Source organism: Geobacillus sp. C56-T2, from assembly GCF_007829715.1.
In the GTDB taxonomy this organism is placed as follows: Bacteria; Bacillota; Bacilli; order Bacillales; family Anoxybacillaceae; genus Geobacillus; species Geobacillus icigianus.
The window spans coordinates 762,112-819,782 of record NZ_VJWB01000001.1 but is presented as its reverse complement, the minus strand read 5'-3'; the positions used below and the strand labels follow the sequence as shown (position 1 = coordinate 819,782).

The 57,671-nt window shown below is 50.1% G+C and carries 57 protein-coding genes, 4 pseudogenes and 1 other annotated feature (2 of these 62 only partly in view); of the genes and pseudogenes, 12 read left to right on the top strand and 49 right to left on the bottom strand.

Features of this window, described 5'->3' with window-relative positions; translation table 11 throughout:
- Window positions 1-560 carry the 5' portion of a GTP diphosphokinase gene (gene yjbM, locus GC56T2_RS04210; protein WP_144973283.1) on the bottom strand. It extends 79 nt beyond the left edge of the window, so only the first 560 of its 639 coding nucleotides appear in the window; the start codon lies at window positions 558-560; its stop codon lies off the left edge, out of view.
- A gap of 365 nt (window positions 561-925) precedes the next feature.
- The gene (locus GC56T2_RS04205) at window positions 926-1,315 is read right to left on the bottom strand and encodes a UPF0738 family protein (RefSeq protein ID WP_144973281.1); all 390 of its coding nucleotides are present in this window, start codon (window positions 1,313-1,315) and stop codon (window positions 926-928) included.
- A gap of 136 nt (window positions 1,316-1,451) precedes the next feature.
- Here GC56T2_RS04205 and GC56T2_RS04200 point away from each other — a divergent pair, with 136 nt between their 5' ends.
- The 5 genes from GC56T2_RS04200 to GC56T2_RS04180 all read left to right on the top strand — a co-directional run bounded on the left by GC56T2_RS04200 (window position 1,452) and on the right by GC56T2_RS04180 (window position 4,683).
- Window positions 1,452-2,042 carry a CYTH domain-containing protein gene (locus GC56T2_RS04200; RefSeq protein ID WP_144973279.1) on the top strand — a complete coding sequence of 197 codons (591 nt, stop codon included), beginning with the start codon at window positions 1,452-1,454 and terminating at the stop codon, window positions 2,040-2,042.
- Window positions 2,039-2,635, top strand: coding sequence for a lytic transglycosylase domain-containing protein (locus GC56T2_RS04195; RefSeq protein ID WP_144973277.1), 597 nt, complete (start codon window positions 2,039-2,041; stop codon window positions 2,633-2,635). Before GC56T2_RS04200 ends, GC56T2_RS04195 begins: the two co-directional genes overlap by 4 nt.
- A gap of 98 nt (window positions 2,636-2,733) precedes the next feature.
- A complete protein-coding gene (locus GC56T2_RS04190) occupies window positions 2,734-3,147 on the top strand; it encodes a globin domain-containing protein (RefSeq protein ID WP_144973275.1) in 414 nt (137 codons plus the stop codon).
- Window positions 3,140-4,030, top strand: coding sequence for a ClpXP adapter protein SpxH (gene spxH, locus GC56T2_RS04185; RefSeq protein WP_144973273.1), 891 nt, complete (start codon window positions 3,140-3,142; stop codon window positions 4,028-4,030). Before GC56T2_RS04190 ends, spxH begins: the two co-directional genes overlap by 8 nt.
- A 455-nt stretch (window positions 4,031-4,485) precedes the next feature.
- Complete coding sequence (locus GC56T2_RS04180) at window positions 4,486-4,683, top strand: hypothetical protein (RefSeq protein ID WP_144973271.1); 198 nt, start codon at window positions 4,486-4,488, stop codon at window positions 4,681-4,683.
- 11 nt (window positions 4,684-4,694) lie between these two features.
- Here the strand turns inward: GC56T2_RS04180 and pepF are convergent, their stop codons facing one another.
- The 4 genes from pepF to mecA form a co-directional block, all read right to left on the bottom strand.
- On the bottom strand, window positions 4,695-6,563 hold the full coding sequence (pepF, locus tag GC56T2_RS04175) for an oligoendopeptidase F (RefSeq protein WP_144973269.1): 1,869 nt from the start codon (window positions 6,561-6,563) through the stop codon (window positions 4,695-4,697).
- On the bottom strand, window positions 6,553-7,848 hold the full coding sequence (locus GC56T2_RS04170) for a competence protein CoiA (protein ID WP_255516013.1): 1,296 nt from the start codon (window positions 7,846-7,848) through the stop codon (window positions 6,553-6,555). Before GC56T2_RS04170 ends, pepF begins: the two co-directional genes overlap by 11 nt.
- Before the next feature lie 426 nt (window positions 7,849-8,274).
- Window positions 8,275-9,783, bottom strand: a complete 1,509-nt coding sequence (cls, locus tag GC56T2_RS04165) for a cardiolipin synthase (protein ID WP_144973265.1) — start codon at window positions 9,781-9,783, stop codon at window positions 8,275-8,277.
- A gap of 126 nt (window positions 9,784-9,909) precedes the next feature.
- Complete coding sequence (gene mecA, locus GC56T2_RS04160; protein WP_033018849.1) at window positions 9,910-10,590, bottom strand: adaptor protein MecA; 681 nt, start codon at window positions 10,588-10,590, stop codon at window positions 9,910-9,912.
- 208 nt (window positions 10,591-10,798) lie between these two features.
- On the opposite strand from mecA, the gene GC56T2_RS04155 reads away from it, so the two are divergent.
- Window positions 10,799-11,458 (top strand): TerC family protein, encoded by a 660-nt coding sequence (locus GC56T2_RS04155; protein WP_144973263.1) that lies wholly within the window; start codon window positions 10,799-10,801, stop codon window positions 11,456-11,458.
- A gap of 416 nt (window positions 11,459-11,874) precedes the next feature.
- Here the strand turns inward: GC56T2_RS04155 and spxA are convergent, their stop codons facing one another.
- Window positions 11,875-12,273 (bottom strand): transcriptional regulator SpxA, encoded by a 399-nt coding sequence (spxA, locus tag GC56T2_RS04150; RefSeq protein WP_033018851.1) that lies wholly within the window; start codon window positions 12,271-12,273, stop codon window positions 11,875-11,877.
- Window positions 12,274-12,571: 298 nt separating this feature from the next.
- On the opposite strand from spxA, the gene GC56T2_RS04145 reads away from it, so the two are divergent.
- A complete protein-coding gene (locus tag GC56T2_RS04145) occupies window positions 12,572-12,754 on the top strand; it encodes a hypothetical protein (protein WP_144973261.1) in 183 nt (60 codons plus the stop codon).
- Between the two features lie 99 nt (window positions 12,755-12,853).
- On the opposite strand, the gene GC56T2_RS04140 is transcribed toward GC56T2_RS04145, so the two are convergent.
- The 5 genes from GC56T2_RS04140 to GC56T2_RS04120 all read right to left on the bottom strand — a co-directional run bounded on the left by GC56T2_RS04140 (window position 12,854) and on the right by GC56T2_RS04120 (window position 18,787).
- Window positions 12,854-13,789 carry an ABC transporter ATP-binding protein gene (locus GC56T2_RS04140; protein WP_033843306.1) on the bottom strand — a complete coding sequence of 312 codons (936 nt, stop codon included), beginning with the start codon at window positions 13,787-13,789 and terminating at the stop codon, window positions 12,854-12,856.
- Window positions 13,782-14,843: an ABC transporter ATP-binding protein gene (locus tag GC56T2_RS04135; RefSeq protein WP_144973259.1), complete on the bottom strand. Its 1,062-nt coding sequence runs from the start codon at window positions 14,841-14,843 to the stop codon at window positions 13,782-13,784. The genes GC56T2_RS04140 and GC56T2_RS04135 overlap by 8 nt, the downstream gene beginning before the upstream one ends.
- A 21-nt stretch (window positions 14,844-14,864) precedes the next feature.
- Window positions 14,865-15,884 carry an oligopeptide ABC transporter permease gene (opp3C, locus tag GC56T2_RS04130; protein ID WP_144973256.1) on the bottom strand — a complete coding sequence of 340 codons (1,020 nt, stop codon included), beginning with the start codon at window positions 15,882-15,884 and terminating at the stop codon, window positions 14,865-14,867.
- Complete coding sequence (opp3b, locus tag GC56T2_RS04125; RefSeq protein ID WP_144973254.1) at window positions 15,884-16,813, bottom strand: oligopeptide ABC transporter permease; 930 nt, start codon at window positions 16,811-16,813, stop codon at window positions 15,884-15,886. Before opp3b ends, opp3C begins: the two co-directional genes overlap by 1 nt.
- 318 nt (window positions 16,814-17,131) lie before the next feature.
- Window positions 17,132-18,787, bottom strand: a complete 1,656-nt coding sequence (locus GC56T2_RS04120; protein WP_144973252.1) for a peptide ABC transporter substrate-binding protein — start codon at window positions 18,785-18,787, stop codon at window positions 17,132-17,134.
- A gap of 440 nt (window positions 18,788-19,227) precedes the next feature.
- On the opposite strand from GC56T2_RS04120, the gene GC56T2_RS04115 reads away from it, so the two are divergent.
- Complete coding sequence (locus tag GC56T2_RS04115) at window positions 19,228-19,605, top strand: DUF3899 domain-containing protein (protein WP_144973250.1); 378 nt, start codon at window positions 19,228-19,230, stop codon at window positions 19,603-19,605.
- 50 nt (window positions 19,606-19,655) lie between these two features.
- Window positions 19,656-19,888, top strand: a binding site (T-box leader).
- 51 nt (window positions 19,889-19,939) lie between these two features.
- Window positions 19,940-20,926, top strand: a complete 987-nt coding sequence (gene trpS / locus GC56T2_RS04110) for a tryptophan--tRNA ligase (protein ID WP_144973248.1) — start codon at window positions 19,940-19,942, stop codon at window positions 20,924-20,926.
- Between the two features lie 44 nt (window positions 20,927-20,970).
- Here the strand turns inward: trpS and GC56T2_RS04105 are convergent, their stop codons facing one another.
- From GC56T2_RS04105 to GC56T2_RS04085, 5 genes are all read right to left on the bottom strand, one after another.
- Window positions 20,971-21,711, bottom strand: a complete 741-nt coding sequence (locus tag GC56T2_RS04105; protein WP_144973246.1) for a YjbA family protein — start codon at window positions 21,709-21,711, stop codon at window positions 20,971-20,973.
- A gap of 85 nt (window positions 21,712-21,796) precedes the next feature.
- Complete coding sequence (locus GC56T2_RS04100) at window positions 21,797-22,003, bottom strand: YuzI family membrane protein (protein WP_144973244.1); 207 nt, start codon at window positions 22,001-22,003, stop codon at window positions 21,797-21,799.
- 99 nt (window positions 22,004-22,102) lie between these two features.
- Window positions 22,103-22,894, bottom strand: a complete 792-nt coding sequence (locus tag GC56T2_RS04095) for a DUF2268 domain-containing putative Zn-dependent protease (RefSeq protein WP_144973242.1) — start codon at window positions 22,892-22,894, stop codon at window positions 22,103-22,105.
- A 132-nt stretch (window positions 22,895-23,026) separates the two neighbouring features.
- Window positions 23,027-24,265 (bottom strand): beta-ketoacyl-ACP synthase II, encoded by a 1,239-nt coding sequence (fabF, locus tag GC56T2_RS04090; RefSeq protein WP_144973240.1) that lies wholly within the window; start codon window positions 24,263-24,265, stop codon window positions 23,027-23,029.
- A gap of 100 nt (window positions 24,266-24,365) precedes the next feature.
- Window positions 24,366-25,298 carry a beta-ketoacyl-ACP synthase III gene (locus GC56T2_RS04085; protein ID WP_144973238.1) on the bottom strand — a complete coding sequence of 311 codons (933 nt, stop codon included), beginning with the start codon at window positions 25,296-25,298 and terminating at the stop codon, window positions 24,366-24,368.
- 603 nt (window positions 25,299-25,901) lie between these two features.
- On the opposite strand from GC56T2_RS04085, the gene GC56T2_RS04080 reads away from it, so the two are divergent.
- The gene (locus GC56T2_RS04080) at window positions 25,902-26,150 is read left to right on the top strand and encodes a hypothetical protein (RefSeq protein WP_144973236.1); all 249 of its coding nucleotides are present in this window, start codon (window positions 25,902-25,904) and stop codon (window positions 26,148-26,150) included.
- A 194-nt stretch (window positions 26,151-26,344) separates the two neighbouring features.
- Here the strand turns inward: GC56T2_RS04080 and GC56T2_RS04075 are convergent, their stop codons facing one another.
- On the bottom strand, window positions 26,345-27,085 hold the full coding sequence (locus GC56T2_RS04075) for a hypothetical protein (RefSeq protein WP_144973234.1): 741 nt from the start codon (window positions 27,083-27,085) through the stop codon (window positions 26,345-26,347).
- Window positions 27,086-27,222: 137 nt separating this feature from the next.
- On the opposite strand from GC56T2_RS04075, the gene GC56T2_RS04070 reads away from it, so the two are divergent.
- Entirely contained in the window at window positions 27,223-27,411 is a 189-nt protein-coding gene (locus tag GC56T2_RS04070; protein ID WP_144973232.1) for a YjzD family protein, read from the top strand.
- Window positions 27,412-27,789: 378 nt separating this feature from the next.
- Here GC56T2_RS04070 and GC56T2_RS04065 read toward each other — a convergent pair whose 3' ends face one another.
- The 11 genes from GC56T2_RS04065 to argC form a co-directional block, all read right to left on the bottom strand.
- Window positions 27,790-29,910, bottom strand: coding sequence for an MMPL family transporter (locus GC56T2_RS04065; RefSeq protein ID WP_144973230.1), 2,121 nt, complete (start codon window positions 29,908-29,910; stop codon window positions 27,790-27,792).
- Between the two features lie 90 nt (window positions 29,911-30,000).
- Window positions 30,001-30,573, bottom strand: a complete 573-nt coding sequence (locus GC56T2_RS04060; protein ID WP_144973228.1) for a TetR/AcrR family transcriptional regulator — start codon at window positions 30,571-30,573, stop codon at window positions 30,001-30,003.
- A gap of 132 nt (window positions 30,574-30,705) precedes the next feature.
- The gene (gene clpB / locus GC56T2_RS04055) at window positions 30,706-33,294 is read right to left on the bottom strand and encodes an ATP-dependent chaperone ClpB (protein WP_144973226.1); all 2,589 of its coding nucleotides are present in this window, start codon (window positions 33,292-33,294) and stop codon (window positions 30,706-30,708) included.
- 114 nt (window positions 33,295-33,408) lie between these two features.
- Complete coding sequence (locus GC56T2_RS04050; protein WP_031405116.1) at window positions 33,409-33,588, bottom strand: YjzC family protein; 180 nt, start codon at window positions 33,586-33,588, stop codon at window positions 33,409-33,411.
- Window positions 33,589-33,779: 191 nt separating this feature from the next.
- Entirely contained in the window at window positions 33,780-34,718 is a 939-nt protein-coding gene (gene argF, locus GC56T2_RS04045) for an ornithine carbamoyltransferase (protein WP_031405118.1), read from the bottom strand.
- Window positions 34,715-37,843, bottom strand: coding sequence for a carbamoyl-phosphate synthase (glutamine-hydrolyzing) large subunit (locus GC56T2_RS04040; protein WP_144973224.1), 3,129 nt, complete (start codon window positions 37,841-37,843; stop codon window positions 34,715-34,717). The genes argF and GC56T2_RS04040 overlap by 4 nt, the downstream gene beginning before the upstream one ends.
- Window positions 37,836-38,900, bottom strand: coding sequence for a carbamoyl phosphate synthase small subunit (locus tag GC56T2_RS04035; protein WP_144973222.1), 1,065 nt, complete (start codon window positions 38,898-38,900; stop codon window positions 37,836-37,838). Before GC56T2_RS04035 ends, GC56T2_RS04040 begins: the two co-directional genes overlap by 8 nt.
- Before the next feature lie 76 nt (window positions 38,901-38,976).
- On the bottom strand, window positions 38,977-40,149 hold the full coding sequence (locus tag GC56T2_RS04030) for an acetylornithine transaminase (RefSeq protein WP_144973220.1): 1,173 nt from the start codon (window positions 40,147-40,149) through the stop codon (window positions 38,977-38,979).
- Window positions 40,146-40,931, bottom strand: a complete 786-nt coding sequence (gene argB, locus GC56T2_RS04025; RefSeq protein ID WP_144973218.1) for an acetylglutamate kinase — start codon at window positions 40,929-40,931, stop codon at window positions 40,146-40,148. The genes GC56T2_RS04030 and argB overlap by 4 nt, the downstream gene beginning before the upstream one ends.
- Before the next feature lie 12 nt (window positions 40,932-40,943).
- Entirely contained in the window at window positions 40,944-42,176 is a 1,233-nt protein-coding gene (argJ, locus tag GC56T2_RS04020; protein ID WP_144973216.1) for a bifunctional ornithine acetyltransferase/N-acetylglutamate synthase, read from the bottom strand.
- A gap of 16 nt (window positions 42,177-42,192) precedes the next feature.
- Window positions 42,193-43,227 carry an N-acetyl-gamma-glutamyl-phosphate reductase gene (argC, locus tag GC56T2_RS04015; RefSeq protein WP_144973214.1) on the bottom strand — a complete coding sequence of 345 codons (1,035 nt, stop codon included), beginning with the start codon at window positions 43,225-43,227 and terminating at the stop codon, window positions 42,193-42,195.
- Between the two features lie 322 nt (window positions 43,228-43,549).
- On the opposite strand from argC, the gene GC56T2_RS04005 reads away from it, so the two are divergent.
- Window positions 43,550-44,236 (top strand): Crp/Fnr family transcriptional regulator, encoded by a 687-nt coding sequence (locus tag GC56T2_RS04005; protein ID WP_144973210.1) that lies wholly within the window; start codon window positions 43,550-43,552, stop codon window positions 44,234-44,236.
- A gap of 161 nt (window positions 44,237-44,397) precedes the next feature.
- Here the strand turns inward: GC56T2_RS04005 and GC56T2_RS18335 are convergent.
- The 20 genes and pseudogenes from GC56T2_RS18335 to GC56T2_RS03915 form a co-directional block, all read right to left on the bottom strand.
- Window positions 44,398-44,554: pseudogene (locus tag GC56T2_RS18335) on the bottom strand (RHS repeat domain-containing protein); the annotation flags it as partial.
- 171 nt (window positions 44,555-44,725) lie between these two features.
- Complete coding sequence (locus GC56T2_RS03995) at window positions 44,726-45,064, bottom strand: Imm8 family immunity protein (RefSeq protein ID WP_172706442.1); 339 nt, start codon at window positions 45,062-45,064, stop codon at window positions 44,726-44,728.
- A 371-nt stretch (window positions 45,065-45,435) separates the two neighbouring features.
- Window positions 45,436-46,056 (bottom strand): hypothetical protein, encoded by a 621-nt coding sequence (locus tag GC56T2_RS03990; RefSeq protein WP_255516011.1) that lies wholly within the window; start codon window positions 46,054-46,056, stop codon window positions 45,436-45,438.
- A gap of 51 nt (window positions 46,057-46,107) precedes the next feature.
- Complete coding sequence (locus tag GC56T2_RS03985; RefSeq protein ID WP_144973204.1) at window positions 46,108-47,022, bottom strand: hypothetical protein; 915 nt, start codon at window positions 47,020-47,022, stop codon at window positions 46,108-46,110.
- A 15-nt stretch (window positions 47,023-47,037) separates the two neighbouring features.
- A pseudogene (locus GC56T2_RS18330) lies at window positions 47,038-47,174 on the bottom strand (IS701 family transposase); the annotation flags it as partial.
- Window positions 47,175-47,287: 113 nt separating this feature from the next.
- On the bottom strand, window positions 47,288-47,758 hold the full coding sequence (locus GC56T2_RS03980) for a hypothetical protein (protein ID WP_144973202.1): 471 nt from the start codon (window positions 47,756-47,758) through the stop codon (window positions 47,288-47,290).
- Window positions 47,759-48,160: 402 nt separating this feature from the next.
- Window positions 48,161-49,444: an IS110 family RNA-guided transposase gene (locus GC56T2_RS03975; protein ID WP_144973200.1), complete on the bottom strand. Its 1,284-nt coding sequence runs from the start codon at window positions 49,442-49,444 to the stop codon at window positions 48,161-48,163.
- Between the two features lie 397 nt (window positions 49,445-49,841).
- Window positions 49,842-51,012, bottom strand: a pseudogene (locus tag GC56T2_RS03970) (ISL3 family transposase).
- 133 nt (window positions 51,013-51,145) lie between these two features.
- Window positions 51,146-51,508, bottom strand: coding sequence for a hypothetical protein (locus tag GC56T2_RS03965; RefSeq protein ID WP_144973198.1), 363 nt, complete (start codon window positions 51,506-51,508; stop codon window positions 51,146-51,148).
- Window positions 51,509-51,543: 35 nt separating this feature from the next.
- Window positions 51,544-51,636 (bottom strand): annotated as a pseudogene (locus tag GC56T2_RS18445) (RHS repeat-associated core domain-containing protein); the annotation flags it as partial.
- Window positions 51,637-51,818: 182 nt separating this feature from the next.
- Entirely contained in the window at window positions 51,819-52,415 is a 597-nt protein-coding gene (locus tag GC56T2_RS03960) for a hypothetical protein (RefSeq protein ID WP_144973196.1), read from the bottom strand.
- An 83-nt stretch (window positions 52,416-52,498) separates the two neighbouring features.
- Window positions 52,499-52,600, bottom strand: coding sequence for a YxiG family protein (locus GC56T2_RS18440; protein WP_483299725.1), 102 nt, complete (start codon window positions 52,598-52,600; stop codon window positions 52,499-52,501).
- A gap of 105 nt (window positions 52,601-52,705) precedes the next feature.
- Window positions 52,706-52,939 carry a hypothetical protein gene (locus tag GC56T2_RS03950; RefSeq protein ID WP_144973194.1) on the bottom strand — a complete coding sequence of 78 codons (234 nt, stop codon included), beginning with the start codon at window positions 52,937-52,939 and terminating at the stop codon, window positions 52,706-52,708.
- A gap of 56 nt (window positions 52,940-52,995) precedes the next feature.
- Window positions 52,996-53,370 (bottom strand): DUF4304 domain-containing protein, encoded by a 375-nt coding sequence (locus GC56T2_RS18325; protein WP_370454557.1) that lies wholly within the window; start codon window positions 53,368-53,370, stop codon window positions 52,996-52,998.
- A complete protein-coding gene (locus GC56T2_RS03940; protein ID WP_144973192.1) occupies window positions 53,354-54,220 on the bottom strand; it encodes a hypothetical protein in 867 nt (288 codons plus the stop codon). The genes GC56T2_RS18325 and GC56T2_RS03940 overlap by 17 nt, the downstream gene beginning before the upstream one ends.
- Before the next feature lie 104 nt (window positions 54,221-54,324).
- Window positions 54,325-54,678: a hypothetical protein gene (locus tag GC56T2_RS03935; RefSeq protein WP_144973190.1), complete on the bottom strand. Its 354-nt coding sequence runs from the start codon at window positions 54,676-54,678 to the stop codon at window positions 54,325-54,327.
- Between the two features lie 293 nt (window positions 54,679-54,971).
- Entirely contained in the window at window positions 54,972-55,820 is an 849-nt protein-coding gene (locus tag GC56T2_RS03930) for a hypothetical protein (RefSeq protein ID WP_186440023.1), read from the bottom strand.
- Between the two features lie 118 nt (window positions 55,821-55,938).
- A complete protein-coding gene (locus GC56T2_RS03925) occupies window positions 55,939-56,358 on the bottom strand; it encodes a YxiG family protein (protein ID WP_255516010.1) in 420 nt (139 codons plus the stop codon).
- Window positions 56,359-56,475: 117 nt separating this feature from the next.
- A complete protein-coding gene (locus GC56T2_RS03920; RefSeq protein WP_144973184.1) occupies window positions 56,476-57,087 on the bottom strand; it encodes an immunity 26/phosphotriesterase HocA family protein in 612 nt (203 codons plus the stop codon).
- A 375-nt stretch (window positions 57,088-57,462) separates the two neighbouring features.
- Window positions 57,463-57,671 carry the 3' portion of a DUF4304 domain-containing protein gene (locus tag GC56T2_RS03915; RefSeq protein WP_255516009.1) on the bottom strand. Its footprint extends 322 nt past the window's final position, so the window shows 209 of its 531 coding nt (coding positions 323-531); its start codon lies beyond the right edge, outside the window; its stop codon occupies window positions 57,463-57,465.

The following is a 57,671-nucleotide window of genomic DNA, read 5'->3' as shown; positions in this document are numbered from 1 at the left end:
ATTTCCTCATCAAGACGGTAAGCGGCCTCGGCGGCCCGCTGCAGCCGGGCTTTAATATCTTCCGGAAAACGGCCGCTGTATTTATAGTTTAGCGAATGCTCAATCGTCGCCCAAAAGTTCATCGCCAGCGTGCGAATTTGGATTTCCGCCAAAATCTGTTTCTCGCCACGGATCGTCTGCACCGGATAGCGGATGACAATATGGTACGAACGGTAGCCGCTTTCCTTTTTCTGCGTAATGTAGTCGCGCTCCTCAACGATAGTAAAATCGTTTCGTTGGCGCAAAAGTTCGACGACCGTCTTGATGTCGTCGACAAACTGGCACATGATGCGCAGCCCTGCGATGTCTTGCATCTCCTCTTCAAGGCGGTCAAGCGGGATGTTTTTCTTTTGCGCCTTATCCAAAATGCTGGCCACCGGCTTCACTCGCCCGGTGACAAATTCAATCGGCGAGTGCGCCTCGATCATCTCAAACTGGGCGCGAATGCCCCGCAGCTTCACTTTCAGCTCCTCGACAGCCTGCTTATACGGGGCTAAAAACAAATCCCAATGATTCACCATCGTACCACCTGCCTCTATACGTTTCCATCTCCCGCAGCTCGGTGCCAACAAACAAGGAACGCCGCTGCCGTCCTCTTTTTCCAGCCAGACGAAGAGCCGCACTTCTTGTTCGGTGAACATCCCGAACTGACGCGAATTTTCATCCTCAGATGGAGGGTAAAACGCCGCCCATGGAACGTTTCCGTGAAAATCCCGAACTGACGCGCGATGTTCATCCCCGGGTGGAGGGCGGGTCACTGCCCATGGAACTTCTCTACGAAAAATCCCGTCAGCAAGCGGTCACTTTCATCCTAGGGTCGATGTTACATCGCTTTCCATGAAAATGCCGAACTGGCGCGGATTTTCATCCCCGGGTCGAGGGCAGATCACTGTCCATAGATTTTTTCTGTAAAAAACACCTCTTGCACGGCCTGTTCCAGCTCTTCCCCATAATTGGCATTGCCGCGAATGTTATCGAGCAAATAAACGAGTTCCTCGTCAAACTGTTCGAGTTCGACGGCTTCCTCTCCGCTTTGCAGCCAAACGGGCTCCTTGGCGGCTAGCGTCGCTTTCAATTCCCGCCACCATTGTCGGGGAATGGCGACGTAAAGAAAGCGGTCATTCGTTTCCAAAAGGTAAACAAACGCCAGCCCGTCGGAATCAACGAGCATATGGCGCTTCGGGGCCACATCGGCGAGCGAAACGGGAAGATCAGCGCGCAGCCAGAGCCGCCCCGCTTTCCGCTCCGCGTGATGAACGGTCACTTTCTCGTTCATGCTTTCTCTCCTTCCACCTCAACCAAACCTCCGCCCTTTATTTTACCATATTCACCCTCTGCAAACGAAATAATTGATATTCAGCGAAAAACAAACGATAATAGAAAGAGACGATGTCCGAAGAAGGAGAACAACGATGCACCAAGAAGTAGAGAGGGAATGGAAAAACTTGCTGACGCGGGAAGAGTTCGCTGCCATCCGGGCCGCTTTCGGCTTGGATGACGACGCTTTCCGCCGCCAAGAAAACTATTACTTCGACACCCCTTCGTTTGCTTTGAAACAACAAGGAGCGGCTCTGCGCATTCGCGCCAAAGACGGTCGCCTGATGTTGACGCTGAAACAAACGCAAACGGACGGGACGCTGCTGGAAACGCACGAGCCGCTGACGCCGTCTGAAGCGAGCGCGCTTCTCAACGGGGCCGCCCCGCGCGGCGGAATCGCATCGCTGCTAGTAAATTTGGGCATCGATCCGCATCGTTTGCGCTGTTTCGGCTCCCTCGTCACCGATCGCGCCGAATGGCCATACGAAGGCGGTACGTTATGCCTTGACCATAACCGCTACTTGCATTGCGAAGATTATGAACTCGAATATGAAACCGATGACGCCGTGGCGGGTGAGGAACGGTTTTTGCGCCTGCTCACTGCGCTTGGCATTCCCCGCCGTCCGGCGCCGAACAAAATCGCCCGCTTTTATGCTCAAAAGGATGAAATGGGGGAAAAGGAATGACGATTTCACCGTTGCAATTGCTTGTGGAATGGCAGGCGCTCGCCTCGTTTTCGCCTAATCGTTCCAGCCTCTCGTCGCCCGTCCCTTCGCTGTTTTCGACCCTCTTGGCCGAATATATGAAAAACCAAACCGAGGCGGCGGAAACGCTTTCGACTTCGGATACAGGGCGCGCCAATGCCAGCGCGCCGAACAAGGAAACGGTCCCGTTCTCCGGGGCATCTTCCATTGATCGTCTTATTGCGGCGGCCGCGGAAAAGTACGATGTCGATCCACATCTGATCCGCGCTGTGATTCACCAAGAGTCCGGCTTTCGTCCTGACGCGAAAAGTCGAGCGGGAGCGCTTGGATTGATGCAGCTGATGCCGAGCACCGCCAAAATGCTGGGCGTGGAGAATCCGCTTGATCCGGCGCAAAATATCGACGGCGGAGTGAAATACTTGCGCCAGCTTCTCAACCGGTATAACGGCGATGTCACGCTCGCCTTAGCCGCGTACAACGCCGGCCCCGGAAACGTCGATCGTTACGGCGGAGTGCCGCCGTTTGCCGAAACACAAGCGTATGTTAGACGCGTGCTCGACCGCTGGCGCATCTAAACGGCGGTCAAGTCGCTTTGTTTGAGCTGGGCGGCCGTTGCTGATAAAATAGCAATCAAGCGACAACGTATGATCTTCAAGCAAAAGGAGCATCCGCGATGGGAGAGCAATGGCAAACTCTTTATGAGGCGATTGGTGGAGAGGAGACGGTCACTAGGCTTGTCGAAGCGTTTTATCGGCGCGTAGCTGTGCACCCGGACTTAAAGCCGATCTTTCCTGACGATTTGACGGAAACCGCCCGGAAGCAAAAACAATTTTTAACGCAATACTTAGGCGGGCCACCGCTTTATACGGAGGAGCATGGCCACCCGATGTTGCGGGCGCGCCATCTCCGCTTTGAAATCACGCCAACGCGGGCACAAGCGTGGCTTGCTTGCATGCGGGCAGCGATGGATGAAATCGGCCTGTCCGGTCCAGCGCGCGAACAGTTCTACCATCGGCTTGTGCTCACGGCCCATCATATGGTCAACACTCCAGATTCTCAGGACAGAAAGGAGCATTCCCTTGAGTGAGAAGTTCGCTGGGAAAACGGCGCCGGCCTGTGCCGATTCCCAGCCGCTAGGCAGCACGAAGAAACCGCTTGAGCTGTATCTCTTTATCGATCCTTTATGCCCGGAATGCTGGGGGCTTGAGCCCATTGTAAAAAAGCTGACGATCGAATACGGCCGTTTTTTCACACTGCGGCACATATTGAGCGGAAAATGGGCGACATGGCGCGCGAAAGGGACGAAGGCCGAAGCGTTAGCAAAAGCGTGGGAATGGATAGCGAACCGATCTGGCATGTCATGTGACGGAAGCGTGTGGCTCGAAAACCGGATTTCCAGCCCGTTTGCCCCGTCGCTCGCCATTAAAGCGGCGGAAATGCAAGGAAAACGGGCCGGTCTCCGCTTTTTGCGCAAACTGCAAGAGCAGCTGTTTCTTGAAAAGCAAAACGTCGCCGATTTGGAAGTGTTGGCTGAATGCGCGACAGAAGCCGGGCTTGACGTCGATGAATTTTTGCGCGATATGCACTCGCCCGGAGCGGCAAAAGCGTTCCAATGCGATTTAAAAATCACGTCGGAAATGGATGTAGAAGAAACCCCGACGCTCGTTTTGTTTAATGAAAATATCGAGGATGAAGGCATTAAAATTTCCGGATGCTACCCGTACGAGATTTACGCCGAGTTGATCGCCGAAATGCTCGGCTTCCATCCCGAGCCGTCCCCTCCTCCTCCGCTAGAATCATTTTTAGGTCATTTTAAATTCGTCGCCACAAAAGAAGTTGCCGTTGTGTACAATTGGACGATCCAGGAAGCGGAAACGGAAATGAAAAAACTGCAGTTGAAGCAAAAAGTCGAGCGGGTGCCTGTAAAGCACGGAACGTTTTGGCGTTATATCGAAGAGTCCGAACCTTAACTCAAACCATGACACAAAAGAGCCCGGCATTCGCCGGGCTCTTTTGCGTTGTCAAGACAACAAAGGGGATGGGAGAAATTGTTCACGGTCAAACAAAGGGGTATCAGGTTTTTGTCTTCCGTTCACGTTTTTATCTTACCAAATGGACGAATCGATTGACAACCCCTTTGCTCGTTTGTTCACATGATTGTCATAATTTTGGCCGCTTCCTTCGTGGCCAGTGATTGAAGGGGAAATACTGCTCTCCAACAATGTTTCGCAAACGGAAAACCCCGCAATGTCATCATTTCATTCCTTGTAATTTCTCACCAATCGAGCGAATCGGTTGTTTTGCACCAGCCTGCTCCGTTTCCGCACTCAAATCAGCGAAGCCGCTCTTTTTTCATCCGCCGGCCTGCAACGTAGATGGACGGCATATAATGAAGGAAGACAGCCTAACAAGGGAGGTCGTCTTCATGAAAGGGCGAATCGCTTTTTTCTTTTGGACGGCGGCCGTCATCGTCGCATTCATCTTGAACTTGCTCGGATTCATGCGGCTCATTCCGCTCTGGGCGACAATGCCGCTGCTGTTTTGCTGTCTCCTTGGGCTCGTATCGACTTGGAACCGCCGTCATCAGTTTAAGGGATTGCCATCGAAACGAATGCGGCTGTAGCCGCATTCGTTTCAGTTCCCAAGCAGCCGCTCGAACTCTTCCAGTTTTTCGGCGAACACTTGGCACGCTTGGCGGATCGGCTCGGCGCTCGTCATATCCACCCCGGCTTTTTTCAGCACTTCAATCGGATAATCGGAGCTACCCGCTTTTAAAAAGTCGATGTACCGTTTCACCGCCGGTTCACCCTCTTCAAGAATTTGCCGGCTAAGCGCCGTCGCCGCGCTGAAACCAGTCGCATATTGATACACGTAGTAGTTGTAATAAAAATGCGGAATGCGCGCCCATTCCAAGCCGATTTCTTTGTCGACCACCATGTCGCTGCCGAAGTACTTTTGATTCAAGTCATAGTACAGCGATGTCAGCGTCTCTGACGTCAGCGCCTCCCCTTGCTGCTCCTTCAAATGGATCAAATGCTCAAACTCGGCGAACATCGTCTGCCGAAAGACGGTGCCGCGGAATCCGTCAAGGTAATGGTTGAGCAAATACAGCCGCTTTTTGTCATCATCGATTGTTTTCAATAAATAATCATTCAACAGCGCTTCGTTGCACGTCGACGCCACTTCGGCGACAAAAATCGAATAATGGGCGTACGGATACGGCTGCGTTCGGCGTGTGTAGTAGCTGTGAACCGAATGGCCGAACTCATGAACGAGCGTAAACAAATTGTTGACGTTGTCCTGCCAGTTGAGCAAAATGTACGGGTGTGTGCCGTACGCTCCCGAGGAATAGGCCCCGCTCCGCTTTCCTCGGTTTTCGCGGACATCAACCCAGCGATTCTCAAGTCCTTCTTTGACAATGGCAATGTATTCCTCACCGAGCGGCGCCAACCCTTCCAACATATACTGCTTCGCTTCGTCATACGTCACTTCCATTTTAACCTCTTTGACTAGCGGCGTATATAAGTCGTACATGTGCAGCTCATCGAGCCCGAGCGCTCGTTTGCGCAGCCGCACGTAGCGATGCAGCAGCGGCAAATGCTCGTGGATGGTAGCGATCAAGTTGTCATATACGCTCTCAGGAATGTTGTTCGCATCCAACGCGGCCTGCCGGGCGGATTCATAGCGGCGGACGCGAGCAAAAAAGTTATCCTTTTTCACCGCGCCGGCTAACGTATTGGCAAAGGTGTGTTGGAATTTATCGTACGTCTGGTACACCGCGTAAAACGCATCGCGGCGAACACGGCGATCCGCGCTTTCCAAAAAACGGATGAAACGTCCGTGCGTGACTTCCACTTCTTCACCGTTTTCATCGACGATGGCCGGAAAGGTCAAATCGGCGTTATTCAACGCGCTGAACGTGTTGGACGCTGACTGCATCACCTCGGCCGCCTGCGCCAACAGCGCCTCCTCCTCAGCCGAGAGAACGTGCGGGCGTTGGCGCGTAATCTCATCCAAGGCATGAGCATACAATCGAAGCGGCTCGTACTGTTCCAAAAAGGCGCGCAACGTCGCCTCATCGATGGCCAAAATTTCCGGAACGATGAACGCCATCGCGCTGGACGCTTCGCTGTATAAACTTTTCGCCCGAGCGTCAAGCCCTTGGTAAAAGGAGTTGGTTGTGTCTTGATCATAGCGCATATGGGCGTATGTATACAGCTTGCCAAGCCGCATCGACACCTCGTCTTGATATTGCAGCGCCTCATACAGCAGTTCCGGCGATTCGCCAAGCCGCCCTTTGTACTCCCCGAGCTTCGGGATCATGGCTTTCACTTGACGGAACTCCTGCTCCCACGCCTCATCGGCCGGAAAAATGTCTTCTAGCCTCCATGTCTCTTCAATCGGAATCTCGCTGCGCGACGGCAGCGACTTTTTGGCCTTCTTTTCCTCCACCGTGTCATCCTCCTCCACAATATGATCGATACACGAATTATTATTCTCCATTTCTTTTTTCTTTTCCTGTTTTTTGCTCATGTTTTCCGATTGGTGCCAACTCGAGCGCCCGCCAATACGTCGCCAGTGCCGGCGTGTCGCGGATCGCTTCGAGAAGTCTCCCCTCTTGCCGCAGCATGTCTTCCACGGTGGCCGGAAACGTGAGCGGCTTGACGAGGCGAAGCCGTTCCCCAGCTTCGCGCTGAAGATAGCCGAGCAGCCGCAGCCAATGCACATACTCAGCGACAGCCTGCCGGTAGTTGTCGCGGCCGACAAGCGGCAAGCGGCGGGGGGCAAGCCGTCCGGTGCGGATTTTTTCATCCATCCAGCGCAAGAGCTGGGCCATCGTCATCGTCTGCCCCGGCGCGCGAAGAAATGGAAGCAGCACGTACGTCTGCCAAATGAACGGAGCCGTCTCCCATAAATAGCCGCGCGGCAGCGGCCAGCCCGCTTCGACCGGAAACAGCGCCGGCACGATTCCCAACTGGTAAAAGTCGGAACAGATCAAGCGAGTCGCCCGGTTCGGGTAAAGCGGAAACGTCCGGCGCCACTGTTTTTTCTTTTCGAGCCATTGCTCCCAAAACAGCGGGGGAAGCGGCGGATGGCAAGCGGCGGTCAAAGCGGTGAAATCGAGCGAGGAAAGCGGGACAGAGTCAATCGTAGCCAACACGCGGCGAACAGACAACGGCAAGGGACGGACGAGACGGATGAATCGCTTCGTTTCGGTGCTGTAGTACCATATATGAGGAAGAGAGGAAGAGGAAAAGCGATGAGCAAACAGCCATTGAAAGCGGGAAAGCGCGACATCTCCCGCCGGCGTTGACAAGCGTCGCAAATGATGAGCGCCCAACACCCAGAGCGGGCGAATGCCGAGGCGGCGATAACCGTCATTGCGCTCGTAAAACACGGATTCCTCGATCGTGGAGCACTGATACTCGAGGGCATAGAGATGCCACTGATGGCGGAACAGCACATCGGGGCGTTGGCGAATCGCAGGCAAATACGGTTCTAGCTTCGCTTCGATGCCTTGGGCGGTAAGCCATACAAACCAGTCGCGTTTTCCGATCAAGTGCCGCTCCGATTCCGGTTCATGCTCAGCCGGACAAGCCGTTCCTTTCCGATGAGCAAAATGCGGCAAGCGACGGGGGCCGGACCGCAGCACGACTTCCTGGCGGCAGGCAGGGCAAAAAAACGGCGCGCGGCGCTTCCAACCAGCCAGCCGCTCCTCGCTCCACCGTTCCGCTCCGACAAGCGACAACACTGTTCCGTCCGCTAAAAGAGCAACGAACAACCGCATCACTCCTTTGTCCATCAAAACTAGGTGGCTGGTGATTTCATCATGGATACAGCTTTACACTGTCATTTTTTAACTAGAACAGCCTCGTTGCATCGGTCCTGCTTTTCGCTCATTCTCCCATTGATGAAGGGAATCAGCCGTTTTTCACCAAGTCTTCTAGACAGGGGGCGAGTGCCAATCCGACACACAGGCAAGGACACGACGGACGGCACTCGTTCCCATCAAGAAAACGGTTCGTTCCCTTCGATTGCGGATGAAAAATGACAAGCTTCCCGTTCCACACAACGAACGGATGTGCTGAGAGCGTCATCATGCCTTTCACGGTTGCCGGTTTACGCGTTTTGTATTCGCCAGCCCCCGTCCTTTTTCCTGCCCGTAGCGCAGCAAAAAAACCTGCCCGAATGAGCAGGTTTTCCTTACGACGCGTTACAAGAGCGGAGACAACAGCCGGGACACCGATTCAGCAAGGCGAACGCGAAACGGGCGCCGCTGAAACTGTTCATAATCGAGCACGGTCGCATGGCGGAAGTCTTCCAGAAAATCTTGGACGAGCTTTTGAATGCTGTCAGTATAATACAAAAACGCGTTCACTTCAAAATTTAAATGAAAGCTGCGCATATCCATGTTCGCAGTGCCGATCGACGCGAGCTCACCGTCAACGACAATGACTTTGCTGTGCAAAAATCCTTTTTCATACTCGTAAATTTTCACCCCCGCTTCCAACAGCTCAGGAAAATAGGAGCGCGAGGCGTAAAAAACGATCTTTTTATCCGGCCGCTTCGGCGCCAAGAGACGAACATCGATACCGCTCAACGCCGCCACTTTCAGCGCCGTTAAAATGTCTTCATCCGGCACAAAATACGGCGAAGCCACCCAAATCGACTGCTTGGCGGAAGTGATCATGGCAAAATACAGCTGCTTGATGACCTCCCACTTCTGATCGGGACCGCCGGCAATCAGCTGCACCCCGCCTTGCCCTTCTTCGTCGATCAACGGCGGTGACAAGTAGTCTGGCGTCAACAGCCGCTCGCCCGTCATATAATACCAATCTTGCAAAAAGATCAACTGCAGCGTTCGGACAGCCTCCCCGCGGATGACTAAATGCGTATCGCGCCAAAACCCGAAATATTCGTTCTTCCCCAAATATTCATCCCCGATGTTCAGCCCGCCGACAAATCCGACGCTTCCGTCGATGACGATAATCTTGCGATGGTTGCGAAAGTTGATTTGATTGCTCAAAAACGGCAGGCGCACGGGGGAAAACGGGATCATCTCGACACCGGCGGCGCGCAGCTCCTCAATATAGTCGCTAGATAATTTCCAGCTTCCGACCGCATCGTATAAAAAGCGGATTCGCACCCCTTGGCGAGCCTTTTTGATCAACAATCGCTTCAATTGTTGACCAATCTCATCATGCCGGACGATATAATACTCTAAATGGATATGATGAGCCGCTTTTTCCAGCTCCGCAAAAATCGCGGCAAACGTCTCGTCCCCATTGGTCAGCACCGCGGTTTGCGATGCGAGCGAAACCGGGTGCTGACCGATGCGATAGGCCAAGCGCAACAACGGTTGCTGATGAGGCGCCATCGGCAGCCGCTCGACGGCAAACGGCGACGGCTCTTGAAACCGAAGCAGCACCGCTTCATCAAAGTCTGCTTTTCTCTTGAAACGGCGCTGCTGCCAATAGTTGCGCCCAAACAAAAGGTAAAACAAAAAGCCGACGAGCGGAAAGCTGCCCAGCACGGCAAGCCAAGCGATCGTTTGCGCCGGCTGGCGATTTTCCAACGAAATGACAAACGCAATAAAGACAACCGAACAAGAGATGAGCACGCTGAAAATACCGAGCAGCTTTCCTTCCCAAAATCCGTGTGTCAAGGTCAGCAGCGCACCGACAACGACAACAAGAATGACGACTCTAGATGAATTTCTCAAAAAGACCCCCCCACCTGCTTTTCATAAGCGGCCGCCTAATTTCTCTTTGTTTCCCCGCCCCGCGGGCTGACTTTGGCCATTGACGCAGAAAACGCCGATTTCTGGCGCGAAATCGGCGAAAGAACCTTATCGAGCAGGAAAATACGTTTTCAACGTTTCGAGCGCATTATCGCCCATGATTTCTGTTCCATACTCTTCAAGGCGGTAAATCGTCAGCTGCGAGTCGCTTCCATATTCCAACAGAAGGCTGAGCACATTGTCGACTTCGTGTTCAGAGTAATGGTCGCCAAATTCGACAAACAAGTAGTACCGCCCCTCAAATTGGAACAAACGGTTCGACAATCCAGAAAAGTCAGCGCGGTACGCCAGCGAAAGGATATCCTCAAAATCGTTGAAGGAAAGGATAAATTGCAGGACATCTTGTTCACCGCCATCTTCCAGAGCCGCCTTGGCCCCGAAATGGAAATGATGGCCGAACAGCGATTCCATTTTCTCATCAGCGGACAGCGTAAACTCGCGCCATTTTTCTTCCGGGAGCGGCAACTCCAGCTTGCTTCCATCCTTGGACAGCTGCGCTTTCGTCACCACCACTTCCAGACCTTTTTCCAATGCCTGCACTTGAATCCAAAGCGGGCCCTCGAGCGAAAAGTCGCTTTCCCCATGGACTTCATCCATCATTTCCCAAAACAATTCTTCGCTCCGTTCGCGATTGTACCAAATTTCCTCACGGTCAAAGCCGCGCTCTTCTATATCAACGTAAGAAATATAAAATTTCACGGTATGCTCGTTAATACGTTCCATTTCCATTTTTCTCAACTCTCCCTTCTACACAAGAGAAATAAAAAGGGAAGGGATCCAAACCCCCAAAGACTATGCCAAACTGCATATCTTGTACTTTTATTTTATGATAAAAAACAGAGGAAGGGAAATAAAAAAACGCGTTTTAAAAAATTGGTTATGAAACCGGCCATGTCCTACTATAATGATGATGAACACGGACGGAATGAGGGACGCGATGATGGACGAATATATCGTTTCGATTTTGCTCATTATCGGCATTGATGTCATTCTCGGTGGGGATAACGCTGTTGTGATCGCCTTGGCGAGCCGCAACTTGCCGGAACGAAAACGCAACGCCGCCATTATTCTCGGCACCGCTCTCGCCATCGCTGTTCGCATTGTCTTGACCACAGCCGTTGTTTGGCTGTTGACCGTGCCGTTCTTGCAGCTGGCGGGCGGCATCGTTCTCTTTTGGATCGCGCTCAAGCTGATTGGGAAAAAAGAAGAAACATCGGCTGTCATCAAAGCCGAACCCTCTCTCTGGAAGGCCGTTCGAACCATCGTTGCCGCTGACGTGGCCATGGGCCTTGACAACGTCATCGCCATCGCCGGGGCTGCCCAAGGTCATATCGAGCTTGTCATCTTCGGCTTTCTCTGCTCGGTTCCTATCATCATTGTAGGCAGCAAACTCATCCTTTATGCCTTGGAGAGGTTCCCGTTTCTCATTTATGTCGGCGGCGCCTTGCTCGCGTATACAGCCGGAAAAATGATCGCCGCCGAAGAACGGCTGCGCCCGTTTTATGACCCGCGCTGGGAACTCCTCTTCCCGCTTTCAGCGGCCGTTCTTGCCGTTTTGCTTGGCTTTGCGGCCAACCATCGATCGCGCGCCGCATAACCCGAAACGCTCCATGGGCAATCCCTTGCCCTCCAGCTAGGAAGGAAACTGACCGCTTGCCGGCGCGTGATTTTCACAAAACGATCCACGGGCAATGCCTTGCCCTTCACCCGAGGATGAAAATCATCGTTCGCCAAGGCGTACAGGCTCGAAAGTTCCACGGGCAGCGCCTTCACCTAGGAGGACGAAAACGATCGCTCGCCGATGCGTATGTTCACGAAAGTTCCAATGGCAGCGGTCCGCCCTTCACCCGGGGGACGAAAACGATCGCTCACCGATGCGTATGTTCACGAAAGTTGCATGGGCCACAATCTGCCATTCACCCCAAGGGGAAGAAGCAGGCGCCAGTGCGACATGTTCACGGAACAGATTATGATAAAAAACTTCTACATGGCGAACCATGTAGAAGTTTTTTATCAGCCGTTGACGAGCCGCTGTGCTTCGCGCAGCTGATACGCGCGCACTTTGCGCGGCAGAAAGCGGCGGATTTCATCTTCATTGTAACCGACTTGCAGCCGCTTTTCGTCAATGATGATCGGTCGGCGCAAAATGCCCGGATTTTTTTGAATGAGCTCATATAAATCTTGAAGCGGCAAAGTTTCCAAATTAATGTTCAACTTTTGGAACACTTTTGAACGAGTCGAAATGATTTCATCCGTCCCCGTTTCCGTCATCCGCAAAATTTCCTTAATCTCCTCAACCGTTAGCGGCTCGGAGAAAATATTGCGTTCCACATATGGAATATCATGCTTCTCGAGCCACGCCTTCGCCTTCCGGCACGATGTGCAGCTCGGTGATGTGTATAGCTTGACCACTTTGATCACTCCTTTTCACAAGGAATCCCTTGCTCCATCTGTCCGCTTTACGCGAGGACAGGCATCATGCGAAGCATTCGATGGCATAGCGGTACGGCCTACACCCGCCGATGCGGCCGTCAGCAGGTTTGCCAATCGTTTGCAAATTGAAATGACTTTAACATGATATATTATACAATAAATCCGCAAAGAAAGATATAGTTTTTCCATCAACCATGGAATTTTCTTTCGTTCTACTTTCCAGCGCTCTAAAAATCGTCTACAATGAAAGAAGAAGAGGAAAAGGGAGGAAAAACGAATGGCCGGCTATTTCCTCGATTTTGTCATCGTGGCGGCGCTGATCGTCGCGGGCACGGCGTTGATGGGAAACATCAGCCGTACGATGGGAGAGCGTTTGTTTGGTCGAAACAAAAGAAGGGCACACATTGAGGCCTCCCGTCACATTCAGCAAGGCTGGAACGCTGTCGGCGGGAAAAAATAACCGTTCTCGAGGTAGCGCGCGCACATGCGCCGTCTCCCGCCGCTTTCCTTGCGGTACAGAGACGGCGCTTTTTTTGGCGCTCGCCTGCCGGGCGACCGTTTAGGCGTACATCGCCCGGTATCGTTTGTATTCTTCTTCGGAGCAAAGCACAAAATGCCCCGGTGTAATTTCGCGAAATTCGAGCTCTTCACCGTCTTTGTAGCCATGCTGAGACGGATCATAAACGATCCGCCGGCGCGTTCGCTCCGTTTCCGGATCCGGAAGCGGAATGGCGGAAAGCAGCGCCTTGGTGTACGGATGGATCGGGTTGCGGTACAGCTCTTCTGATTCGGCCAGTTCGACCATTTTGCCGAAATACATGACCCCGATCCGGTCGCTAATGTATTTGACCATCGACAAGTCATGGGCGATAAACAAATACGTCAACCCTTTTTCGCGCTGCAGCCGCTTCAATAAGTTCACGACTTGCGCCTGGATCGAGACGTCAAGCGCGGAAATCGGCTCATCGGCGATGATGAACTCCGGCTCGACAGCCAGCGCCCGGGCGATGCCAATCCGCTGGCGTTGACCGCCGGAAAACTCGTGCGGGTAGCGGCTCGCGTGCTCGCGGTTTAAACCGACCGTCTCCAGCAGCTCATAAACGCGCTGCATCCGCTCTTCTTTCGTTTTCGCCAGCCCATGAATGTCAATGCCTTCAGCGATGATATCGGCGACCGTCATCCGCGGATTGAGCGAGGCGTACGGGTCTTGGAAAATCATTTGCATTTTCCGGTTTAACTCTTTCAGCTCTTTTTTCGATTTCTTGCCGTGCACATTGACGCCGTTAAACAGCACTTCCCCTTCCGTCGCCTCATACAGCCGGATGATCGTCCGCCCGGTCGTCGACTTGCCGCAGCCTGACTCGCCGACCAAGCCGAACGTTTCGCCTTTGTAAATATCGAATGTCACGCCGTCGACCGCTTTGACGACTTCACCGCGGCCAGCCGGGAAATATTGCTTTAAATTTTTCACTTCCAACAGCTTTTGTCTAGCCACGCGGGGTTCCTCCTTTCCGAGCGACGATCTCGGCGAACCGTTTCATCCGCTCGCGCACGATCGCCGGCGGCTCGACGTTCGGCGCCATCTCATGCAATAGCCATGTCGCCGCATAGTGGGTGTCCGACACCTGAAACATCGGCGGCTCAAGTTCATAGTCAATTTTGAGCGCGTACGGATTGCGCGGCGCGAACGCATCGCCTTTAGGCGGATTTAACAAATCGGGCGGCGAACCCGGGATCGAATACAGCTCTGTATCTTTATGGTCAAGGCTCGGCATCGAGGCGAGCAGTCCCCATGTGTACGGGTGTTTCGGATTATAAAAAATTTCGTCGACCGTGCCGATTTCCACGATTTTGCCCGCGTACATGACCGCAACCCGATCGGCCATGTTGGCAACGACCCCTAAATCGTGGGTGATGAAAATAATCGACATGCCGAGCTTTCTCTGAATGTCTTTCATCAGCTCCAAAATTTGCGCCTGAATCGTCACATCCAGCGCAGTCGTCGGTTCATCGGCGATCAAAATTTTCGGATTGCACGCTAAGGCGATGGCAATCACCACGCGCTGGCGCATCCCGCCGGAAAATTGGTGCGGGTATTGCTTCATGCGCAGCTCGGCGTTTTTAATGCCGACCAGCTGCAACAGTTCGATCGCCCGTTTGCGCGCTTCGTCTTTTGACAGCTTTTGATGTTTTAAAATCGCTTCCATAATTTGCTTTCCGATCGTCATCGTCGGATTGAGCGATGTCATCGGATCTTGGAAAATCATTGAAATTTTCGCACCGCGAATCGATTGCATGTCTTTCTCAGACAGCTTCGTCAAGTCTTTCCCTTCAAATAAAATTTCCCCTTGTTTGATTCGGCTCGGCGGCGTTGGCAGCAGGCGCATGAGCGCTTTGGACGTCACTGATTTCCCAGACCCCGACTCACCGACAATCGCCAACGTTTCCCCTTTATACAAGTCGAAGGTGACCCCGCGGACGGCTTGCACTTCGCCGGCGTGGATGTCGAAAGAAACATGCAAATCGTTTACCTGCAAAATTTTCTCCATCGGTTTCACCCCTTCCATTCCTTATTTGCGCATTTTCGGGTCCAACGCATCGCGGATTCCGTCAGCCAACAAGTTGAAGCTCAAAATGAGCAAGCTGATGACGACCGCTGGAATGATCATCAAGTGCGGATACGTTTGAATCGACTTATACCCATCGTTGACAAGCGAACCGAGCGATGCTTCCGGCGGACGGATGCCAAGGCCGATAAAGCTCAAAAACGCCTCGGTGAAGATGGCCGATGGAATCGTGAACATTGTCGTGATGATAATCGGGCCGATGACGTTCGGAATCAAATGTTTGAAAATAAGCCGCGATGTCGGCGCCCCGAGCGTCCGTGCCGCCAACACGTATTCCATGTTCTTTAATTTCAGCACTTGTCCACGCACGATCCGCGCCATCGTCGTCCAACCGGTAATGACCATTGCCAAGGTAAGGGAAATGATTCCAGGTTCAAAAATCAAAATGAACAAGATGACCACGATCAAATACGGAATACCGTTTAAAATTTCGATAATCCGCTGCATCACATTGTCGACGCGGCCGCCATAGTACCCGGAAATGCCGCCGTACGCAATCCCAATCAATAAGTCGATCAATGCGGCCAGCAAGCCGATATAAAGGGAGATGCGCGTGCCGTACCACGTTCTCACCCACAAGTCGCGCCCTAAGTCATCCGTGCCAAACCAATAGTACTCTTTGACACCGCGCTGTTTATACACATCAACGCCGTTTGCATCCCGGCCGTCAAACGGAAGCCAATGGATATGTTCAAGCACCGGGATTTTCGGCGGAAGTTTCGCGTGCTGCAAGTTTTGCTCCTTGTACGTCCGGTCGCTCGCCATCGGGGCGATGATCGCCATGAGCGCTAAAAGAAGGATCATCATAAGCCCGATGATCGCTGCTTTATTTTCGCGAAGGCGAAGCCAAGCATCCTGCCAAAACGTCAAACTCGGACGATTGATCTTCTCCTGCTCACCGACGTTCGGCGGGGCGGGCTGAAACCAATCCGATGAAAGTTGCCCATAGTTTTGTTTTGCCATTATTTTTTCCCTCCCGCTAACCGGATGCGTGGATCGACAATGCCATACAACACGTCAACGATAAAGACAGCCAAGATCAACAAAGCGGAATAAAACAACGTCGTGCCCATAATGACAGGGTAATCGTTCAATTCGATCGAGCGAACAAACTGCTCCCCAAGGCCAGGAACAGCAAACAATTTCTCAATCACCAACGTTCCGGTCATTAAATTGACCGTCATCGGACCTAAAATCGTAATGACAGGGATCAGCGAGTTGCGAATGGCGTGTTTGATAATAACCCCTGCTTGACTGAGCCCTTTGGCCCGAGCGGTCAAAATATAATCAGAGCTCAACACTTCCAGCATCTCCGTGCGCATAAAGCGGGCGATGCTGGCGATGACCCCGACAGACAGTGCCAAGGTCGGAAGAATGGTATATTTGAAGCCTTCCCAAAACGCTACCGGGAGCAACTGCCATTTCACAGCGATAAAGTATTGCAAAAATCCGCCAAGCACAAACGATGGGATGGAGGCGCCCAATACGGCAATGACTGTCGCCGTATAATCTTCCCAGCGATTGTGGCGAATCGCCGCAATAATTCCGAGGATCAACCCAACGATCGTCCCAAAAACGATCGCCTGAAACCCGAGCTGGGCCGACGGGCCAATTCGGTCGCTGATCAGTTCCGTCACCGGACGGTTGTCATATTGGAACGATACGCCGAGATCGCCTTTGAGCAAATTCCCTAAATAGAGCATGTACTGAACAGGAACAGGTTTATCCAATCCGTATTCTTTTAAAATCAACGCCTTTTGCTCCGGCGTCAGCTTTTCTTGGTTTTGCAGCGGCGAGCCGGGCAGCAGCTTCATCAAAAAGAACGTCAGCGTGGCGATAATGAACAATGTAACGACCATATAAGCGAGCCGTTGAAGCGTGTATCGTGCCATGGACGCACCTCCTCTGCTTTTCTTGGAAAATCCCACGCCGGTGAATGGTTACGTTCAACCCCGGGTGGGGGGCAAACCGTTGCCCATGGATCCTTCTTTGCAAATGCACGCGCCTTGATCAATCGTTTTCATGTCAGGTAAATTGTCCATGAGACGTTTCTTTGACCGTCTCATGCTGTTGAATCATGATTTTTATGACCTAGCATGGATCTTTTCTATAATCTTCGTTGTTTTTCGACATTTTTCGCCTTGGCAGGCAAAAGGAGAGTATATGCCTTCTGCATATACTCTCCTCCACATTTTCAAGAGAACAATGGATTACTCGACATACGCCCATTTCAAGCTGTAATCGCCGCCGAACGGGTGCGAAACGAGATCTTTGACATACTCGCGTTGCAAGTAGGCAGCGCCGCGCTGATACAGCGGAGCAAACGGCATTTCTTCAAAGATGATTTTTTCGGCTTTCAGCATAGTATCCCAACGGGCTTGCAAATCACTAAGCAACGTTGTTTTCGCATCTTTGATCAATTTGTCGTATTCAGCGTTCGACCAACCTGTTTGGTTATGCGGGTTATTTGTCGTCCACAAGTCAAGGAACGTCATCGGGTCTTGATAGTCCGGACCCCAGCCGGAGAACGACAAATCATATTGCATGTTGCTTTCGAGTTTCAGCTTTTGCGCAAACGGTTGTTGTTTAATGTTCACAGTCAACCCCGGCAAGTTTTGCTCAAGCTGCGCTTTTATATACTCGCCGATTTTCTTCGCGCTGTCGCTGTCATAGTTCAGCAGCTCGACCGTGAATTTGTCTTTGCCCAACTCTTTTTTCGCTTGCTCCCACAGTTTTTTCGCTTCATCGACATTGTAGGACATTAAATCGCCATTGGCATCACGGAAGTCTTTGCCGTCCGGACCGGTTACAAAATCTTTCGGAACCGCATAGTTGGCCACAACAGAACCGTTATTCAACAATGTTTTTACCATCGCTTCTTTGTCGATGGCCATCGCGATCGCTTTGCGGGCGTTGACGTTGTTCAGCGGTTCTTTTTTCGTGTTCATGCGCAACCAGAACAGAGTTGGCTCCAATTCCGTTTTGAAGTTTTTATCATTTTTATACTTATCAACAAATTCAGCCGTCAAACCGACGCGATCGGCTTGTTTCGTTTCATACAAATTGACCGCTGTCGCCGTGTCTTTCACGACTTTGACATTGACTTTTTCGAGCTTCACCGTGTCTTTGTCCCAATAGTTCGGGTTTTTCGTGTAAACCCAGCCTTGTTCGTGCTTCCATTCGCTCAACACGAACGGGCCGTTGTACAGCGTCGTGTTGGCTTCGAGACCGTATTTGTCGCCTTGCGCTTTCACGAATTTCTCGTTTTGCGGCATGAACGAGCCGAATACCGTCAGGCTGATGAAATACGGAATCGGGTTTTTCAGCTCCACTTGAAGCGTGTGGTCATCAAGCGCCTTAACGCCCAGCTGGTCAACTGGCAGTTTGCCAGTGTTGACTTCTTCCGCGTTTTTAATGTCGTACATAATGTACGCATATTCGGCTTTCGTTTTCGGATCAAGCACGCGCTTCCAAGCAAACACGAAGTCGTGCGCCGTCACCGGATCGCCGTTCGACCACTTCGCGTCTTTGCGAAGCTTGAACGTGTACGTTTTGCCATCGTTGCTCACTTCATGGCTTTCCGCTACTCCCGGCACCGGTTTGTTGTCTTTGCCTAAGCGGTACAAACCTTCCATGACGTTGTTCAAAACGATAAACGATACTTGGTCGGTAGCGAGCGCCGAATCAAGCGTTGGAATTTCCGAAGAATCGAGCAAATTCAGCACTTGCTCCTTTTGCTCCGCCGGCTTTTCGTCGCCCTTTCCACCTTGGGCATTGTTGTTGTCCTTGCCGCCCCCGCCGCACGCCGCTAAAAACGTCGACAGCGCGAGAAGCAGGACGAGGAAGAATGAAAATCGCTTCTTCACTAAAAAACCCCCCTTAAAGATTATGTAGTGTATTACAAATCTTCTGAACCATTTGATTTCAGAAGATTGTACTTACATGCCTTATTATACCTCGTGTTAGTATACTTGAAAAGAATTTTTTTATTTCCTCAAATAAAAATTTTCGAATTACTTATGATCCAAAACAAAGCGCCGTATTCTTACCAAGATGCATTGTACCTATTTTCAGCTCATTTGTAAATAAAAAATTTCTGTCAACAATTCAGAAAGCGCTTACAATATAACTTTTCTCCGGCTGCCGCGAGCGCTCGATTCAGAGCGATTCGGCCATTTTTATTTTTCTTTCTGTTTTTTGATATAATTTTGTCAATCAAGTTGACCACCTTGTTTCGAACGCGAACCAAACGAACGCGGGATATGATAAAATAAGGGCAACGACTGACAAGGCGAGGGGAAGGATGATGAAACAGACTGCGGTTCGAACCGGATGGCTCATCGCCGCCATGATGGCAGCCGGTGCGCTCATCGTCGCTTGGCAAGGGACATGGACGGCTGTCGCCTTCATTAACGCCACCTTTTTGCTCTCTTTAGTGCCGCTGTCATTGGGGGGGCTTTTGTTTGTTTATGAACGCGGGTTTTTCAGCGGATTTGCGTATGGATTCCAAAAATGGCGCAAGAGCGCGGGGACAAAGGCGGAGCGGTATCTTGAAGAAGCGGCCGCGGAGCAGGAACCCTCACAACCGCCCGGCCCGCGGCGTTTTGCGGTCACTTATCCGCTTCTTTTGTCCGGACTCCTTCTGTTTCTCGCGATGATCGCCGCCGGATACGCCGTGCAATAAGGTTGCAACAGCATCATGTTTTCCGTATAATATAAGGCAAATCGAAAACCAATCGGGCGATGAGAAAGAAAAGTACATATGGCGATGCCTTCAGAGAGCTTGTGGACGGTGCGAACAAGCGGCTAGCCATATGGAATGGGCTTTCGAGCTTCCCGCCGAACCGGCGATGCAGTAGGCGAGGACGTTCCTCCGCGTTACAGGAGGCCATGCGTGAGGCATGGGCTAAGCGATTGCGCTATGGGCGCAATAAGTAGGGTGGCACCGCGGTCCTACCGTCCCTATCCATGGGAGGGAAAGGACCGTTTTTATTTTTGGTTTAAGGGAGTGAAAAGCGATGAAAACGATTTTTTCTGGCATTCAGCCAAGCGGCGTCATCACCCTTGGCAATTACATCGGGGCGCTGCGGCAGTTTGTCGAGCTGCAGCATGAATACAACTGCTATTTTTGCATCGTTGATCAACACGCCATTACCGTTCCGCAAGACCCCGACCAATTGCAGCAAAACATTCGCCGCCTCGCCGCCCTCTATTTGGCGGTTGGCATCGACCCTGCGCAGGCGACGCTGTTCATCCAGTCTGAAGTGCCGGCGCACGCTCAAGCGGCTTGGATGCTACAGTGCCTCGTTTATGTCGGCGAACTGGAACGGATGACGCAATTTAAAGAAAAATCGGCCGGCAAAGAGGCGGTCAGCGCCGGGCTGCTCACGTACCCGCCGCTGATGGCCGCCGACATTTTGCTTTATAACACCGACATCGTCCCGGTCGGCGATGACCAAAAACAGCATATTGAATTGACGCGCGATCTAGCCGAGCGCTTCAACAAACGGTACGGCGAGCTGTTCACGATTCCCGAGGCGCGCATTCCGAAAGTCGGCGCCCGCATTATGTCGCTCGTCGAGCCGACGAAAAAAATGAGCAAATCCGACCCGAACCCGAAAGCGTACATTACACTGCTTGACGACGCGAAAACGATCGAGAAGAAAATCAAAAGCGCCGTCACCGACTCGGAGGGGACGATCCGCTACGATAAGGAGGCAAAGCCGGGCATTTCGAACTTGCTCAATATTTATTCAACGTTATCCGGTCAGCCGATCGAGGAGTTGGAGCGGCAATACGAAGGAAAAGGGTACGGCGTCTTTAAAGCCGACCTCGCCCAAGTGGTCATCGAGACGCTCCGGCCGATTCAAGAGCGATATCACCAATGGATGGAAAGCGAGGAGCTTGATCGCGTGTTGGACGAAGGGGCAGAAAAAGCCAATCGGGTGGCAGCAGAAATGGTGCGCAAAATGGAGCAAGCCATGGGACTTGGGCGTCGGCGGTAATGCCGGACAAAAAACGGGCGGGCGCTAAGCGCCTTCGCCCGTTTTTAATTCACCTTTGGTTCTTGCTCCATTTCCCACAACTTTTCGAAAAACGGCTGTCCCTTGATCAAGTGTTCGCATAGCTGCTCGTGGCGCTTGGACCAACCGTGCTTCGTTTCTTCATACAGCCGCGTCCACGCTTCTTCAAACGACATTTTTTGAATATCGGCGTATTTTTCCGGCGCCCATTCCGTATACCAATACCGCACTTCGGCGCCGTTTTTTGTCGAATACAGCTGATCAAGCGCCATAAATAGCAGCTGCTTCAGCTGTCGCTCCTTGCGCGTCAACCCCCACATCAGTTCTGGCGCGGGAGATAAAATATGGTATTCTTTGTTGTATTCGGGCAGCGGATAGTCCCGTTCTTCGGCGTCCGCCACCATCTCATAGACAAGCTGTTCCTGCCGGGGGATCAGGCGGCTTTTGCGAATCGGAATATGGTAGCCGATCGTATCCACCGCCAAAATGCCGGCCCCGTCGGTCACAATGAAACAATAATCCAACGGAATGCGCTCATGGTTTTTGCGCACATACGCTTTTTGATACACATCATCTAGCAACAGTTTGGGAAGATCAGACAGACTGTTTTCGATATAATGGAACAGAGCCGGGGTCACTTTTAGCAGCGGCACTTGGTCGAGCAGCTCGATTTGATCGTCCTTGCGCCATTCATGAAAATGGCAGACGTTGTATCCGTTCTCTTCGCCTTCAAACCAGTTCACCCAGATGTCATGCAAGCAAAGCATGTGATACCCCTCACTTCCAGACGTGTTTGTCCATCAGTATAGGCAGAGGGGCAGAATTTTATTCCATTTCGTCCTCTTTTCCCCACTACGGGCCGCGGCTTGGAAACGACAAACTTCCCCAGATGAAAAGCAGGCCGATCGGCAGCAAATAACATTCGGGCCGCCTGGCAATGTAAACCCAATAGTCGCAAAAGCCGCGCTCAGGAGTGATGAGGTTTAAATAGGCAATCGCCATCATGCCGCCGACGACGGAAAAACCGAAGCCGACCAAATAAAAAAACAGGCGGACCATCGGGCTTCCCTTCCTTCTTGTCCACTTTCCTCGTTTTACATATATGTCGGCTTTGTGGACGACATGACTGTTCGTTTGCCGCTCCGATGGACAACCTGCTTATTCAGCGTCGGCAAAGCCAGCTAAGGCAGCGATTTGCCTTGCTTCTATCCCCATTAGCTCCGTCAACGAATGCCCTCGCTCAAGACAGCGGCGAACGATGGCGTACCCCACCGCATAGCCGCCCATGTTCGGATACGAACCAAGCCCGTACAAAAGCCGGGCGCTAAGCGGATGCGAGGCGGAAACGTCCCGGTTGGGGGCGATGTAGCGGCGCCAAAACTGTTCGATTTCGCGTTCGCCGTAATACCTCGTCCAACTGGCACACTGTGCGTCGCCGACTGTTTCAGCAACCGCGTGTTCCGCCAATCCTTCCATGACGACGGCGTCGAGCAATGTCGCGTCCCGACCGTCGTTCGGCAACCGCTTGAGACGACATACGTGGTTGTATTCATGCACCACCAATGCGGCGATTTCCTCGTCGCGGTGATCCGGGAGCAAGAAGAAAAACAACTTATCGGCAAACGCCACCCCGCCTTTTCCTTGAAACTCGCGCTTCATCTTTCCGTTGCGGTCATCCGCCGGCAGCAGAAACACCGGCACATCCGGCCCTTTCCACGCCGATCGCTGCCGTTCATAAATCCGGCCGACGCGCGCCCAGAGCCGCTGCTCTCTCATCCTTGGCAACAGGCGCGCCGCCTGCTGGGCGCTGCGATACATCCCATACCGCCGCAAATAGGAGAAAATATCGCGCGCCGACGCCTTGGCAAAAAACGGGACCAACCGCGCGCACAGCCGGAACGGATCACCTTCATCCTCTTCAAGCCATCGATCGGTCGGAAGCAATCCCATCGCTTTTCCCTCCTACCCCTACGGTATGTCGGCAGGGAAAAGACGGTGAACGAAAAGAGAGCCTAACGGTGAAGCGGACCGCCGTTCATTAGGCTTGGCAGTTCCGCTCCGTTCAGGCTCTCCGTTTCTCAATTACCGATAGTTTTTAAAAATCAATGTCGCGTTATGGCCGCCAAATCCAAACGAATTGCTTAACACCGCCCGCACCTCTTGTTTCCGCGCTTCATTCGGCACATAGTCGAGGTCGCATTCCGGATCGGGCGTTTCATAGTTGATTGTCGGCGGAATGACGCCGTCGCGGATCGCCAATACGGAGAAAATCGCCTCCACGGCGCCCGTCGCCCCGAGCAAATGACCGGTCATCGATTTGGTCGAGCTGACCGCCAGCCGATACGCATGATCGCCGAACACTTCCTTGATCGCCGCCGTCTCATATTTGTCATTGTACTCCGTGCTCGTGCCGTGGGCATTGATGTAATCGATGTCCTCGGGCTTCAAGCCGGCATCTTGCAGCGCCTGCCGCATCGCCCGCACGCCGCCCTCGCCGCCCGGCGCCGGCGCGGTGATATGGTACGCATCGGCCGTCGCGCCGTAGCCGACAATTTCCGCGTAAATCTTCGCACCGCGGCGCAGCGCGTGCTCCAATTCCTCAAGAACGACGATGCCGGCCCCCTCTCCCATGACGAACCCATCGCGATGCTTGTCAAACGGACGGCTCGCCGTTTTCGGGTCTGGATTGGTGGAGAGAGCCGTATTCGCGCAAAAGCCGGCGAATGACATTTTCGTAATCGGCGCTTCCGTCCCGCCGGCGATCATGACATCGGCGTCACCGCGCTGAATGACTTTAAACGCATCGCCAATCGAGTTGGCTCCAGTCGCACAAGCGGTGACCGTGCAGGAGTTGATCCCTTTCGTGCCCAAGAGGATCGACACTTGTCCGGCCGCCATATCCGGAATCATCATCGGCACGAAAAACGGGCTCACTCGCCGATAGCCGCGCTGCTGGAAAATTTCAAACTGCTGTTCAAACGTCTCCATGCCGCCGATGCCTGAACCGATCCAGACGCCGATTCGCTCAGCGTTTTGTTCGTTAATTTCCAGCTGGGCGTCTTTCACCGCCATAAGCGCCGCCGCGACGGCGAATTGGGTAAAGCGGTCCATCTTCCGCGCTTCCCGGCGATCGACGAACAACGAGGGGTCAAAATCTTTCACTTCCGCTGCCACTTTGGCCGGAAAATCATCCGGATTCACGCGAGTGACGATATCAATGCCCGACTGGCCGGCAACAATGTTTTTCCACGTTGTTTCCACATCGTTTCCAAGCGGGGTAACCGCCCCGAGCCCAGTCACGACGACTCGTTTTTTTTCCATCGCTCCGTCTCTCCTTTGTGCAAAATGTCTGCGAGCTCAACGTTCGAGGAAGGGAAACCGTCCGACCGTTCCACCGTCCCTACGCAAAATGTCTGCGAGTTCACCGCCCCCAACGCAAGGCGATCGCGCCCCACGTCAGCCCGCCGCCGAAACCGACCATGACGATGACGTCATCATCATGAATGCGGCCTGCCTCGAGCTCCTCAACGAGCGAAATCGGAATCGAAGCCGCCGATGTGTTTCCATAGCGGCGAATCGTCGTCGATATTTTTTCTTCCGGCAGCTCCAATCGCTGTCGAGCCGCTTCAACAATGCGAATATTCGCTTGATGCGGAATGAGAAAATCGACCTCCTCTTTCGCCAGTCCCGCTTTCTCTAGGACGCGAACGCTCGATTCCCCCATTTGCCTGACCGCAAATTTAAACACTTCTCGGCCGTTCATGACAATATATTCGTCCTTGTATAAATATTTTCCTCCTGTCCCATCGGCCCCCAATTCAAACGACAGCATGCCGCGCCCCGACGACACCGGTCCCATGACAACCGCTCCAGCCCCGTCACCAAACAACACAGCGGTGTTGCGGTCGCTCCAGTCGGTAATTTTCGACAATTTGTCTGCTCCCACTATTAATATATACCGATACACTCCCGTGTCAATAAATTGAGCGGCCGTTACCATCCCGTACATAAATCCGGAGCAGGCGGCGCTCAAATCCATCGCTGCCGCCTTCACCGCTCCCAGCCGCTCTTGGATCATGCAAGAAACAGACGGAAACGGCCGATCCGGTGTAACGGTCGCCACTATAATCAAATCGATGTCCTTCGCCTCAATGCCGGCGTTACGAAGCGCCCGCTCCGCGGCAAAATACGCCATATCGGACGTATCGATGTGATCCGGGGCAATGCGGCGCTCCTCAATCCCTGTACGCGTCCGAATCCATTCATCGGATGTATCCATCATTTGTTCAAGATCAAAGTTGGTCAACACCCGCTCCGGCACGTAACGGCCGACACCGATAATTCCTGCTCCCATACCATCCATCTCCTTTTTCTTTCCAAAATATCCCCCATTGCCGAACGAATGAGCATGTACGATCAATCTACATCACCAATTATTATTACTTGGTACTAATTTTAGCGGAAAGAGGGCGGCAATGCAATAGGAAAAACGCCGTCCGCCAAGGGATGGGACCCGTTCGCTCCCCTTCTGACGCATGTTCTCCATGCGAAAACAGCCCGCCACCACGAACCAAAAAGCAGCGGCGGTTGGACACGACAGCTAGGAGGGCGGTGAAAAACCGCTGATTCCCTTACTCAATGAGAGGAATGGGCAAAAAGCAGGATCGATGCAACAAGGTTTTTTTGTTGAGAAATGACATGGCAAAGCCGTATTCACGATGAAATCACCAGCCTCCTAGAAGGCTGGTGAAAAAACGGTTGTTTCTCTTGAACAATAGGGGAGCGTTTGCAAGCCGATCGATCTTGGATGCGACAGGGCTTTTCTATTTGAGAAACGAGGCTGGTAAGCGGCCTGTTTCCTTAAATCACCGCCCTTCTAGGACAATGGTCCAAACCGTTTTTCCCGCTTCCCCATACGATAACGATAAAGCGATCATCGAAAAAGGAGGAGATACGCATGGCCGACAGTCCAGCGCCAAAACCATCCAACAAGGCGACCGATCGTTTTTCCCGCCTGATGTTTCAACCTTTTCCGCCGCGGCGAGCAGAGCGGCAGGAAGAGACGGGGGAAAATGAAGTGCTCCCGCTGCCTGACATTGACTGGGTGAAGCTGTTTGATCAAGTTGGCGCGCTGACCGATTCGCTGCAGCAACTGAAACCGCTGATGAGAAAAATGACATCGCTTGTTGACCTATTCAAAAAATAATTCAAAAGGTACCCACTATTTGGCAGCGGGTCACCCTTTTTCCCTTCCCGTTCCTCTCCCGTTTTCGGGGCCTTTCTCTTCTTTATAAAATGGACAGCCTTTCAGCCGGACTGGTTGCTATTCAAAAAGCGGACCAGCGTTGGCCGGCTGTTCTCCGCACCGGTCTCTGTTTTCCCATCCAGTGCGCTCTTTGATCACGGAAGCTCATTGTGCTGATGAAAAAAGCGAGCGATTTGCGCCGCAAGTTGGGGCCGCTTTTCCGGCAGTTCATCGATGATGCGCACATGGCGGTTGGTCGCTTTCATCCATTGCTCATATCTTCGGCCGTGCAAGGCAAATGGATACGGGCTCACACCGGAGAGTTGCCAAATGATCACAGGAACATCGTGCGGACTCAAGAACAGGGCGGGAACGGCCTCCGGCACTTCTTCTTCTTTCATGCCATACGCGAAGGCGATCTCTTTCATCATCCGCCGGTACATGAGCGGATGGTCCCGTTCATGATCAAGCTGGGCGCGAACATCAAGGCAAGGATTGATCATGGCGACCGCCCGCATTTGCCTTGGCATGGCACTAAGCAGCTGCGAAGCGATGAGCGCGCCCATTCCTTCCGCGACGAGATAAATGCGCGAATTGACAATTTCACTTTTCAGCACGGAGTAAACGAGCTGGCGCGCCAGCCGAACTGCCTTTGGACTTCCCCAATGCCTTCCGTACAAGTGGGACGAAAAGACCGTGTACCCGCGTTTGAGCCACTCCTCGAGCCATTGCCGCCGCGTTGGATGTTCCAGCCAAAAACTCGTCCGTTCATTCACAAAATGGTCGCCATCGCCGATGACAAAAAGGGCAAATCCATTTGGGCGCTCCGGTATATGAACGATGCACCATTGCTCATCAAGTTGAAAAAACCGCTGTTGTCCTGCCATCGTTTCCATTCACCCTTGTTTTGGCAATGCATAATGGTACAGTATACGATATGTCAGGCGAAAAAAAACGTCCGGGTATATGCCTATAGGCGTCATTTATGATAAGATAGAACAAGGAAATGAGACAAAGATGGGAGGAGCAAAAGATGCGCCTATTCTGGACGTTTTTTTGGACGTTTTTGCTCGTGCAAATGGCCACCTACGTCATGAGCTCGATGCAAGGCATCAGCTACGATTTCGCGACCGGCGCGATGCTCGGCGTGATCGTGACAGTTCTGATCATCGTGGTGGCAGCCCTGATTCCGGATGAACCAGCTGGAAATCACCATCATTAACCTTATGGCTTGCAAACGCACAAGAGCAAAGGAGAGGGTATCCCAAAAGGATCGGGATACCCTCTTTCGTTGCTCTATATACGTGCTGACTGTTTCTGCTGCACGATCGATCGTATCGATCTTGAAGGCAGACCACCTTTTCGTTCGACCCCTTGTTGGCGAATGGACCCCTAACAGCCCATCCGCCTTCTTACATCCGAAGCCGAAAAATCTAACAGGAACCCGGTTTTTCCCTGCTTTCTTCATAGCCACATATTCGAACGCCCCGGTTTCCGTCTCCGGCCGCTCCCTTCCTTTCTCGAGCTGGCGATGAAGCGAGCCGCTCGATTGAACATGGCCAGAATCATCCGGATGGCTATAGCGAAACGCGCCGGATGATCAGCCATTTCCGGGCAGCGGACGTTCCGTGCGCTCCTTTTCCAACCAAACGATCAGCCCCGGCAGCAACATGCCGCGAATCAAAAACGTATCCAGCAAAATGCCGATGGCCACAAGAAATCCAAACACGAACAACAGCTGAACCGGCTGCGTCATCAGCACGGCAAACGTCGCCGCCAAAATGAGGCCGGCCGACGAAATGACACCGCCAGTATGGACGACCGCTCGCTCAACTGCCCCCTTGACGGAATGGGTTCGCCACTCTTCTTGAAAGCGCGACACGAGTATGATGTTATAGTCAATGCCAAGCGCCACCAAAAAGACAAACGCATAAATGGGCACGCGGTCGCTGACGGCGTTGATGTCAAACAGCCCATCGGCGAGCCAAATGCCAAGACCAAGCGCGGACGCGAATGAGACAAGAATCGTACCGATCATATACAGCGACCGCTTAACCGATTTTGTCAGCGCGAACAGCAAAAGGAAAATGAGCACCGTCTCCAGCGAAACGATGACAGCGGTATCGCGATGGTTCAGCGCCCGCTCATCCACCTTCGCCGCCGTCTCTCCGGCAAAATAGAGACGTCCGTCAAGCCCGCTTTCGTTGAGAATCGTTTCTTTCCGCTCGATGATCCGTTCTAGCGCATCGATCGTTTTCGCCTCGTACGGGTTTTCCCGAAACGTCAGCGTAAACGAGACGACACGCCCGTCATCCGCCGTGCCGGCCGGGCGCACCTCACTGACAAGCGGCTGCTTTCCGAGTTCGTCCTGCAGCCGGGCAAGCTGTTGCGGGGACAGCGCCTCTTTTCCTTCATACAACACCGTTGTCGGCGCCAACTCCCCTTTGGCAAAATGCTTCTCGAGCAACTCATATCCTTGGCGCGACGGCATATCTTGCGGGAACGATTTGATCAAATCATACTCATAACGCAAAAAAGGCGAATGGCTAGCGAGCACCACTAACAGCGCTCCAATGACCGCTACAGTCAGACGCGGCTTGGCGGCGACAAAGCGGGCGACTGTTTCCCAAAACGTCCGTCTTCCCCTCGCTTTGTTCTCACCGACGCGCGGAATGTTCGGCCAAAACGCTTTGCGCCCAAACAACGTGAACAAGGCTGGAATCAACGTCACCGACGCGATCATAATGACGGCCATCGCTAGGGCGAACGTGGGGGCGAAATTGCGGTAATCGCCCAATTTCGCGAAAAACAACACGAGCATCGCCGCCAACACGGTGCCGCCGGAAAACAACACGGGCAGCCCGGTTTCGCGCATCGCCTGCCTCATCGCTTCCCACTTGTCCTCATGCCGTTTCAGCTCCTCGCGGTAGCGGGAAAAGATAAACAGCGAATAATCGGTGACCGCCGCAAACAACAAAATGGACATGATCGACACCGTTTGTTTCGAGATGACGAGCCCCCCTCGCCCTAACAGCCCGAGCAGCTGCCCGACCACCCCGTACACCATCCCGGCGACGACAAGCGGAATCAGCGCCAAGAGCGGCGAGCGGTAAATGACGATCAGCAGCACTAAAATCAATCCGACCGTTGACAAGAGGAGGACGACATCCGCGCGCGAAAACAAGGCGAGCGTATCGGCCGCAATGCCGGCCGGTCCGGTAATATACAGTTTCATGGCGCTCTTGTTGTTGACCAGTTGCCGAATGTCTTTGTTCAACGTCTCGATCTCTTTCGATTCCAACGATCCTTTATACGTCACAGGAACGACAACGGTTTTCCCGTCTTTGGCGAAAAAGCTGGCGGCCGCTTGCGGCGGAAGAGAAGCGACCGGAACAAGCTTTTCAATCGCCTCTTGATGCTGCTGTTGAATTTGCATCAGCAAACGCTGCAGCGCGTCTTTGGAGACCGGTTCCTTTTCTGAGCGAAACACGAAAATAGCAGGAATGCCGTCATCGGCCTGAAAATACCGATCGACTTTCGCCTGCGCCACCATCGACTGCGCCTCTTTCGGCACCGTTTCGATGCTGGATGCTTCGTATTGCTTCACGTTGGGCGCCAACGCGGCTAATGCCCCGATCGCCGCCAGCCACAACGCCAACGTCCACCACATGCCTTTTTTTGTCGCCACCCAATCCGTGACAGCGCGCAGCCATCTGCTCATATTCATTCCCCCGTTTTTCCTAGTTTGCGCAAAGTGACACATTCGTCACTTTCAGCACAATTTCATGATAAGGGGAAAGTGACACTGTTGTCAATTTCTGTTCAACACACCGTGCATAATGATTTCGCGGATGCTTTCCGCCCATTCCGCCAACGAAATACCGGGAAAATGAGGGACCGCCGCGGACTGGAAAATATACCCTAGAACAACCCGATCAGGAAGATGCGGTTTCATTTTCCCTTCCCGTTTTCCTCGCTGAATCACCGGCTGCACTTCGTCATACATCCGCTCGTGAAATTGCGCGAGACGGCGTTTGTTTTCCTTCACTTTCGGGTGAATCTCGGGAATTTTCTTTCCGATGGCAATCATCTCATGTAGGTCATCGTGGTATAAAATCAAATCGAGCAAAAAGCGAAATTGCTCTTCAAACGTTGGAAAATCGTGAATGCGGGTGAGCTTTTCAAACACTTGTTCCATTTCGTCGACCATATAGGCGGTGATCAATTCCTCTTTGTTCTCGAAATATTTGTAAATGGCGCTGCGCGCGACTCCGAGCCGATCAGCGAGCAAGCCGAACGTAAATCCTTCGTACCCGTGTTCGAGAAGAAGTTGTTTCGTTTGGGCAAACAGTTCTGTCAGCGAAATCTTCCGTTCCCGTGCCACCCGGAAGCCCTCCTTTCGCTCCTCATTATACGTCCAACGCCCGGCGAAGAAAAGAAGCCCCCACCACCGTTGGGGCTTCTTTTTCTCCGACAGGCACATGTTCCCCCTTTACTCGCAGAGCCGCAGCCGCGCTCACGAAGACGGCCGGATGATGATCGTGCCGTCTTCGACATCGACCGTCACGGCGCTATGTTCTTTCACTTGCCCAGCGATCAACGCTTTGGCGAGAGGCGTTTCGATTTGTTTTTGCATAAACCGTTTGAGCGGGCGGGCGCCGTATACCGGGTCGAAACCCGCTTCGGCGATGTATTGCTTCGCCGCTTCGGTCAGCGCGAGCTCGATATGCCGATCGGCCAAACGGCCCGACAATTCGCGGGCGAATTTGTCGACGATGCCTTTTACTTCGTTCATCGACAACGGCTTGAACAAGACGATATCGTCGATGCGGTTTAAAAACTCGGGGCGAAAATGGGCGCGCAATTGGCCAAGCACTTGGTTGCGCGTGCCCTCATCGATGCCGCCTTGGTTGTTTTCCAACAACAGCGGCGAGCCGATGTTCGATGTCATGATGACGACCGTGTTTTTAAAATCGACCGTCCGCCCGTGCGAATCGGTGAGCCGCCCGTCATCGAGCAACTGCAGCAAGATGTTGAACACGTCCGGATGCGCTTTTTCGATTTCATCAAACAACAGAACGGAATATGGCTTGCGCCGCACCGCCTCGGTCAGCTGGCCGCCTTCCTCATAGCCGACATAGCCGGGCGGCGCTCCGATCAAGCGGGAGACAGCGTGTTTTTCCATATACTCGGACATGTCCAAACGAATGAGTTGCTCCTCGCTGTCAAACAGTGCTTCGGCGAGCGCTTTGGCCAGTTCCGTTTTGCCGACGCCGGTCGGTCCAAGGAACAAAAACGAACCGATCGGGCGGTGCGGATCTTTCAAGCCGGCGCGCGCCCGCAAGATGGCATCGGCGACGAGCCCGACCGCCTCCTCTTGACCGATGACCCGCCTGTGCAGCCATTCATGAAGGCGAAGCAGCTTTTCCCGCTCCCCTTCGACAAGGCGGGTGAGCGGAATGCCCGTCCAGCGCGACACGATTTCAGCAATCTCTTCTTCCGTCACTTCTTCACGCAGCAATTTCCCTTCACTTTGCTCACTGATTTCTTGCTCAAGCTGTTTGAGTTGCTTTTCCAGCTGCGGAATGCGGCCATGGCGAAGCTCGGCCGCCTTGTTTAAATCATACTCGTTTTCCGCCTCTTCCAGTTCGCGTTTGGCCCGCTCGAGCGCTTCGCGCAGACGGCGGACGCGGTCAAGCGCTTCTTTTTCCTGCTGCCATTGCGCTTTCATGGCATTCGCTTTTTCACGCAAATGAGCGAGTTCTTTTTGCAATGCCGCAAGCCGCGCGCGGCTCGCTTCATCTGTTTCTTTGCTTAAGGCCGCCTCTTCAATCTCGAGCTGCATGACGCGACGCATCACTTCATCGAGTTCGGACGGCATCGAATCCATTTCCGTGCGGATCGTCGCGCACGCTTCATCGACCAAATCAATCGCTTTGTCAGGCAAAAAGCGGTCAGAAATGTAACGGTCGGACAACACCGCAGCCGCGACGAGCGCGCGATCGTGAATTTTCACGCCATGGTGCACTTCGTACCGCTCTTTCAACCCGCGCAAAATCGAAATCGTGTCTTCGACGCTCGGCTCTTGGACCAATACTTGTTGGAAGCGGCGCTCGAGCGCCGGGTCTTTTTCGATGTATTGCCGGTACTCATCAAGCGTCGTCGCTCCGATGCAGCGCAGCTCGCCGCGGGCGAGCATCGGCTTTAACATATTGCCGGCGTCCATCGCCCCCTCGGCCCGGCCGGCGCCGACGATCGTATGCAGCTCGTCAATAAATAAAATGATGCGGCCGTCGCTTTTTTTGATTTCATTGAGCACCGCTTTCAGCCGCTCTTCAAATTCACCGCGAAACTTCGCTCCAGCAACGAGCGCGCTCATATCAAGCGCGAAAATCGTTTTGTCTTTCAAGCCTTCCGGGACGTCTTTGCGCACGATGCGCTGGGCGAGCCCTTCCACAATGGCCGTTTTCCCGACGCCCGGCTCGCCGATCAACACCGGATTGTTTTTCGTTTTGCGCGACAAAATGCGGATGACACGGCGAATTTCACTGTCGCGGCCGATGACCGGGTCGATTTTCCCTGCTTTGGCTTCCGCCACTAAATCGCGTCCGTATTTGGTCAATGCCTCGTACGTCGCCTCTGGATTCGGACTTGTCACGCGTTGATTCCCCCTTACTTTTGTCAATGCGGCCAACAGCGCTTCACGAGTCACCCCAAACGGCGCCAGCTGCCGGGCGACCGGCTCGGCGCCGCGAGGCAACGCGAGCAGCACATGTTCAACCGATATGTACTCGTCTTGCATTCGTTTTGCTTCCGCTTCGGCTTCCTCAAGCAGCCGCGCCAACGCCGTTGCGATGTACAGCTGTCCTTCTGCCGCTCCATGCACTTCCGGTTTTTGCCGAAGCTGGTGGCGCAGCCAGTCAGCGGCCTTTTCCTTGTCAGCGCCCGAAAGCGCCAACAACCGCGGCGCCAGGCCGCCTTCTTGGTCAAAGAGCGCCAACAGCAAGTGCTCGACATCGAGCTGTTGATGATGCCGTTCTTTGGCGAGCGATTGCGCCGCCACGAACGCCTCTTGCAGTTTTTCCGTCAAACGGCTTGCATCCATGCCGTTCCCTCCATTTGACCTTTTTTGACCATAAATGATTATAGCGGATCCACCGCCCGGTAAGCAAACCAAAAGCCACTCCGCGCTGGGAATGGCTTTTTCGTTTCATCGGCCTTACGGCTTGCGCAAATAAGTCCAATGCCGGTTATGGTTCGACGTTTCCGGAAACGTGTCACCGGCTTTCAGTTTCAGCTTTTTTGGATGTTTCACATTGTCTCCCGTTTCGCCGATCTCAATGTAAATGCCGTTGTTCGGCGCTTTGTCTCCCGGTTTAAAATGGCGCGGTTGACCCATTTGTTTCATCCCCCTTGCTTCGATTGCATTTGTTAGCTTTCCCGGTTTCGCCGCTGTTCATAAGAAGGAAATTGATGGGGAAGCCGCACACGGAGCGCCAAGCCTTTGACAAGGAAAAAGGGTTCCCCTCCGGAAATCCTTTTTCCTTAGGAAGAGCGAAAAAGGAACTCCCGAAGCGGGAATTCCTTTTTCTATAGGATCGACACTAAAATCGCTTTTTGGGCATGAAGCCGGTTGCCGGCCTGCTCAAAGACGAACGAGTTCGGTCCGTCTATAACGCCGGCGGTCACTTCCTCGCCGCGGTGGGCCGGCAGGCAATGCAAAAAGAGGTAATCGGGTTTGGCCGCTTTGACGAGCTCTTCATTCACTTGGTACGGCTGAAACACGCGAAGCCGCTCGGCGCTTTCGCTCTCTTGGCCCATGCTCGTCCAGACATCGGTATAAATCGCATCAGCCCCCGCCACGGCCTCAAGCGGGTCGTGGGTCACCGTGACAGCGGCGCCCGTTTTTTCCCCTATTTGGCGCGCCGCCTCCACATAGGCGGCTTTCGGTTCATAGCCGGGCGGACAGGCGATGGCCACATCCATGCCCACTTTCGCCGCGGCTGCTAGGAGCGCGTTGGCGACGTTGTTGCCGTCGCCGACATAGGCGAGCTTGACGCCTTGGAACGTTTTTTTCACTTCATAAATCGTCAGCAAATCCGCCAGCGCTTGGCACGGATGGTCGTCATCGGTCAAGCCGTTGATGACCGGAACCGACGCGTATTCCGCCAATTCTTCGACCTTTTCGTGGGCAAACGTCCGGATCATCATGACATCGACGTATTGCGATAAGACGCGCGCCGTATCGGCGATCGTTTCGCCGCGGCCGAGCTGCAGGTCGTTGCCGTTCAAGTAGAGCGCTTGGCCGCCGAGCTGGATCATGCCGACTTCAAACGACACGCGCGTGCGCGTTGACGGCTTTTCAAAAATCATCGCCATCGTTTTGCCGACAAGCGGCGTATACGGAATCCCTGCTTTTTGTTTCGCCTTTAAGTCGGCGGCGAGCGCCAACAAATCGAAAATTTCGTCTGTGGAAAAATCAAGCAGCGTTAACACATCTCTTCCTTTCAGTGACATGACTGCATTCATAAAATCACCGCCTGTTCTGCCTGTTTTTTCTTTTCCAGCCAGCTGTGGATCGGCTGCACATCGAGCTGATCGACAGCGAGCGCCTGCAAGAAGAGCTTCAACGTCTCGGGCTCTGTGAAGACGAGCAATTGTCGGGACAACGCAGCCATTCGTTTCGGCGCCTCGCCTTCCTCTTTGCCCAAGTCGATCACTGCCAGCGCCGCATCGCGTTTCACCCACTCAGCAAACGGGAGCTCGGACACCATCACCAGCTGTTTCGCTTCGATTTCCGCCGCCAGCGCCTCATCGATGCCGCCGATGACGTACATTTCATTGGCGTTCGCTTTCTTTTGCAAGTAGGCGTAAAACGCCTTGTACGCCGCTTCTTCCTTCGTCGCGGCGATGCTGATGCCTTCACCGGTCGATTTCATTTCCGGCCCAACAGTCGGGTCAACGCCCGGCAGTTTGTACGTGGAAAATACCGGGTACTTCAACACAACGTACGGCATGACCGCCAATTTACGCATGTTTTCATCGACCATGTCGACAAGCGATTTCCCAAGCAATAATTTTGTCGCAATTTGCGCCAGCGGCACGCCGGTCGTTTTGCTGACGATCGGCACCGTCCGGCTCGCGCGCGGATTGACTTCAAGAACATACACATGGAAATCGGCAATGACATATTGAATGTTCATGATTCCTTTGAAGCCGAGTTTGTTGGCAATTCGGCTCGCATAGTCGATGATTTTCGCTTTTTCTTCGTCTGTGAGCGTCTGCGCCGGCAGCCAAGCGTAGCTGTCGCCGGAGTGGACGCCGGCTTTTTCGACATGTTCGATGATCGTCGGCAGCAACAGGTCCGTTCCGTCTGTCACGATGTCTGCCTCCGCCTCTTTCCCGTCCAAATACGCATCGATCAAAATCGGATACGTCAACTCACCTTGTTCGATCAACGCGGCAAGCTGGATCTCGTTCCGGACGATGAACATGCCGCGGCCGCCGATCACATACGACGGGCGGAGCAGCACCGGATAGCCGATCTCAGCCGCTTTGGCAGCGAGCTCTTCGGCGTTGTTCGCCATCAAGCCGGGGACGTGCGGAATGTCAAGCTCCTCAAGCAACTGGTAAAAACGGTCGCGATCTTCCAGCTGGTCAATGATCTCGTAGGTGACGCCAAGCAGCGGCACACCGGCTTCCTCGAGTCCTTTGACCAAATTGATCGCCGTCTGGCCGCCGAATTGAACAATGATATGCTTGATTTGTTCGGCTTCAATGACATCGAGGACGCTCTCTAAAGTCAAGGGCTCAAAGTACAGGCGGTCAGCGACGGCAAAATCGGTCGACACCGTTTCCGGATTGTTGTTGATCATCACCGTCTCATACCCTTCTTGTTGCAACGCGAACACACTGTGAACAGAGCTGTAATCAAACTCGATCCCTTGGCCGATGCGAATCGGTCCGGCGCCGATGATCAGCACTTTCTCCTTGCCGCTCGCTTTCTTCCGCTCGTCTTCGCCGAAATACGTCGAGTAGTAGTAATCCGTTTCCGAATGGAACTCGGCCGCACACGTGTCAACCATTTTGTACGACGGCACGATGCCAAGCTCTTTCCGCTTGCGGCGCACGTCAAGCTCGGTCACGCCCCACGTTTCGGCCAAAAAGGCATCGCTGCATCCTTTTTCTTTCAAAAAGCGGAAGGTCGCTTCATCAATCGTATCGATTGACACAGCTGCCGCCTGTTTTTCGAGCGCCACGAGCCGCTCAAACGAGCGAAGGAAAAAGCGGTCGATTTTCGTCCATGCGTGAATGTCTTCGACCGTCATCCCGCGGCGGAGCAATTCTAAGATAGCGAAAAAGCGGCGGTCGTCTTTGTCAACAAGCAGTTGTTTCAGCTCATCGTTCGTTTTCGCCGCAAGTTCCGGCCAAAACAGCCCGTTGTTTTTGCCTTCAAGCGACTGCACCGCTTTTTGGAACGCTCGCTCCATGTTGCGGTCGATCGCCATCACTTCTCCGGTCGCCTTCATCTGCGTGCCGAGCTTGCGGTCGGCGTGCGGAAACTTGTCAAACGGCAAGCGCGGAAACTTGACGACGACATAATCCAAGGCTGGCTCGAAGCTGGCATACGTCGTTTTCGTCACCGGATTGACGAGTTCGGCCAGCGTATAGCCGACAGCCAGCTTGGCGGCGATGCGGGCGATCGGATAGCCGGTCGCTTTCGAGGCGAGCGCTGACGAACGGCTGACGCGCGGGTTGACTTCGATTAAGTAGTATTGCTTGCTGTTCGGATCAAGGGCGAATTGAATGTTGCAGCCGCCGATGATCCCTAAGGCCGAAATGATTTTCACCGCTGAAGAACGAAGCATTTGGTATTCCTCATCCGTCAGCGTCTGCGACGGCGCGACGACGATCGAATCGCCGGTGTGGATGCCGACGGGATCAACGTTTTCCATATTGCAAACCGTGATGCACGTATTCGATTGGTCGCGCATTACTTCATATTCAATCTCTTTAAATCCGGCGACGCTCCGCTCGATTAAACATTGGCGAATCGGGCTTTCGGCTAGGCCTTTTTCCACGAGCGCAATGAACTGCTCCATGTTGTCGGCAATGCCGCCGCCCGTCCCGCCGAGCGTATAGGCAGGACGAATAATGATCGGAAAACCGATTTTTTCGGCAAACGCGACCGCTTCTTCGACGCTTGTGACAATTTCGCTCTCCGGCACCGGTTCGCCAAGCTCTTGCATCAGCGCGCGGAACGCTTCGCGGTCTTCTCCGCGCTGAATGGCTTCAATCGGTGTTCCGAGCAGTCTCACCCCGTATGTTTCCAGCACGCCGGCTTCATGCAGCTGAAACGCCAAGTTGAGCCCGGTTTGGCCGCCGAATGTGGCCAGCAGCCCATCCGGCCGTTCCTTGGCGATGATCGCTTCGACGGCGTCGACGGTGAGCGGTTCAAAATAGACGGCATCGGCGTGAACGTCATCGGTCATGATCGTCGCCGGATTGTTGTTCACTAAAATGACGCGGTATCCTTCTTCTTTTAAGGCGATGCACGCCTGCGTGCCGGAATAGTCAAACTCAGCCGCTTGGCCGATGACGATCGGCCCCGACCCGATCAGGAGAATCGATTGAAGCGAGGAATCTTTAGGCATAGACTTTCTCTCCCTTTGCGACGGTTTGCAAAAACTCATCGAAAATATAGCCGGTATCGTGCGGCCCCGGATGCGCCTCCGGATGGTATTGCACCGATAAAATCGGCTTATGGCGATGGATCATCCCTTCGATGGAGCCGTCGTTGACGTTGATGAAGCGAATGGCAAGCGGTGTGGCCGCCAAACTGTCCTCTTTGACAACATAGCTATGGTTTTGCGACGTCATGACGACGTTTTGTTTCACCGCGTCCCACACCGGCTGATTCGCTCCGCGATGACCGAAGCGGAGCTTTTCCGTATCCGCCCCGTACGCCAAGGCGACAAGCTGATGGCCAAGGCAGATGGCGAGCGTCGGATACCGATCGATCAGCTGGCGAATAACGGGAAGCTGATGGCGCAGCTGTTTCGGATCGCCAGGGCCGTTGGAGAGGACAAGCCCATCCGGCTTGAGCGCCTCAATTGCTTCCGGCGTCGTATCGTGCGGCACGACCGTCACCCGGCAGCCGCGCGCAACGAGCGAGCGCAAAATCGATTTTTTATAGCCGAAATCGAGGAGCACAATATGCGGCCCCCCGCGGCCATACGTCTCCATTCGTTTCGTCGACACGGCGCGCACCGGGAACGCTGCTTCTTCACGGAAGGCAGAAGGAACGGACGACAAGCTTAACTCCGCCATCATCGTCCCTTCGGTGCGGATTTCTTTGACAAGGGCGCGCGTATCGACGTGGGTGAGCAGCGGAATGTTCCAATGCCGCAAATATTCTGCCAGGCTGTATTTCGCCCCGTAATGAAACCCTTCACGGCTCGCCTCGTAGACGATGACCGCCTCCACATGCGGGCGCTTGCTTTCAAAGTCTTCTTCATTGATGCCATAATTGCCGATGAGCGGATACGTAAAGACGATCATTTGATTTTTATACGACGGATCGGTCAGCACCTCTTGGTACCCGGTCATGCCGGTGAAAAAGACGATCTCCCCGCTCACCTTTTCCGCCAGCGGAACGGCGAGCTCGCCGCTGAACGTTTTTCCGCTGGCCAGATGCAAGTACGCTTTCATTGGCGCCACCTCATCGTTTGATTTTTATAACCGTTAAGGAATTTTTATGCATGAACAAGAATAAAAATGAGCCCCTTCAACCATCGGGTGACAACACGGCCGACGCCTCCGCGTTTTTCAACACCGCTGCCAACATGTCGACCGCTCGATCGATTTCCGCTTTCGTGACGACAAGCGGCGGCAGCAGGCGGATCACCTTTGGTCCGGCCGGCAAAACGAGCAACCCGCTTTCATGAATTAAAGGCAACAGCGGCGCGACGTCCATTTGGCATTCCACACCGACGAGCAGTCCGAGCCCGCGCACGTCCGTGACGATGTCAAGCGGGGAGAGCGCCTCGTTTAACCGTCCGAGCAAGTAGCTCCCCTTTTCTTGCACCTCTTGCAAAAACGCCAGATCGAACACGACCTCAAGCGTCGCCTTGGCGGCGGCCATCGCGATCGGGTTGCCGCCAAACGTCGATCCGTGCATCCCAGGACCGAACGACTCCTTTAAAAACGCCTTGCCGATCATCGCACCCACCGGAATGCCGCTGCCAAGTCCTTTGGCGACCGTCATGATATCCGGCTCAATGCCAAAATGCTGGTAAGCAAACGGCTTCCCGGTCCGACCGATGCCGGTTTGCACTTCGTCAATGATCAGGAGCGCGCCGTATGTTTGGCACAGCTCGGCCGCCGCTTGCAAAAACGCCGGGTCCACCGGGCGGACGCCCCCTTCGCCTTGGACGACCTCAAGCATCATCGCCGCGATCTCATCGCTCATGGCTTCTTTCAGCGCAGCCACATCATTGAACGGCAAATGGATAAATTCCGGAAGGAGCGGTCCGAATCCGCTATGCACTTTCTCCTGCCCGGTCGCCGCCATCGTCGCAAACGTCCGGCCGTGAAACGATTGCTGGAACGTAATCACTTTGTGCCTTCCCGTATGTTTGCGCGCCAGCTTTAACGCCGCTTCGTTCGCCTCGGCCCCGCTGTTGCAGAAAAAGACGCAATCTCCGGCGCTATGAGCGACAAGCAAGGAAGCGACTTCTTCCTGAATCGGGATCGTAAACAGATTCGATACGTGCCAATATTGATTGAGTTGCTTTTCAATCGCCTGTTGGACGTGCGGATGACGATGGCCGAGGTTGCAAACAGCAATACCGGAGACAAAATCGAGATATTGTTTTCCGTTGACATCGGTCACCACCGTGCCTTCCGCCGATTGCACAGCAATCTTCCAGCGGTTGTATGTCGGAAACAGCGCGCTCATGATGAGTAGACCCCCACTTCGTTTTCTTTTCGAATCGTTGTCCCGTGCCATGTCCCTTGCTCATAAAACGGCGTTTTGCCGCTGACGATCACCACTTCCGGCAGCGCATCGGACAAGGCGGAGAGCGCTGCCTTCACTTTCGGGATCATCCCGCCGGTGATGACGCCGGCTTCGAGCAACTGCTCGACCATCTCCGCTGTCGCTTCCTCGACGAGCGCGCCGTCTTGCAAAATGCCAGGCACGTTCGTCACAAAGGCGAGCTGGCTCGCGCCGATGGCTGCGGCCACCGCCCCGGCCGCCGTGTCGGCGTTAATGTTGTACGTTTGCCCGCTTTGGTCGACGCCAAGCGGGGAAATAACCGGGATGTAGCCCGCTTCAAGCAGCGTGCGCAAAAGACGGGAACGAACCGTTTTCACCCGGCCGACATAGCCAAGTTGATTCAAGTCAATCGGTTCCGCTTCGAGCAGCCCTCCGTCCACGCCCGAAACGCCGACCGCCGGCAAGCCGCGCTGGGTGAGCATGGCGACGAGCTGTTTGTTCACTTGGCCCGAGAGCACCATTTCTACAACGGCAAGCACGTCTTTGGTCGTTTTCCGCAAGCCGTTGACAAACTCGCTCGGCACCGCCAGTTTTTTCAACATTCGCCCGATTTCCGGGCCGCCGCCGTGGACGATGACGACATTCATCCCTTGTTCGCGCATCGTTTTCACGCTGGCAAAAAAGGCGGGAGACAGCTCATCAAGCACGCTGCCGCCGCATTTGATCACGACCGTGTTCCCCATTTCTCTCTCCCCTTATGTCCGGTAGCTGGCGTTAATTTTCACGTAATCGTACGTCAAGTCGCAGCCCCAAGCGATTCCAACGCCATCGCCGATATGAAGATCGACGTCAATGACGATCATGTCGTTTTTCAGGTAGGCGGCCGCTTCCTCTTCGGAAAACGGCTGCGGCTCGCTCCCTTTCAACATTACGATCGGCCCGATGGCAACATCGACGTTGTCCGGGTTCACGTCGGCATCCGCATAGCCGATCGCGCCGATGATCCGCCCCCAGTTGGCGTCTGCGCCGTAGACGGCCGTTTTCACCAAGTTGGAGCCGACGATTTGCTTGGCGATTTTTTTCGCTTCGTCATCCGTTTTCGCGCCGCGCACGCGCACTTCAATGAGCTTTGTCGCTCCCTCGCCGTCTCTCGCGATTTGTTTGGCCAAGTCCTCGCACGTTTTTCGCAGCGCCTCATAAAAGTTTTCCCACTCCGGATGATCCGGCGTCAGTTCATCGTTTCCAGCCAAGCCGCTTGCCATGACGATGACCATATCGTTCGTCGACGTATCGCCGTCGACCGTAATTTGGTTAAACGAAACGTCCGTAGCCGCTCGCAGCGCCGCCTGCAGCACCGGCGGCGAAATATTGGCATCGGTCGTAATGAACGCAAGCATCGTCGCCATGTTCGGGTGAATCATCCCCGACCCTTTCGCCGCCCCGCCGACCGTAACCGTCTTGCCGTCGATTGTCGTTTGATAGCACGCATGCTTCATCACCGTATCGGTCGTTAAAATGGCCGTTTGAAACGCTTCAGCATCCGCCATCGTCGCTCCTGGGGCAAGCGTTTCGATGCCGGCGCGGATTTTCTCCATCGGCAAATATTCCCCGATCACGCCCGTTGAAGCGACGGCCACATGATGCGGCGCAAGGCCGAATTGTTTCGCGCACAGGTCGCGCATTTCATACGCGTCGCGAAGCCCTCGCGCACCGGTGCAGGCGTTCGCGCAGGCGCTGTTGACGATGACCGCCTGCAATGTTTGCTCGACCGCAAGGCTTTCCTGCGTCACTTTCAGCGGCGCGGCCTGAAAATGGCTTTGGGTATACACCGCGGCGGCCGAAGCTGGCACGTCGCAAATAATGACTCCTAAATCGTTTTTCGAATAGCGCAGCCCGGCTTGCACTCCAGCCGCTTGAAATCCTTTCGGCGTGACGATCGTTCCATCGGCAAGCGCCGTCACTTGCGCCGTTTGTTTCGTCATTGTCATCGTTCGTTCCCCTTCCTTACGGATAGATCGGCAAGGATGGGAGGCCCGCCGCCTCATCCCACCCCATCATCAAATTGAAGTTTTGCACCGCCTGCCCGGCCGCCCCTTTCATCAAGTTATCGATCACCGCCACGACCGTCACCCGTCCCGTCCGCTCATCATAGGCGAGGCCGATGTCGCAATAGTTCGAGCCGTACACTTCTTTCGTTGCCGGAAACTGCCCCGGCTTGCGAATGCGGACAAACGGCGAATCTTCGTAACTTGTTTTATATAAATCTAGTAAATCGCTAAGGGAAAGCGGCTGTTTCGCCTTCGCGTACATCGTCGCCATAATGCCTCTTGTCATCGGGATCAAATGGGTGCTGAACGTGATCGGCTCCATCGCCTCGTTCCATGTTCCGAGCATTTGTTCAATTTCCGGAATGTGCTGATGGGTATTCACTTTATAAATTTTCACGTTTTCGTTGACTTCGGAAAAATGCGTCCCGAGCCCTGCTTTCCGTCCCGCGCCCGACACGCCCGACTTCGCATCAACGATGACCGAGTCTTCGCTGACCCATCCTTCTCTGACAAGCGGAGCCAGACCAAGCAGCGTCGCCGTCGGATAGCAGCCCGGGTTGGATAAAAGCTCGGCCTCGCGGATCGCTTCCCGGTTCCACTCGGTCAATCCGTACACCGCCCGCTCCAAATACGCGGCCGGCGCCGCCTCACGCCCGTACCATTGTGCGTACAGCGCGCCGTCTTTCAAACGGAAATCACCCGATAAGTCAATCACTTTCACTCCGCGGTCGACAAGCGCCGGCGCCCACTCCCCCGACACCCCGGGCGGCGTGGCGAAAAAGACCGCGTCATACTTGGCGAGCGCCTCGATGTCCAGTTTATGCAACACCACATCATCGATATCACCGATGTGCGGGAAACTCTCCGATAAATGAATCCCATCTTGCGACGACGAATAGACGTCACAGCGGTCAACGTGCGGATGCCCATGCAACAAGCGAAACAGCTCCGCGCCGCTGTATCCCGTCGCCCCGATGATTGCCACTTTCATGACGTTCCCCCTCACCCGTGTGCCTCATGTAGTACCCATTATAATACTGTATAAAAATAAAATCAAATGTATATTTAATAATTTTTGAGGAATTTTTTTCTTTCTCATTCACCTCCCAACGGAGCGGCCAAACCTGCTCTGACTGCACTGATGGAATCCATTCTTTTACCCATCCACCATTGACTCCAGCGTACAGACGATCACGAAAGATTCAACCAATGTTCAACAAGTTTTCAATCTTTCCACTATCCTTATATTGACTTCCCTCTTTTTTCCTGTACACTGTTATATAGCGACACATTCTACGCAAGGTTGTGATCCGATGAACGAGGTTGAATCTCGTGAATGGCAAAAATGGCTTCCATCACTTGGACATGATCTTCGCCTTGAGAAAGGAACGTACTTGTTTCAAGAAGGGGAAAAGGCAGACGAGATTTACTATATTCAATCGGGGAAAATCCAAATCAGCAAAATGGACATGGACGGGCGAGAGCTGACGCTGCGCATTTGCAGTGAGGGCGATTTGATCGGCGAGCTGACGCTCTTTTGCCCGGGCGCCCGCTATATGTTGACGGCGAAAGTGCTGGAAGACGGCGTCGTTTCCGCCATTAAGCGCGAGGCGCTCGAACAAGAGCTCGCCAACAACCCGAAGCTGGCCATCGAGTTCATGAAATGGATGAGCCTCCATTTCCGCAAAACGCAAACGAAATTCCGCGATTTGATTTTGCATGGCAAAAAAGGGGCGCTCTATTCCACGCTCATCCGCCTTTGCAACAGCTACGGCGTGATGAAAGAAGACGGCATTTTGATCGACCTCCCTCTTACGAACCAAGAACTTGCCAACTTTTGCGGCACCGCCCGTGAAGTCGTCAACCGCATGCTCGGCGACTTGCGGAAAAAAGGCGTCATCTCCGTGCAAAAAGGAAAAATTCTTGTCCACCATTTGCAATACTTGCGCGATGAGATCGCCTGCGAAGGCTGCCCGCCCGAGCTGTGCAGCATTGACTGACAGGCGGGTGCGGCAAAAAAGAAGGGGCTGACCTCCAAAGATCGCCTTACGCCCTTTGGAGACAGCCTCTTGAAACTTCAATCATGGTTGTCTTCTCCAAACAATTTCTCTCTCCTCCGCCGCTTTTCTTGTCTCAGGTTGTTTTTGGCTTGCAAAAAATAGCGCCGGCCGTCTTCATCGTATTGGTACGTCACAAACGGCGCACTTTCGCCTTCTCGGGTGATCGCGACAAGTGGATCAGCGGCGCTCCGTTCATACCGATACTGGCCGTCTTGGAAGCGGTTGCCCGTTCACATTGTGCGTGATCGTTTCATCACCTTTATATAAGAGGCTAGTGATTTCGTGCAAAATACCGCTGAGTTCCACCCATTTCTCAATGAGAGAAACCTCGCAAAATCGGCTTTCTTTTCTGAATGAAAATGCCTCCAATTGGTGTGTGGCAGCGGTTTTTCACCGGCCTTCTAAAAAATTTCTGATTTATACTTCGATTTAATTTTCATACTCCCAAATAGCGTAACAACTAATAGCTAAAGCTGTTTCGCCCCAAGTTTTTCTTGAACAATGGGCAAGTATTTTTTTGAGACGATCCTCTACACTTTTAATATTAAAGTCTTTCATGATAAACAATCCTCTCGCTATCTCCAATCCTGACTTTTCCACCATATTTTCTAACCTTTTTGGACTTGTAACATAAATAGTAAATACTTCAGCAGAATCCGAGTTCCCCTTGATACCAATATCCGCTTCAATTTCTATCCAAAAATCATCAACCTTCTCTCCCCAGTCTTCCTCCATTATCGTTAAACAAAACAATTCAGGGATTATCATGTATACGACTCCCTTCATGTATATAGAACTTTTCTAAGAGGCCGGTGAAAAACGGCAATTTCCTTTGATCGATGGGAAGAACGTATGAAAAGCGATCCCAATGCTACAAAGCTTTTCGATTTAAGAAACGATGCTCGAGAGCATGATGTGCCCTTTTGTCACCGCCCGTCTACATCTATAATACATGCTCATTGAAAAATTAACTTTTGACTTCTCCTGCAACGAGCTTCCTCCCCCATGGCTCAGCCTGCAGGTTGAGCCTACAAGATCTTTGGAGGAAATGATGCAGCGCTTAGGGTGTGCAGGATAACGGAGAGGTTAACTCTTCATGTTGCATGTATATAGCTTCCCCCATCGCTCCGCGTTACACATTACTTGATGCCGTTAGAATAATTTAGGAACAATGTATTAGCAATTTCTTGTGGAATTTGTTGATTTACAAAATTGAGTGCCACCCACGATAGAACTGTTTGATCAATAGAACGCCCAGTTTTTAAAATCGGCAATAAATCCGCACCATTGTTCCTATTTTGAAGCCCTAAAACACAAATCCCATAACATCTTTCTCCCCATATTGCCCATTTCATTGAAAGAGGTAGCCAAATAATGGTATAAGAATTGTATAACAACGCATCCGCCGGACTTTCCTCAGGGCCTAATTCAAGAACATCTAAATATTCATCAGGTGATAAATGGACCGGGAGTTTCATCCAATTATAATAATTAAACTCTTTGTAAAAATATTCTACTGGATTAGGGTCCAACACTGCGGTAAGGACATAATCATCTTTCGTTTCTTTAGATAATTGTTGGATTGTGCTCCAAAAATCTTCGTCCATTCCCCAGTCAAACTCTTCAAACAAAAAATAATTGAATTGTTCTCGGAATACCTGTTTAGGCAATCTATTTTCCAAATAAAACGCATCACTAGCCATTTCTATTAGCTTATTAAATTCCTTTTTATCCCTAACAAATAAAGCTTCTAAATTCACTGGAATCACCCTATTTTAACTTCTTTTGCTCCCTTTTGGATTGGGAAAGGTCTATTTCTTTCGTTTCAATTTCTTTATCGTGATGTTGATATCGTCGACCAGCGCGCTTTCACTTAACCATTTCCAAAATTTCTTTTTTGTTAAATACGTTTTTTCCTCAACAATTCTTTCAAGTCTTGATGCATCATCAGCATTTCCATATCTACCTATTGCAAGTATGGCATGAGCCTTTAGTGTTATATTAAAATCACCCGTTAAAATTTCAAAGAACTTATTTACTACATCTCTCGTAACTTTGTCCTTAGGAAATTTTTCTGCGAAAGCAAGTAGAGTAACGGCACTAAAAATACGCTCAAATGCCTCACTAAAGAGATCTTCTATTATAACGTTTGATGCTTCTGGATGATCAAATGAATGATAAATAGCCTCTGCTAATGCTTTGTGAGAATAACGGGAATCTGGTTTTCTGTACTCCTTGATTATTTCTTCTATTCCATACATTATTTGTAATTTCGCTACCTTGATTTGTTCCAGTGCCTCTTTGTTATCCGTTTTGATTTTGTCTAATTCTCTTATAGCATTGTCATCGCCAATTGTTCCTATCATAGCTATATCTGCGATTAAATCCGTGCCACTTTTTTTAGATAAATTGTGAATTTTTCTTTTTAATTGAGTTTCTTTCCCCTCTAAAAAATCCAATACACTTTCTGCATAAGCTTTAACAAAAAATATCTCTGCCTCATCTTCAAGAATAGCTTTCAGAAAAGGGATGACACTACTGTCATTTACTAATCTCAATGTTTCTAATATCCCAATCTTACCATTAGGATCTACTTTATAAAAGTATTTTTGTAAGATAGTAATTATATCCCTTCCCATCTTAGCTAAATCTGGAGCAACTATATCTATATTATGCTCATTAAAATTATTAACTAAATCTCTCACCGTCTCCTCATATTGATTCATATTTTTCACCCCTAAAACGAGCGTTGGCGAAGGATCGCACGAATCCATCCGCCCATAAGCGGGACGCGGTGTACATCCAACGAAGAAGGCGTTTCGATCGCGAGTCCCCCCTTGCTTTTCCCAGCCGTCTTGTCGTAAAGGCTCGTGAAAAACTTGTGGATTCCTTGATAATGTGCTCATCGATTCCTGAGGCATCCCCCTGTACATCGACTCTAACCAAGGAAGCAGATTCGTGTCCCCTGCTTTATTTGGTTGTCAGTTTATGTTAGCGGATTTGATCATCTACAGTTATAGTTAAAACTCTCGCAAAATCTTTAATTACTGTTTCAATTTCCTTTTTTATTTCGAAAGGCGGTAAATTAATTATATATCCCTTTTTTGATGAAAAAAACGGTTTGTTGACATTCCAAATATGGATATTTTCTATTAAATACCCCTCTTCTTCATTACCGATTAATTTTCCACTTGAATCGTTAATAGCTAAACAAACCAAAGAATAGTAATTTGTTTCAAAGCATTGACCTTTTTCCATACCATGCTCCTCAATACCTTTCAAAGCATCAACTTCATTAATTCGTTCTAATTTAATATCTAAAATATAGCCATTTTGGACAAAAAATTGCTGATACTGGTTAAGTATATCCACGATTATTTCTTCAATTTGTTCTTCTAGTTCGAAAACTCTCGTTTTTGATAATTCATCCAGTTTGACGGCCTTAAACTTTTTTTTCTTCATCTCTAATTCCTCCCTCCCTCTATAAATATTGATGTATCAAGGCTTTGCGGCCTCTCAGGGGTGTCAAAAAAATATTTTTCGACAAAATCCCTTACATCCTTTTTCAGTTTTGTGGATATCTTACAGACCTAGGGTGCGCTTCGCGGCCACTGCTGGGTATTTTTTACTGCAGTGGGGATAAGCGTATTCGATGCACCCTTGGATCTCTGCATCGCTGATGAGGACGAACCCTCCCATGTCTCCGGGCGTCTTCGCGCCAACATTCCCTCGTTCGGTCTCTTCATCAGGCAGAGGCCGGCTAAGCTCCTTAAGGGACTCAAGGTCGAATGGATGATATCGCGCCAGCTTCTCCGGTGTCATCCTGTTGTCAAGAGAGTTCCGTTTTACGCGAGAAGATAGGCACTAGGCGGCCCGGACTTGAACATGGGCGAAGACATCTTGCCTCATTCGTTCTCCATCAAACGCTTGCTTCTTCGTGCAGATGGTCAACAACACCTTGAGCAGTTTGCCGCACAACACCACGATCGATTGTTTTTTGGACAGCGGATTCACCGCCCGGGTCGTGTAATCATTATGCAACTCGCGAAACGCCTCATTATGGCGGATCAGGGGGATCATCGTCCGAAACAGAACCGAACGCAGCCGTTTTCGTCCCCGTTTCGAGATCCGTTTTTGCCCTTTGTGCTGGCCGGAGGAGTTCTCCTTGAGCGTCAGGCCCGCGAATTTGATCAGTTGCCGCGGGTCCCGGTAGTGGGCAAAGCTCCCGATCTCGGCCAACAGGTCAACGATCGTGGCATCTCCCAGACCATCCACCGTTTTCAACCACTGATATTCCACGGTCGTTTGCGCCAATGCTGTCAGTTCCGCATCCAGTGCGGCGATTTCCTCCTCCAATTGGCGATATCGGCGGACGAGCGCGGCGATCTCAAAACGGGCCATCTGCTGTCCTTCCGTCACGCCAATGGAATGGCTCGCGGCCTCAAGCAGCTTCCGGATTTTCGGTTTCTGGGGCGCTTTCAGCCCTTCACTTTGCCGGTAGATCTCCACAAGCTCCTCCACGGTGCGGCCGGTGATCTCCTCCGGAAACGGGGTGAGTTCCAGCACGGCCAGCGCCATTTTCCCTAAGTTGGAGAAGACGGCGGAGAACTCAGGAAAATACCGGTCGGTCCAACGGATCATCGCGTTGCGCACAGCTGTATGCTCGTTCATGAACGTCTCCCGCAGCGTGCTCCCGACGCGTAAATCCGCTTCGATGTCGCGAAGGAGCCGAGGGAAGCTAAACCGCCCGTCTTTCGCCAGTCTGGCAATGACCAGTGCGTCTTTGGCATCGTGTTTCGTCGGCAGATTGTCATCGAGCTCTTTCGATCGGCGCACATGCGCAGGATTGACCATGACCAACGGGATCCCTTTTTCCTCAAGGAAATAGGCCAGGTTCAACCAGTAGTGCCCGGTCGGCTCGATCGCCACGATGACCTTGGTTTTCCCAAACTCGTTCATCGCTTGTCGAATGCGCTGATCCAGCTGCTCAAAGCCTTGTTTCGACTGGATGACGGGAAACGATGTCTGGAGCACGCGTCCCCGGGCATCGACGAAGCAGGCATAGTGCTTTCGTTTGGCGATGTCCATCCCTACCACGAGTGTTTCATCCGTGACTTGATCGATCTTGTGATTTTGTGTACAATTCATCTGAAGTCCTCCTTGGCATGAATTCAGGGTCCATTTGTTGGTTGACACCCCTGCATCATACCAAGAGGGCTTTTTTTGTTCAAGTCCTCGGAAAAGCTTCTAACAGGAATGCTCCTAATATAAAGGTGGAACTTAACAGAGTTCCACCTTTATTTATAAGTTATCCCTTAATACGTTTACCATACCATGTCCAACGTTTAGTTCCTTTACTACTTCTTCTAAATTTCCCCTGATAATAGCTCCACCTATTTAACTGCCAATGATAACCATGACCGTTATGAGGGGGATGAAATTCGAATGATTTATATGTGTATCCTATACCCTTACGAGTTCTCCATTTAACACCATAATTTTTAGTAATAAGGTTCATCACCAAAAGATGTACTTGATTTTTACGTTAAAATGTGATAGAGGTCTCTAGACGGACACGCAAAGTAAAACGCTGGATATTTCGATACCCATATCCTCGCCTTTTGATCAATTTTATTTTGTTGTTGATTCCTTCCATTGGACCATTTGAGTAAGAAAAAACGATGCAAGAAAGCACTGCGTCTCTTCGAGTGATGAGTGCCTTGGCCATCCTGCGTACGGCGGCACAATCGCTAAAAAGGTACCGGTCAAACCATTGGGTCAAACGAGTTTCGGCTTGCTTTGTTGTTTGGCTTTTGGATACGTAACGGAAATGTTGAAGTGCTTGATCAACATCACGTAAATAAGCACTTTCTTGGCACCATTGTCGAACTCCCTGTCTCTCTTCTTCTGTTCATTTTCTGGACGTTGGCTGAACAATCGGCACACGCGGCGAACGCTTCCATGTTTGGTTCCGCCTTTGGCAAGGGATTTGCGACAACGTTCCCGTGCATCGGTGAATAACCAAATCACATGGAAGTGGTCAAGAACATGGATGGCTTTTGGACATACCTTTTCCATGGTTTTTCTCATGGCAGGAGCCAAGTCGCTGACTACATACTTCACTTTTTGGAGGCGACGGGTTGAAGCGTCTCCACAATGGCTTCTTCATTTTTTCCAGAAGCAATGGAAAGGACATTCCGAGTCTGTGTGTCCATCACCGCTACTCCGTAATCATGTCCCTTTCGGAAAGCGAATTCATCCACACATACGACGGTAGGATTCGATGTTGGTAAAAGAGCCGGGGCATATTGATAAAACCAGCGTTCTACGGTCGTGTAGGCGAGTTGTAACAAGCGAGCGACTTCTTGAATCGTTTTTCCGATGCATAACTGGGCGACCCATTGTTGAAACGATTCCGTCGCGATACTGTGAGACGGAAGTCCCGGATAAGAAACGGTGAACGTCAGAGAACAGGCTTGGCAACGCCGTCTTTCGATGGGAAGTTCAATCCAAAATAAACCGACCGTATTGGTATAGCCATGAATCCATTGTTTCCGTTTCGATGACATTTTGATGGTTCGTCCGAAGCAAGTCGGGCAGATCGGACAATGAGGAGGGAGGGAAAGTTCAAAAATCCATCGTTCTCCCTCTTTTCGTTCTCCATGAATAAGAAAGCCTGGTAAAGTGATCAAATCTTTGATAAACTGAGATTGCATGCGAAATTTCCTCCATGGTTGATGGTTTGGTTACCTTTACCATACAGGAAATTTCGCATTTTTTGTACCCTTGATCAGAAAACAACTTGATTGTCAAGTACATTTTGTGGTGAAGATCCAGTAATAATCATTATCAACAATAATTGCCATATTCATCAATGCCTATTGGATAGTAAGCCATGTCAGTTACAATCTTATAAAGACTTTCATGTCTTCCTGATAACCAATCTACCGTAAAATCCTCTGGATTTACATAGCCGATATTTGCCTCATTTAATTTATTACATTCAAGCCAATACTTTCTAAATACAGCAATAACTCTTCCTGAATGACATATTGGGTCAAATCTTTCTTTGATGAAATTTTCCAATTCCTCTTCAGTATCAAATTTATTACGATTTATCTCTCTAATTCTTTTTAATCTTTCTTCTTCTTCCTTTACTGCTTCTGTTAGCTCACGTACATACTCGTTAAACAATGTTTCGTATTCTTTCATACTCTATAGTCCCTCCATGTTACGGCCATTCAGTTTCCGGTTTTATACGCCTTATACCCATCATACACCGCAAATCCAGCGTTAACTACAAACCAGAAGAAATGCCCGTCCGAATCCACTAACATTAATCAAAAAGAGGGTGTCCCAAAACGACTGGGACACCCTCTCTCATCGCTATATATAAGCACCAGCCGCTTCCCTACCATACTATATGTTGTGTCTTTCTTGAGGAGAGATCGCTTTTTGGGTCAGCCCCTTTTGAGAGTTACCTTAATCCTTTAAGTTTTGAAACGGTATTATCTTCGAGTTATTAATTTTTGTAGTTTTCCAACAACTTCTCGCAAAACGATTTAGCGGTTTCCTTGTCATGATAGACTGCATAAATATAATCCAAAGCTTCATTTAACTGCAAAGCGTCCGGTAAAAGGGATTCTTTAAATTGGGACTTAACATTTTCTTTGCAAGCAAATACATAAAGCTCCTGATCTCTTTCTCCCCAAATCCCCCATTGTAGAGATGGTGAGGTAAACACTAATTTACAACTATAGTCAACCAGCCCAATATAAATATTCTCCAAAGGTTCTGCGTTTAAGATGTCTAGATAATTTTCGTACGAAAGATCGACCGGGATTTTTGCCCATTCATACCTTTTCATTCTTTCATTATAATCGTTTTCTAGTTCAGCCAATAGAATATATTTATCACCTGATTTTCGAGCTAATATTTGCAATCCGTTCCAGAACTGCTCTTCATACATACCGTGATATTCCCCAAAAAGGAAACCATTATACTCTTTACGAAAGACCTGATTTGGCATGGATTGATTAAGTATAAAAATGTGACTCAATCTTTCTTTCATCTTACTATAATCGTTTTTATTTTTAATAAAGAATTTTTCAAGATTCATTTACTTTTGCCGTTTTCCCTCCTTTTTTAGGATCTGAAGATACTTTCTCTCCATTTCTAGCTCTTGTATGATTGCATCCTTATTCATGTTAGCTCAAAATCCCCCTCCTCTGGATCAACTGGGTTAAAGCGGGGATCTCCAGAGTTTTCTATGAAATAAAAAGAGGAAACACCTTTGAACCCAATCTTATTTTTTAATTCTTACTACTCTTCCAAAACGTTATGAAATCAACACCTATACTTTCTGCCCGCGGCGCTAGTTGGGCGCTAGTCTTAACCAGCACTACGAGCTTAAAAAATACCGGTAATTTCAATTTGAGATACAATGTCTTTTAATTTTTCTTCACCAATCAATGCATGATTTATAAAATCACTTACATTTGTATATTCTTGCTGATTTAAATTATAGTACTTTGTAAGGCAAATGCCTACTTGAGTATTAGTTATTGAATAACGTTCACCCTTATAGATAAATTCTATATCATGCCCAATCTCTATAAGCTCTATTAATTTTTCTAAACTCATATTTTTCTTCCTACTTTCCTCTATCTTTATTCATTGGTCCCACTTTCTCTTTCCATTTATGTCAATGTGGTCCCCCAAAGATGATGTTTCGGATTCCCGTGATCGCTATAGTCCATGTCTTTTTTCGCTCTTCCTTCATCTATACCTAAATATTGTTTCTCATTAATGGTTGTTTGGTATAAGAGAACGGGTTTCTTCTTTAATAGTTCTCTAAGACCTTCGAGTTCTAATGATGGATTTATTATTTCTGAAATGTTCGCTTCTAATGATGAAACGATAATACTACTTTCCTTTATTCTATCAAGGTCAAGACAGTCAACTTCCTTACCTTCAACTTTGAAATAGAACCTACATCGAATATCACCGTCAACATCTCGTGGAAGCTCTAGAAGGCTGTTGAAAACATTGTTCCATTCATAATCTTTCCAAATTTATCCTGTAAATAATATTTTTACTAACTCCATACAATATACTTCCTCTACCAAAATAATAATCAAATGTTAATTTGTTACCTTTTGTATCGTATGCTGTATATTCTTTATGCTGCTTATTTTCTAGATTAATTCCGACAATATCTCCTTCATTAGTTACAACAAAAACCATATTGTGCCCCACAACCAAATTTTCTCCACGACTAACATTCGATTCCCACCAACAAGCAGTATTACTATTCTTTTTTAATTGCACTATAGGATATTTTGCATCTGCACTATAATAATATAGCCATACATCGTTAGAATCAGAAATGTTTACTGCATGACAATGATCAATGGGTGGAAAATTTCGTTGCTCAACTAACATATCAAATGCATCATATATCATAGCCCCATTTTTATCGAAACATACAATTCCCTTACTTCCTATTTCACTTTCATGAAAAATTCCTTCATCACTATAACCAATCCATATATGGTGATCTTGATCTACTTTACATGTATTTACTCCATTACCTACACAAAATTCTTTTAATAAATTTCCTTTTTTGTCATATATAAATGCATTATTTTCTTGATCATGTGTTAAGTAACCACAGATTAGTAGATAGTTATCTTCTATTAACTGCAAGAATTGTAATTCTTTATTTGCAACGACTTCATACAACCGCTTCTCTCCATTATCTAAATGGACTATTTTATATAAAAAGGGATTGCCATTAGTATTTTCATGTAAATAAAGTATCAATATATCGTCTTTTAATCCCAAGTCTACATATATAGGTTGGCATTCACCCAATTCTTTAATTTCATAATATTTAGTAAATATTAATTTGCCAGTATTCAAATATATAACCCCTTTCTTTTTATAGAGAGGCAATATATAGAAAAATCTTCTTCTGTTAACTTGTTTTTTTTAAATACTAGGTTTTATCTGTAATGTATAAGGCTTTAACTCCTTTTTAATAAAATCTTATGAATATCCTCAATGTTTGAGGTCGTAAGGAGCACATACGGAGTGTTTCCAAGGCTAATGAAAATTTTTTCATTATGATTGGCGAACATAAGTGCTGCTCCTGCTTCAAAAGTGAAATCGAGCTTATTAGAGTTCGGTTTATAATAGTATGCATCCTCTAAAAAAGTGCTAAGCTGAAATCCATTTTGAGATTGCATTTCTTTTATCTGGATGAACTCTAATTTCTCTTTAGGATTGAACGATTGTAATGTTGGCATTTCTATTTCCTTTTTGATCAACAGATGGTCAATCTCCGCTTTATAAGCGATTTCTGTTTGTTCCGCCGTCACTACATAACATTCCTGATGATTCACCTGCAGTACGACTTGTGTGCAGCGAAAAGCTTCTCGGATAGTCAGGATCTAAATACGAACAACTTACAAATACTCGTATATGTTGTGATTGGGAAATTCGACGTAAATCATCAAGCTTTGCTTGGATCGGAATCAGGTAATGTGGTGCCGATGACAACGGAACCTCTCCCTTTTAAAAATGTATATCTCATAAGCTCCACCACGTTAAATCTAGATTTACCTCCCATATTTTCCTTTTTTATTGTGTTTATGAAGAAAGATAAGACACTTTATTTATTTTCCGTGAAAATGCCGAACTGGCGCGGATTTTCATCCCCTGGTGGAGGGCAGATCGCGCTGCCCATGGAACTTTTCCATATAATCTGTGTTTCGTTTTCTTTTTCTAAAAAAGTTACAACCCACCCGAAATGATGTAAACGATCAGTAAACGTCACCTTATGATTTAGCGTCCACATTAAATCACCCAAATATCTCCAATAAAAAGATTCGTGTGGTCTGTCTACTCTTACTAATCTTTCTTTCTTTAAAACTTTATTTCCTTTTTGACGTTTTATTTCTAAATATATATCTACATAAGAGACTTCGTGTTCACATATAATGCTACATATATATCTACGATTAGGACTGCTCTTTTTCTTATAGATAAATGTATTTTTGTAATTTAATTCTTTTATCTTGTTGTATATTTCACGAAAAACTTGCTTATCCCATCCTCGCTCATCAGCAAGTTTTTCCATACCCTCTTGTAACACTTCTAATGCCATTTTCTTTTTTTCCAAGTCATCCGTAAGAGAGAAATATTGATTATAATCCATTTCAACATAAACAGTAATAAAATCGGGTACCCTTTCCATTTCCATTTCTTTCTCGCTTAATTTAGATAGATCCGGTACGCATTGAATGATAATTCCCTTTTCCCCATCTGTATGAATTTCGGGCAAAAAACGAGTATAAAGTGACGTAATACATCTTGTTTCATAATGAAAGATGGCGGACTTGCTTTGCCTATAATCGGTAAAGGGGCTTGTCTCACCAGTATCATCGTCAACTATTACAGTATGATCAAAATAGTTTATATCACTTGGAATAGAAAGTTGAATATCCCTTATAACAGTCATTTTTTCACTTCCTTTTAATGAACCTCTCCCACCTACATTCCGTTTCAAGGGCTGTCCTATATAGATGTGACAGCCCATTTTGCAATATTAAACAATCAAAAATTTTTAACTTTGCACTTTAATTAACTGGATAATCTACTAGAAACTCCTCTCCATTGATCACTATACTTTTAGCTTCAATAAATAATAGTGCCTCCCAAAATTCAAGTACAAAGTTAGCTGAAGAAAAGTATTCACCACCCCAAATTTCTTTTGACGAACTGATATGAATTTTACCTATACCATTCTTATAGTAATCAATTGAAGTTAGCTCAATGTAATCTCCATCTTCTGGATCAACAGGGTTCAAGCGGGAATCTCCAGAGTTTTCTACGAAATAAAAAGAGGAAACACCTTTGAACACAATCTTATCATCTTTCTCATTATCAACTACTTTCACATTTAGACTAATCGTATGAGATAAAATATCAATATGAAAACTTTTGACTACGGAAGCCCACATTTCATTTAATAAAGCAACTAATTTCTTTTGATTCATACTAATCACTCGCCCCTTGGTAAATAGTAGTTCGCCACGGCGCCATTCATAGTCTTTTGAATGGGTACGTCTTCACTGTACAAGAAAAAAGTTATCCCTTAAATCACGACCAAAAGGCTAAGTACATTTTTGATTTTGTTTCTCATGGTAAGAATTAATAAGCATTTGCGCTATATTATTACTGCCAATTAGACCAATTGGATTTTTTATTTTTTCCCCTTCCTCTTTAGAAATAGGCTCTAATTCTGCTATTGGTGTATTCGCATCCCCTCGACTCACAAAATATTCCTTGCCATTGTAAAACACAAAATCCGGTAACTCATATTCTTCAGGATTGAATTTCCCTTTAGACAATTTCCCGATAATTATCCATTCTTTATTAACGATTCCATATATTCCACTGTTGATCGTATATAGAACAGAAAGTTTTTCAAATTGATGACTAAAGGTTTTTATATCTAATACTTCATTAGTAAAGATATCAAAATATTGTATATAAATGTCATCCTTTAGCCCTTCTCCTCTTACTACTAACCCATAAGCATATTTTTCAATTTCTTTAAGTGGGATTGCAAATACAATACCAGGTTCAATGTTAGGGTCCTTTTTCCTCTTTTTCAATTTAAATTTTACATCTGTGATTTCCATTTCCTCTAATTGTTCCGCTATATTTGAATCAAGTTGCATTGCCTCCATAATCAATGCTTCCCATTCAGCTACCGTTGGCATTCTTTCTAAATCTTCTTGATAAATTTTTTTTGATTTCTAAGAGCACATCACTTAACAAATCGATTGCATCATCACTTAAAACAACTGTTTCCTTGTTCTTTATGCTTTCCCAAAATGACATTGTATCACCAACTATACCATCTTATTACTACTTTTTCTTGAGTCAATCGCTTAGCTAAATTGTTATAAAAAAGACGACACTGCTATAAAGCAAGCAGGTCGCCTAGAAGGCCGGTGAAAAACCGCTGTCACACCCCGATCGGCGGCATTTTCATTCAAAAAAAGAAAGCGGATTCTACAAAGTTTCTCTAATTGAGAAATTGATGGGATCAGTAACATTTTACACTAAATCACCAGCCTCCGCCTAGATTGGCTCTATCGTGCTGTTTGCTTTTGCTTTATTTTTTCAAACCAATTTTCTGCAACGTCCAAATATGGTAAAACATTCTTGGCTATGCGAATAAATTCTGTTTCCTCTAAATTTTGGTTTTCGTTATCGAATTTAAACCAATCTTTATCCCCATTTTTATTATTCAGTATTCTAAAACGATTGTTTAAGTGAAAAGCATTCATCTTTTGAAATG

Coding starts and splice junctions, on each gene's coding strand:
- GC56T2_RS03980 (WP_144973202.1), bottom strand. CDS start 47,758: ATGAAGAAAAAAAAGTTTAAGGCCGTCAAACTGGATGAATTATCAAAA.
- GC56T2_RS04200 (WP_144973279.1), top strand. CDS start 1,452: ATGCACCAAGAAGTAGAGAGGGAATGGAAAAACTTGCTGACGCGGGAA.
- argF (WP_031405118.1), bottom strand. CDS start 34,718: ATGAATGCAGTCATGTCACTGAAAGGAAGAGATGTGTTAACGCTGCTT.
- GC56T2_RS04040 (WP_144973224.1), bottom strand. CDS start 37,843: ATGCCTAAAGATTCCTCGCTTCAATCGATTCTCCTGATCGGGTCGGGG.
- argC (WP_144973214.1), bottom strand. CDS start 43,227: ATGAAAGTGGCAATCATCGGGGCGACGGGATACAGCGGCGCGGAGCTG.
- GC56T2_RS04065 (WP_144973230.1), bottom strand. CDS start 29,910: ATGAGCAGATGGCTGCGCGCTGTCACGGATTGGGTGGCGACAAAAAAA.
- GC56T2_RS04100 (WP_144973244.1), bottom strand. CDS start 22,003: ATGGTCCGCCTGTTTTTTTATTTGGTCGGCTTCGGTTTTTCCGTCGTC.
- GC56T2_RS04050 (WP_031405116.1), bottom strand. CDS start 33,588: ATGGGTCAACCGCGCCATTTTAAACCGGGAGACAAAGCGCCGAACAAC.
- GC56T2_RS04035 (WP_144973222.1), bottom strand. CDS start 38,900: ATGAAAGCGTACTTGCATCTGGCCAGCGGAAAAACGTTCAGCGGCGAG.
- GC56T2_RS03975 (WP_144973200.1), bottom strand. CDS start 49,444: ATGAATTGTACACAAAATCACAAGATCGATCAAGTCACGGATGAAACA.
- GC56T2_RS04195 (WP_144973277.1), top strand. CDS start 2,039: ATGACGATTTCACCGTTGCAATTGCTTGTGGAATGGCAGGCGCTCGCC.
- GC56T2_RS03995 (WP_172706442.1), bottom strand. CDS start 45,064: ATGATAATCCCTGAATTGTTTTGTTTAACGATAATGGAGGAAGACTGG.
- argB (WP_144973218.1), bottom strand. CDS start 40,931: ATGGGGAACACGGTCGTGATCAAATGCGGCGGCAGCGTGCTTGATGAG.
- trpS (WP_144973248.1), top strand. CDS start 19,940: ATGAAAACGATTTTTTCTGGCATTCAGCCAAGCGGCGTCATCACCCTT.
- GC56T2_RS04145 (WP_144973261.1), top strand. CDS start 12,572: ATGGCCGGCTATTTCCTCGATTTTGTCATCGTGGCGGCGCTGATCGTC.
- GC56T2_RS03920 (WP_144973184.1), bottom strand. CDS start 57,087: ATGCCAACGGTAGCTGAATGGGAAGCATTGATTATGGAGGCAATGCAA.
- GC56T2_RS03960 (WP_144973196.1), bottom strand. CDS start 52,415: ATGAATCTTGAAAAATTCTTTATTAAAAATAAAAACGATTATAGTAAG.
- GC56T2_RS03985 (WP_144973204.1), bottom strand. CDS start 47,022: ATGAATCAATATGAGGAGACGGTGAGAGATTTAGTTAATAATTTTAAT.
- GC56T2_RS04070 (WP_144973232.1), top strand. CDS start 27,223: ATGCGCCTATTCTGGACGTTTTTTTGGACGTTTTTGCTCGTGCAAATG.
- GC56T2_RS04105 (WP_144973246.1), bottom strand. CDS start 21,711: ATGCTTTGCTTGCATGACATCTGGGTGAACTGGTTTGAAGGCGAAGAG.
- GC56T2_RS04115 (WP_144973250.1), top strand. CDS start 19,228: ATGAAACAGACTGCGGTTCGAACCGGATGGCTCATCGCCGCCATGATG.
- fabF (WP_144973240.1), bottom strand. CDS start 24,265: ATGGAAAAAAAACGAGTCGTCGTGACTGGGCTCGGGGCGGTTACCCCG.
- GC56T2_RS04205 (WP_144973281.1), bottom strand. CDS start 1,315: ATGAACGAGAAAGTGACCGTTCATCACGCGGAGCGGAAAGCGGGGCGG.
- GC56T2_RS03925 (WP_255516010.1), bottom strand. CDS start 56,358: ATGAATCAAAAGAAATTAGTTGCTTTATTAAATGAAATGTGGGCTTCC.
- GC56T2_RS03950 (WP_144973194.1), bottom strand. CDS start 52,939: ATGAGTTTAGAAAAATTAATAGAGCTTATAGAGATTGGGCATGATATA.
- GC56T2_RS04085 (WP_144973238.1), bottom strand. CDS start 25,298: ATGGGAGCAGGAATTATCGGTGTCGGCCGTTACGTGCCGGAGCGGGTG.
- clpB (WP_144973226.1), bottom strand. CDS start 33,294: ATGGATGCAAGCCGTTTGACGGAAAAACTGCAAGAGGCGTTCGTGGCG.
- GC56T2_RS04190 (WP_144973275.1), top strand. CDS start 2,734: ATGGGAGAGCAATGGCAAACTCTTTATGAGGCGATTGGTGGAGAGGAG.
- argJ (WP_144973216.1), bottom strand. CDS start 42,176: ATGACAATGACGAAACAAACGGCGCAAGTGACGGCGCTTGCCGATGGA.
- mecA (WP_033018849.1), bottom strand. CDS start 10,590: ATGGAAATGGAACGTATTAACGAGCATACCGTGAAATTTTATATTTCT.
- opp3b (WP_144973254.1), bottom strand. CDS start 16,813: ATGGCACGATACACGCTTCAACGGCTCGCTTATATGGTCGTTACATTG.
- GC56T2_RS04170 (WP_255516013.1), bottom strand. CDS start 7,848: ATGCGGTTGTTCGTTGCTCTTTTAGCGGACGGAACAGTGTTGTCGCTT.
- GC56T2_RS04180 (WP_144973271.1), top strand. CDS start 4,486: ATGAAAGGGCGAATCGCTTTTTTCTTTTGGACGGCGGCCGTCATCGTC.
- GC56T2_RS04135 (WP_144973259.1), bottom strand. CDS start 14,843: ATGGAGAAAATTTTGCAGGTAAACGATTTGCATGTTTCTTTCGACATC.
- GC56T2_RS04005 (WP_144973210.1), top strand. CDS start 43,550: ATGAACGAGGTTGAATCTCGTGAATGGCAAAAATGGCTTCCATCACTT.
- GC56T2_RS03965 (WP_144973198.1), bottom strand. CDS start 51,508: ATGAAAGAATACGAAACATTGTTTAACGAGTATGTACGTGAGCTAACA.
- GC56T2_RS03930 (WP_186440023.1), bottom strand. CDS start 55,820: ATGACTGTTATAAGGGATATTCAACTTTCTATTCCAAGTGATATAAAC.
- GC56T2_RS04075 (WP_144973234.1), bottom strand. CDS start 27,085: ATGGAAACGATGGCAGGACAACAGCGGTTTTTTCAACTTGATGAGCAA.
- GC56T2_RS04155 (WP_144973263.1), top strand. CDS start 10,799: ATGATGGACGAATATATCGTTTCGATTTTGCTCATTATCGGCATTGAT.
- opp3C (WP_144973256.1), bottom strand. CDS start 15,884: ATGGCAAAACAAAACTATGGGCAACTTTCATCGGATTGGTTTCAGCCC.
- pepF (WP_144973269.1), bottom strand. CDS start 6,563: ATGGAGAATAATAATTCGTGTATCGATCATATTGTGGAGGAGGATGAC.
- GC56T2_RS04095 (WP_144973242.1), bottom strand. CDS start 22,894: ATGGGATTGCTTCCGACCGATCGATGGCTTGAAGAGGATGAAGGTGAT.
- GC56T2_RS04080 (WP_144973236.1), top strand. CDS start 25,902: ATGGCCGACAGTCCAGCGCCAAAACCATCCAACAAGGCGACCGATCGT.
- GC56T2_RS04030 (WP_144973220.1), bottom strand. CDS start 40,149: ATGAGCGCGCTGTTTCCGACATACAACCGCTGGAAGATTGCTGTGCAA.